The organism is Pseudarthrobacter sp. NamB4, from assembly GCF_005796185.1.
Lineage (GTDB): Bacteria > Actinomycetota > Actinomycetes > Actinomycetales > Micrococcaceae > Arthrobacter.
The window spans coordinates 1-48,392 of record NZ_VAHM01000022.1 but is presented as its reverse complement, the minus strand read 5'-3'; the positions used below and the strand labels follow the sequence as shown (position 1 = coordinate 48,392).

Genomic DNA, 48,392 nt, shown 5'->3' with positions numbered 1-48,392 from the left:
GAGTGGACGGGACTAAGTTCAGTTCTCTGCAGCGACCTGGTCGATGGACACCACAGCAAGGAATCCCCTGCCCACGATCTGCGGCGAAGCGCTGTCGGAGCCCACCACGGCGTCATAGCGGTCCAGGGGCACGGGTTCGGTTGCCTCGTCAGCAGCCGTGGCCTGGCCCTGCAGCAGCACGCCGAGCTGCCCGTCAAAGAGGGGGTGGGCGCGTTTCTTCGAGATCTCCACGATGGATGTATAGCCCTTGAAGGCGCCGCTCCGGGTGATGACGTTCAGGTTCCGCACGTCACCGGTGGGCAATTTTGCGGAGGTGGCGGCGCCGCCGGGGAACCGGAATGGCCGGTACTTCTCCATGGCCTGCTCGGCTCCGTCCACGTTGAGCAGCAGGAGTTCGCCCTCCACCACGGTGAGGACCCGTTCCATGCCGGGAAACGGCGAGAAGTCCCCGGCCTTGGTGACGTCTGCGATGCTGACCCGCCAGTCCCAGCCGCCGTCGTTGTCTGCGGTGTTGGCAGACGCCGAATTGGAATAGCTGGCAATCTGCCGTGTCACTCCGCCCCCGTTGCGCCAGGGTTCGGGCTTGAGGTTGGCAAAGCGGATGATCTCCATGATCCCAGCCTAGTTGCCCTGCCCCGTTACCCCGTCTCGGCAGCTTCCATTCCCGCCTGCTACTCTCCTGCGGGGGGACAACACGAAAACAGCCTGAAGGAGCCGGGAATGTTCGTCAAAGTGTGTGGTCTCAGCACGCCGGATTCTGTACGTGCAGCAGTGGATGCCGGGGCGGACGCGGTGGGTTTCGTCCTTACTGCCAGTGCCCGGGTGGTCTCGCCGTCACAGGCCGCTGCCCTGCGGGCCGAGGTCCCGGCCAGGGTTTCCCCTATTGGAGTGTTCCGGGATGAGCCGGTTGCTGACGCCGTGGCCATCGCCCGCGCCGCCGGACTGGAGTGGATCCAGCTTCACGGTCAGCGCTCCCGCGAGGATGTTGCCACCGTGCACGACGCCGGCATGAAGCTGATCAGGGCCGTCACCATTGACGCGGCACCAGACGAGCTGGAGGACTGGGGCGAGGATCTGCTCCTGATCGACGCAGCCGTCCCCGGATCGGGCGAGTCGTGGGACTACGCCTCCGTGGCGGCACTCCCTGTCCTCCAGGGGCGGCACTGGCTGCTGGCAGGCGGACTGGACCCGGACAACGTAGGGCAGGCCTCCGCCGCGGCACATGCCTGGGGCGTGGACGTTTCCTCCGGGGTGGAGGCATCCCGGGGGGTCAAGGACCTGGCTAAGATCAGCGCCTTCGTTCGCGCCGCGAAAGGCTAGATCCCCGGCACGGGGGTTGCAACAGCATCAGCGGTGCAGGGGCCAGTCATGGAAGTCCCCCGGATTTTTTCGCCACGCCCCGGGGGCACAATGGATGGATGAAGACACTGCTCAACATCATCTGGCTGGTTTTCGGCGGGCTCTGGCTCGCGCTGGGCTACTTCGTGGCCGGGGTCATCTGCTGCCTGCTGGTCATCACCATCCCCTGGGGCATCGCGTCGTTCCGAATCGCTGCCTACACGCTCTGGCCGTTTGGCCGGACAGTGGTGGACAAGCCCGGGGGCACCGGCGTATTCCCCCTGCTCGGCAACGTGATCTGGCTGCTGGTGGCAGGCATCTGGATCGCCATCGGCCATGTGGTCACAGCCTTCGCCATGGCGGTCACCATCATTGGCATCCCGCTGGCCATCGCCAACCTGAAGCTCATTCCGGTGTCCCTGATGCCGCTGGGCAAGCAGATCGTGCCCACCAGCCAGCCGTTCGTCACCGCCTACCGGTAGGCGGAGCGCCCAGACCAGCTGATCGCATAAACCGGGTCAACCGGCCAATTCGTCCGGCCGCAGGGCCCGCAGCACGCAGAATTCATTGCCGTCCGGGTCTGCCATCACCACCCAGGTCACATCCGGGCCTTGGCCCACGTCCACCCGTTTGGCGCCAAGGCTTTCCAGCCGTGCCACCTCCGAATCCCTGTCCCCGGGCCGGAGATCAAGGTGCAGCCGGTTTTTGGCCTCTTTGGGCTCGGGTACTTTGAGGAACAGCAGGTCCGGCGCCACACCGTCTTCCGGGCTGCCCGCCGGCGGCTCCAAGACGATTTCGTCCTCCTCCTCGTGGGTCCGACGCCAGCCCAGGGCTTTCTCCCAGAAGTCGGCAGGGATCCGGGGGTCGATGGAGTCGATGCAGAGGGCTTGGATGCGCAAGGTCATCCGAGAAGTGTTGCACCGGCACCCGCGGACGTAAAGGCCCGGCTCAGGTGCTTGGAAGGGCTAGTTCGGCCCGCAGGTTCCGCCGCGCAGGCTCCAGCCACAGCGTCCGCGCGCGGCCGCCGTGGAACAGTGGGTCCAGCTCCAGCAGGCGGCGTACGACGGCGGCACGCCCCGCTGCGAAGTCAGCGTCGCCCACGTGCGCATAATCCCGGCGGACGGCCGCCAGGTAGCGTGCGTATTCGTCCGGTTCGCCGCCGAGAACGGAAAGGTCAGCGTCACAAAGGAGGGCGCCGGCGTCGTCCCCCGGCTCCGGGCGGTGGTCACGCGTCAGCAGCACAAGCCTGCTGACCTCGGCAACCTTCACTGACGGCAGCCCGGCGGCCTGGAGGCGGTCTTCGGCGAGCAGGGCGGACTCTTCCTCGTCTTGCCCGGGGACGCCGCGGTAGACGGAGTCGTGGAACCAGGCAGCCAGCAGCACGGTGCGTGGCGGGTCGGCCGGCTCGGTAAGCAGGTCCAGCGATTCGAGTATGGACAGCAGGTGCGTGCAGCCGTGGTAGTGGCGGTGCGGCTCGCTCCAGCGGTCCAGCAGGTCCAGGAAAAGCGCGTCATGGCCGGGCATGATGGCGTCCCACCGGTTCCGCAGGGGCAGTTTGAGCGCATTGTTCCGCTGGCGGGCAGGGATGCGCAGGCCGCTGGCAAGCAGCTTGCGGACCAGGATGCGGGCTTCCACCGGGACGGCCCCCGCTGCCACCAGGTCGTCGAAGCGGCGTTCCGGGACGTCGTAATGGTCGCCGTCGAAGGCCCGTTCGGGAACGCCGGCTGCCGCCGCAAACTCATGCAGCTCCGCAAGCGAGTCGTCCGAGACCAGATGGGAAAAGTGCGTTCCGTGGGCAGGCCAAAGGGGCGGGTCTATGAAGATGGCCATGGAGGAAGTCTAATCCGGCCTGGTGCAGCCCGAATGGTTCCCGCCAGCCAGTCATAATCCGAATACGAGGTCTCTCGCGCGCTTTTGTTCCGCATTTGCGCCTTATGCTGTGGAAATGACCATTATTCGCGTTTCGGAAGCAGCCCGTTTCCTGGGTGTCAGCGATGACACCGTGCGCCGCTGGACGGACAACGGTTCCCTGACCCCCGTGCGGGACGACGCCGGCCGGCTCGCGGTAAACGGCCTTGAACTGGCCCAACACGCACAGAAACTCGCACAGCTGCCGGAAGATCCGCACCGTACCGGCAGTTCCGCCCGCAACCGGTTCGTCGGCCTGGTCACGGGCATCACCGCCGACAAGGTGATGGCCCAGGTGGAGCTGCAGTGCGGACCCTTCCGTGTGGTGTCCCTGATGAGCAGCGAAGCTGTCCGCGATCTGGGGCTGGAGCTCGGCTCGGTGGCCACAGCCGTGGTCAAAGCAACCACGGTGATCATCGAAACGCCCCACGGGAAGGGGGGAGCTTGATGAAGACAACCAGAATTTCAGCGGCACTGGCCGCGGTCCTCGTGGCCGGACTCCTTGCCGGGTGCACTGGCAACGGCACAGCCGTCAACGCTGCAAACAGCGGGGATCAGGAAAAGCTCACGATTTTCGCCGCAGCCTCCCTCAGAGGGAGTTTCACGGAGCTCGCGGAACGGTTCGAACAGGACAACCCCGGGACCAGCGTCACTCTCAGCTTTGCCGGCTCGTCGGACCTGGCCACCCAGATCAGCCAGGGTGCTCCTGCTGACGTTTTTGCCTCGGCGGACACCCGGAACATGGGAAAGCTGCAGGATGCGGGCCTGGTGCAGGGCGAGCCCCGGGCCTTCGCCACCAACACCCTCGCCATCGCTGTCCCCGCGGGAAACCCGGCAGGCATCAGTTCCTTCGAGGACCTGGCCGCCAGCGGAATAAGACTGGTCACGTGTGCCAGGCAGGTGCCTTGCGGGGCAGCGGCCGCAGCCGTGGCAGAACAAAACGGAATAAAGATCAGCCCCGTCAGCGAGGAAAACTCGGTCACCGACGTTCTGGGCAAAGTCGTCTCGGGAGAGGCCGACGCCGGGCTGGTCTACGTCACGGACATTGGCTCGGCCGGCGGCAAGGTGGAAAGCATCGCCTTCCCGGAGGCGGCGGGTGCAGTGAACACCTACCCCATCGCGGCCTTGGCTGGCGGCAGGAACCAGGCCGCGGCTGCCAGCTTCGTGGACCTGGTGACGAGCCCCGAGGGCCGGGAAGTCCTGGCAGCGGCCGGCTTCGGGCCCGGCGAATGATGGGCATGAAATGGCGGACGTGACCATGATGGGCAGCAAGCGGCTGGCCGCGCGCCACGCCTACACCGGTGTTCCCCGCTGGATCTACACCCTGGCTGTGCTGGCCGCCCTGATGGTGGTCCTGCCACTGGTCGCCATCGTGGGACGGGTGGACTGGGCCAACTTCCTTCCGCTGGTGACCTCCGAGTCCGCGGTGTCGGCTCTGGGCCTGAGCCTGCGGACGTCCGCGGCCAGCACGGTCCTGTGCGTGGTGCTGGGCGTGCCGCTGGCGGTGGTCCTGGCCCGCGGCAGGTTTCCGTTCCTGGGGCTGCTGCGCTCGCTGGTGCTGCTGCCGCTCGTCCTGCCGCCCGTGGTGGGCGGCATCGCCCTCCTGTACACCTTCGGCAGGCAGGGCCTCCTCGGCGGCACCATGGAAGTCTTGGGACTGCAGATAGCCTTTTCCACCACGGCAGTAGTCCTGGCGCAGACGTTCGTGGCGCTGCCGTTCCTGGTGGTGAGCCTGGAGGGTGCACTCCGGACGGGCGGGCAACGCTATGAAGTGGTGGCGGCAACGCTCGGCGCCTCCCCCGGAACCGTCTTCCGGCGTGTCACACTGCCCCTGGTCCTGCCCGGACTGGCCTCCGGGGCGGTGCTGTCCTTCGCGCGAAGCCTGGGTGAGTTCGGCGCCACACTCACGTTCGCCGGCAGCCTGCAGGGGGTGACCCGGACCCTGCCGCTGGAAATCTACCTGCAGCGAGAGACTGACCCGGACGCCGCCGTCGCGCTTTCCCTGGTGCTGGTGGCCGTGGCAGTTGCCGTGGTGGCACTCGCCTATCACCGCCCGGCCGGTGCGGCACCGCCCGGGGCATCTTCCGGGAAGCGGCCGACGGCGGCGGCTACGGCGGGAGGGCAGGTCACGTGACGTTCTCATTCCAGGCAGCGGTGGGGGAGCGGGGCTTCGACGTCTCCCTTTCCCTCGGTCCTGCCGAAACCGTGGCGGTGATGGGTCCCAACGGCGCGGGCAAGTCGACGCTGCTCTCGGTCATCGCCGGTTTGATCCGGCCGGACAGCGGACGGGCCGAATTGGACGGCCGCACGCTGTTTCAGCTGGGCGTCGTTCCCTCGGACGGGAGCGACGTGGCCGCCGTGCGTGGGCGCGGGGGACAGCACCACTGGACGGCACCCCACCTCCGCGGGACCGCGCTGCTAGCGCAGGAGCCGCTGCTTTTCCCGCACCTCCCTGCCGTTGACAATGTGGCGTTCGGACCCCGCAGCGCGGGAACGCCCAAGGGTCGGGCCAAAGCTGAAGCGCTGCACTGGCTGGCCGAAGTGGAGGCAGCGGATCTTGCGGCACACCGGCCCGCAGAACTCTCGGGCGGCCAGGCCCAGCGGGTGGCCGTGGCCCGGGCGCTCGCTGCTGATCCAGGGCTGCTGCTGCTGGACGAACCCATGGCAGCCCTGGACATCCACTCAGCCCCGCTGCTCCGGCGCCTGCTCAAGCGCGTCCTGGCGGACCGCCCGGCCATCATCGTTACTCATGATGTCCTCGACGCGCTGATGCTCGCGGGCAGGGTGGTCATCCTGGAAAACGGCCGGGTCTCCGAGGAAGGCCCTACCCGGCAGGTCCTGGAAAGGCCGCGCAGCGCTTTCGCGGCGGGCTTGGCCGGGCTCAACTTCGTCCCCGGAACCCTTGCCGGGGATGGGGTCCTCAGCAGGCAGGGACTGCACGTCGCCGGCCATGCGGAGGATCCCATCCCGGCCGGCGGGGCAGCGGCAGCCGTCTTCCCGCCGTCGGCCGTCTCCGTGTTCCTCACGGACGCGCACGGAAGCCCCCGCAACTCTTTTCAGGTGACCATCAGGGACCTTGAGCCGCACGGCGACCAGGTCCGTGTCAGGGGCGAGGGCATGGCGGCCGACATCACGCCTTCCGCCCTGGCTGACCTTGGCCTGGTCCCTGGCATGACTGTGCACTTTGTGGTGAAAGCCGCCGCGGTATCCCTCTACGAGACCTGAGTTATTGTCCAGATATACGAACTTTGCCACTGCGGAAACCCGAATATCTGGACCTCTAAGGGGTTACATGCCCGGCAGGTCCAGGGATTCGTACACCTGGATGCTCGCCCCGGGCATCATCAGGTGCGGATGGCCATCCAGCAGGGCCTGCGCGCCGGCGAAGTCGTCGGCGTGGATGATGCTGTAGCCGGCCACGCCCGTACTGGCCTCCGTAGTCCCGGTTGAGGTGATTTCCTGGGGCCCAGGGGGCCGAAGGGGAACGGGCAGCCTGCACTTGTCGGCTCTTGCCGCGCCTGTCTTCAGCGGCCCAAATAGGGCCGGTCGCCTCTTCGGGGGAATGCCAAAGCCCGTTTCGCTGTAGGAAAACAATGACAAATTCGTCGCACATCAAACTTGAGCGTAGTACACTCAAGTTAGAAAAACTGTCCCCGAAAGGAGCTCTCTTTGGACGTCAAATTCACCACCAAGAGCCAGGAGGCTCTTTCGGCTGCGGCCATGAACGCCTCCACGGCCGGGAATCCGCAGGTGGAGCCCGCGCACCTGCTTAAGGCGCTGATGGACCAGCGTGAGGGAGTGGCCGTTGCGCTGCTCCGCGCCACCGGGGCCGACGTTGATTCCGTCAGCGTCCAGGCAAGCAGTGCCATCAAGGCGCTGCCCGCCACCTCCGGCGGCTCCAGCCAGCAGGCACAGCTCTCACGACCGGCCCTGCAGGCCATCCAGAACGCCAAGGAAGAGGCGGACCGGCTGGGCGACACCTTCGTCTCCACCGAAGTTCTCCTGCTTGGCCTCTCGGCCAGTAACGATGCTGCCGCGCGCCTGCTGCGCGACGCCGGCGCCTCCCACGAAGCGCTCCTCGCTGCCCTGCCGGGCGTCCGCGGCGACCGCAAGGTGGACAGTCCGGATCCGGAAAACACCTTCCAGGCCCTCGAGAAGTACGGCGCTGACCTTACTGCCATGGCGCGCGCAGGCAAGCTGGACCCCGTGATCGGCCGCGACGCCGAAATCCGGCGCGTGGTCCAGGTCCTGTCCCGGCGCACCAAGAACAACCCGGTGCTCATCGGCGAGCCGGGCGTTGGTAAGACCGCCGTGGTCGAAGGGCTTGCGCAGCGCATGGTGGCCGGCGACGTGCCGGAAAGCCTGCGCGGCAAGACGCTGATTTCCCTGGACCTAGGGTCCATGGTTGCCGGCGCGAAGTACCGCGGCGAGTTTGAGGAGCGCCTGAAGGCGGTTCTTGAGGAGATCAAGGGCTCCGAGGGCCAGATTGTCACCTTCATCGACGAGATCCATACGGTGGTAGGGGCAGGTGCCACCGGTGACTCCTCCATGGACGCCGGCAACATGCTCAAGCCCATGCTGGCACGCGGTGAACTGCGGCTGATTGGCGCCACCACGCTGGATGAGTACCGCGAAAACATTGAGAAGGATGCGGCCCTGGAACGGCGCTTCCAGCAGGTGTACGTTGGTGAACCCAGCGTGGAGGACACCATCGGCATCCTCCGCGGCCTCAAGGAACGCTACGAAGCACACCACAAAGTGTCCATCGCTGATTCCGCCCTGGTGGCCGCAGCCACGCTGTCCAACCGGTACATTTCGGGGCGCCAGCTGCCGGACAAGGCCATCGACCTGGTGGACGAGGCAGCGTCGCGCCTCCGGATGGAAATCGACTCCGCGCCTGAGGAGATCGACCAGCTGCGGCGCCAGGTGGACCGGCTCACCATGGAGGAGCTCGCCCTCGAAGGCGAAACCGATGCTGCCTCCGTGGAACGCCTTGCGGCGCTCCGCGCGGACAAGGCGGACAAGGAAGAGGAGCTCGCAGCGCTGAACGCCCGCTGGGAGGCGGAGAAGGCCGGACTTAACCGGGTGGGTGACCTCAAGGCGAAGCTGGACGAACTGCGCAGTGCCGCTGACAAGGCCTACCGCGAAGGTGACCTGGAGACGACGTCGCGCATCCAGTACGGCGAAATCCCCGCCTTGGAGCGCGAGCTGAACGCCGCCGCGGAAGCCGAGGCCGCCGTCGCCGACAAGTCATCACAAATGGTGGCCGAGGAAGTGACGGCAGAGGACATCGCCGAGGTGATCTCCGCCTGGACGGGCATCCCCGCGGGGCGCATGTTGCAGGGCGAAAGCCAGAAGCTGCTCCACATGGAGGAGGAGCTCGGCAAGCGGCTCATCGGCCAGACGAAGGCCGTTACTGCCGTCTCGGACGCCGTCCGGCGCGCACGGGCCGGGATCAGCGACCCCAACCGTCCCACCGGTTCGTTCCTGTTCCTGGGCCCCACCGGCGTCGGTAAGACCGAGCTCGCCAAGGCACTGGCGGAATTCCTGTTCGACGACGAACGCGCCATGGTGCGCATCGACATGTCCGAGTACGGCGAGAAGCACAGCGTCGCCCGGCTGGTCGGAGCGCCCCCGGGATACGTGGGCTACGAGGAGGGCGGCCAGCTTACTGAAGCGGTCCGCCGTCGTCCTTACTCGGTGGTGCTGCTGGACGAGGTGGAGAAGGCCCACCCCGAGGTGTTCGACATCCTCCTGCAGGTGCTCGACGACGGCCGCCTCACCGATGGCCAGGGCCGCACCGTGGACTTCCGCAACGTGATCCTGGTGCTGACCTCCAACTTGGGCAGCCAGTTCCTGGTGGACCAGTCGCTGGATGCCGAGGCCAAGCGGAACGCGGTCATGGCCACTGTCAACGCGTCCTTCAAGCCCGAGTTCCTGAACCGGCTGGACGAGGTTGTGCTGTTCGATGCACTCAGCGTGGAGGAGCTGGCGCATATTGTCGACCTGCACGTGGCGGAACTGGGACGGCGGCTGCACGAGCGGCGCCTCACCCTGGAAGTCACCGACGGCGCCAAGGCCTGGCTTGCTCTCTCCGGTTTCGACCCCGCCTACGGGGCACGGCCGCTGCGCCGCCTGGTGCAGCGCGAGATCGGTGACCGGCTGGCCAAGGCCATCCTCGCGGGCGAGATCAGCGACGGCGATACGGTACTCGTGGATACCGCAACAGACTTGGGCGAGCTCTCCGGGGGCAACGTGGACGCCCTGACGGGGGTCCCCAGCAGCGGGCTCTCGGTCCGGCGGAAGGACTAACTGCAGGGTGTTGCCCTGGCGGCCTCGCCGCTAGGGCAACACGCTGGCGTTGATCACGTTGCCGCCGGGTGCGGTCACGTAGCAGTCCACCCTGCGGTCCCCGGATTCCCAGCTGGTGCTGCTGGGGAAGCTGCGCTGGTAGTTCAGCTGAAACTGGTTGGCGGCCGGACCCAGCCTCGCGGCTTGGCACGCTTCCAGCGCCTTGGCCTTCAGCGCATCGGCGCCGGGGTAGGCCTCAGCCTCCGGGTAGCGGTACACCGCCACAAGCTGGGCGGAGTGCCCGGTGTCGCAGGGCACCACGGTGGAAGCGAGTGCTTCCGGGTCGAAATCCTTGAAGCAGTCACCCAGCGCATAGTCCGCGGGCTGAACTCCTTCGCGGGGAAGGGGGAGCGGCGTGGCGGGTGTGGTGACTGTGGTTTCCAGCACCCCGGAAGCTTCGCTGCCGGGATCTTCCGTACCCGGGTTGGAGTTCAGCCAGAGGGCAAGCCACACCAGTGCGCCGATCACGGCCAGCAGAACGGCGACAAAGACTCCTATCCACAGCGCGCGCCGGTTGAGGCGGCTGGGGCGTGAAGGGGTGTCGTCCTGCGGTTGCATCTGCGGATGCAGGACAGGCTGCGCTTTCGGCGCAGGGACGCGCGGGAGCCCGGTGGTCGGTGGCGCGGCGGGCCTCGGCGGGACGTCCTGGTCATTCACGGGGGTGCATCCTCCTGCGTTCTCTCCGCGGCGGGCAACCGGTTTTGGGGCCGGTTTATCAGCAGTTGTTTAAGCGACTCTACCGAAGAAAAATGCTGGAAACTCGCGGTTTCGAGCCCTGGGTGGTAACGCAAGCCACCTTCGGGGAGCGTTTGTGGCAAGCGGGCACTGTCGAAAGCATGTAATCTAGGTGTACGACAAATTGACCAAACATTCCGGGGCCTCACCTATGCCAAGGTGACCACCTCCGGTCCAAGTACAAAAGGGGGTCACGCCATGGGGCGCGGCCGTCAAAAGGCAAAAGCTACCAAGCAGGCTCGGGACATCAAGTACTACTCCCCGAACACTGACTACTCGGCGCTTCAGCGTGAGCTGACGGGCCCGAGCAGCCGTCCCGCGAGCCATTACGCGAATGAGCCGGTTGAGCCGGACTATTCGGCTTATGTGGACAAGTACGCGGATGATTTGGAAGAAGACGACGACGAGGTAGACACCCGTCGCATCGGCTAGTCGTCGCATTGAGCTGTTGCCGTAACCGGACAACCGTGTGACGCCGCAGCACCAGGGGATCCAGGACGTGGGTGCCTGTGGTTTGGAGTCGTTCCCTGAGGACGCATTCAAGGACCAGTGCAGCGCTTCTTTTTCAGTATCCAGATCCAGGTGGATCAGGACTGATTTCAGTTATAGGGGCCCGCTGCCCGCACCCGAAATGGGGCAGGCAGCGGGCTTTCGTAGCTGATGCCCTCAGCCAGGATCAGGCCCCACTCCGGCGAGGGCTGCTGCGGTCCCAGCCCCAGGAATCCGAGGGCCGCCAGGGCAAGTGCGATCCCCGGCAGCCGAAGCATGGCATGCCGGAGGAGCGGCCGCACCACCGTAGGCAGGATGTAGGCAGCATGATCCGCGCCCGCCCCACTCCCAACCCGGCGGCAACAGCCAGAGCTGCACCGTGGGCGGATGGGCCGGTGACAGCTGCAATAACCAGGCCGGCCAGGATGGGGGGTGCCGCGTTCGCCACCTCAAGTGGGCCGGTGGCGGCCAGCGGGAAGAGCCCGACGGCGATTCCCACGGCCAGGCACACCAGCACCACTACCAGCGCGGTCCCGAGTGTTCCCACTGCGCCGTGCCCCACCCGGGCAAGGAGATCGCGACCGATGGCGTCGGCACCGAAGGGAAGCGACCATGTGGGCGCCGCCAGCCTGGCATGGGCAGAGGCAAACGGGTCGCGCAGCAGCCCGGCCAAGGTGACGAGCGCCAGCGACAGCGCCGGCAACAGCAGGCACGGTCAATTGCCGGCCGCGGCCGGACCGCGGCGGCTCCGCCAGCGGAAGCGAGCCGAAGCGGACCGCAGGCCCGATCAGAAGGTGCCGCGCCGCCGTCGTCAGCGTTCCCACCAGCAGGGCGAGCCCCATCAGTGCCAGCATGCCCGCCTGCAGGGCGGGAATGTCTTGGGCGCTGGCGGCGCCCAGCAGCGTCCGGCCCAGGCCCGGGATGGCGTAGACCTTCTCCACCGCGACAGCCCCGCCCGTGAGTCCGATGAGTACGAGCCCGATTTGCGGCAGAACGGCCGGCAGCGCCCGCCGGAGCACTGCCACGGTCAACCGCAGGGGTCCCGCCCCGGCCATGCGCCAGGTGGCCACCCACTTTTCCGCGAAGCCCGCGCGGACCGCGTCGGACAGCAGGAGACCCATGAGCCCGCCGGCAGGATTCCCCAGCGCAAGCGCCGGCAGCACAGCGTACTCCGTGCCCTTCCAGCCGAAGGGTGGAAACCACTGCAGCCAGACACCGCGCACCACCAGCAGCGCGGCGGCCAGCAGGAATTCCGGCAGGGAGGTAAGGGCGGCGGACAGGGCTCCCGACGCCGGCCTAGCACGCTGCTGCAATCGTGCACCAGGGCGGGGTCGACCTGTGCCACCTGGCCCACCGGGATCGCCTCCACTACGTCCGCGTCACCGGTCCGGATGGCGGCGGCCCTGGCGGTCCCGTCCGGCACGAACTGCACATCCAAGCCGTCGGCTTCCGCCTCCTCACCCCAATACCCGTCAAACCGGTCCAGCCTGGCCGAGGAGGTGCCGTCCACCGAGACCAACCGGAAGGAGCCTGTGCCGGCATTGACCGGACTCACCACGCCGCCTTCCTTGTATGCCGAGGCCGCGAGGATGGCCAGCTGCGGGCTGGACAGGCGCTGGGGAAGGAGGGGGTCCGGCGTGGCCGTCCTGATGACGGCGGCGGCGGGACCGTCCGCCCGCGCTGTGAGTTCCACGCCGTCCAGGATCCTCGGCTTGGGGCTGGCGTTTGCAGCGGCGGCCACTTCCGCCGAAGTCATGGCCGCCCGTCATGGAACTGCACCCCCTCGCGCAGACTGAAACGCGTCATCCTGCTGCCACGCCATTGCCAGCGCCGGTTTCGCCTCCCCGAGCTCATCCAGCTCCACCAGCGTCTGCGCAGTTTTCCAGCGTGACAGTTTGAAGGCGTCGTCGCTGAGCGGTGAGAGCCCGGACCGCGGTGGCTGGAGCATTGCCAGTTTGATGCGGCCGGCACCGTCGCCGCCTTCTGCCGTTTGTCCGGCTCCCGGTGAGAAGCATCCTGTCAGCGTGGCGGCCAGCAGCAGCGCTGACATTCCCGTGACTGCCGGACGGAGTGGGAATTTTGACATGGGGGAGCACCTGTTCCTTCTGTAGGGTTTCATGCACTTCCTGCCAGGCCGGAGAGAGGCCCCGGCCTTAGATTTTGGGGGGCAGCAGCCTGGAAAGTCCGACGGCGGGAATCACCATGAGTGCCGCCATCACTGCCCAGGGCCAGACGGCGTCCTGCCCCGGGTGGGTGGCGCCGGAGTAGAGCGGTCCCAGGGCAAGGTTCCCCAGCAACACAGCGCAGCCGCCTATGCTCGCCAGGAGTCCGTAGTAGATGCCGGTAGGCCGTCCGTTGGCAAAGTCAAGGACGAGCGGCATGGCTACCGGCCCGATGCACATATGCCCGAGGCAGAGCCCGGACACAAGCAGGATCGGCGGCAGGAGCTGCAAAGCGCCGGTGGCAGGGAACTGGGCGAGTACGGCCATGGTGGCGAAGGCCAGGGCTTTGAGGGTGAAGCCGAGAGTCAGAGCCCGGCCAGGGCCTAGCCGGTGGGTGAGCCGGGAGATGGGCAGCTGCAGCGTGATGGTCAGGACCGAGGCAACAGCAAACAACCCGGCCAGCGCGGCTGGCCCGGCCCCGCTCCTGGTCAGCTCGATGGGAAGGCCGAAATAAAGCTGGTTGTAGGCCAGCAGGTTGACACTGTAGAGCGCAGCGAAAGCCACGAAGCGCCTCTTCCGCAGCATCGCGCCGATGCCTTCGGTCCGCGGCGGCGAAGGAGGCGTTTTGTCCTGAATCGGGCCTGCGGCCCGGGCCGGCACGTTGCACCAAAGTACAACGGCCATCACCGCAAAGACGGCCGCCCCTGTCAGTGCTGCCCAGCTGAAAGACACGTCAAGCAGCAGGGCACCCACCAGGGGTCCGGTCACGGCCCCGATCTCACCGCAGATGGCGAGGAGCGCAAAAAGTCCAGGCGTCCGCCCACCGGTGCTCCGCCGTCGTTCTTCCGCTTTCCCCACCAGGGACTCCAGGGCAGGCGAGAACAGTGCGCCGCCCATTCCGGTCAGGACCGCGCCGAGGAGGAAGAGGGAAAAGCTGCCCGCCATGGCCAGGGTGAGGTACCCGGAAATACGCACCAGGCAGCCCGCCAGCATGGCCCGGCGCGGCCCCCACCGGTCCGTGATCATCCCGCCCACCAGAAAAAGGCCCTGCTGGCTGAAGACCCGGGCGCCCAGGACCACACCCACCGCTGTTGCCGCCATGCCGAAATCCCGGCTCATGACCAGTGCCAGGAAGGGCACCACCGCGTAAAAACCGATGTTGAAGACGAGTTGGCTCGCCAGCAACAGCCCGGGTGCCGGGCGGTGCTTGGGCAGGGCCGGGAGGACGGTGCCGTATGCTGCGGTCATGCTGTGGCCGCCGTAAGGTCACTCTTGGGACGCAGGGTGGACTGCATGGCTGCCGAAGCCTGCTCCAGGGCCGCGCCCGCGGAGCTTCTCGGCTTCTCCAGGACTTGGCGTGTGGGCGCGTGCTCAACGATCCGGCCTTGCGAGAGGACCTCCGTGCTGCCGCACATCCTGGCGGCGGTGACGAGGCCGTGGGTCACCAGGAGCAGTCCCAGCCCCTCCTCATGGACCAGGTTCTCCAGCAGCGCGAGAACAGTGTCCCGCAGGGGAAGGTCCAGACCGCTGACGGGTTCGTCCGCGCGCAGGTAGGCCGGTGGGACCATCAGCGCGCGGGCGATGGCCATCCGCTGCTTCTGCCCGCCGGACAGCTCTCCCGGGCGGCGTTCCAGCATCGCGGCCGGCACTTGCACGCGTTCCAGCGCCTCGGTAACCAGACGCTGGTTTCCCTCCACCCGAAGCTGCCGCAGGGGCTCCCTCAGCAGCTGGGAGACGGTCATCCGCGGATCAAGGCTGCCGGCCGGGTTCTGCGGAATGTACTGCACCGCCCGCCGGTACTGGCGCAACGTCCGGACCGGGCCCGGCTTCACTTCCTCCCCGCCCAAACTCACCGTGCCGGTGGACGGCTTGGCCAGTGCCAGCAGAATCCGCACCAGCGTGGACTTGCCGGAGCCGGAACTTGCCACCAGCGCCGTGCTGGTGCCGGGGGACAGGCTCAGATTGATGTTTTGGAGGGTGGGCTGCCGGCCGGTGCGGAAGCCGCTCCTTGGGTAGGCAAAGGAGATGCCGTTCGAAGCGCGGAGCAGTGCAACACGCTCGCCGGCTGCCAATGAGAACGTCAGAGACTCAACCAAGTTCCGGCTGTCGCTGGATAGCGAGAGGTTCTTCACGGACAGGGTGGGTGCAGGCATGGGACATCGTTGCGTGGCAGGACTATCAGGGGTCGAACCAATGCTGTCAATAATTATTCTCATCTAATGGCCGAACGCTCTCTCACTTGATGCGGCATCTCCACAAACGCTCTATCACTCCTGAGAGAGCGTTGCCGGAAAAGCCGCATGATCTGAGAGAGCGTTGCCGGAAAAGCCGCATGATCTGAGAGAGGGTTGGCAGAAAAGCCGCGGGAGGTGGTGGGGCGTCGGGGGGGCAAACGCCTGGCCGCCCCTATGAAGCTTCGTAGGGGCGGCCAGGATTGGCGCCATCAGGGGCGCAAGAAGAAACAGTTAGGCGTAGGCGTTGACCAGGCGGACCGCGCCGCCGTCGACGCCCTTGGCGCCCTGAACGTAGTCGGGGCCGGACTTGAGAATGGACTCGGAGTCCTCGGTGACCGTGCCCATGATCCAGGACGGGAGGCCGCGCTCGTTCAGGCGGGCGACGGCGGCATCCGCAGCTTCGGGGGACACGATGGCAACCATGCCCACGCCGAGGTTAAGCGTGCGTTCCAGGTCTGCCAGCGGCACGTTGCCCAGTTCGGACACGAGCTTGAAGATGGCCGGCAGTTCCCAGGTGGCACGGTCAACGGTGGCCACCAGTCCCTGGGGGAGGACGCGGGCCAGATTCGCGGCCAGGCCGCCGCCGGTGACGTGGCTGAAGCCGTGGACAGCGGCACTGCCCGTGACGGGGAAGGCGCGGGCAAGGTCCAGGCAGTCCGCTGCGTAGACGCGAGTGGGCTCCAGGAGTTCCTCGCCCAGGGTGCGGCCCAGTTCGGAGACCTGGCGGTCCAGTGCCCAACCGGCGTGGTTGATCACGCGGCGCACCAAGGAGTAGCCGTTGGAGTGCAGGCCCGAGGAAGCCATGCCGATCACCACGTCCCCGGCGCTGACGCGCTCCGGGCCCAGCAGGTTGTCGGCCTCGATGACTCCGGTGGCTGCCCCCGCAACGTCGTACTCGTGCTCGCCCAGCAGGCCGGGGTGCTCAGCGGTTTCGCCGCCCACCAGCGCCGTCCCTGCAACGGAGCAGGCTGCGGCGATGCCGCGGACGATGTCCGCGATGCGCTCGGGCACCACCTTGCCGCAGGCAATGTAGTCGGTCATGTAGAGGGGCTCGGCACCCACCACCACGATGTCATCCACCACCATGCCCACCAGGTCGAACCCGATGGTGTCATGGATGTCCATGGCCTGCGCGATCGCAACCTTGGTGCCCACACCGTCCGTGGAGGTGGCCAGCAGCGGCTTCTTGTAGGTCAGCAGTTTTGAGACGTCGTAGAGGCCAGCAAAGCCGCCCACCCCGCCGATCACCGATGAGTTGTGGGTGGCCTTGACGGCACCCTTCATAAGCTCGACGGCGAGGTCCCCGGCTTCAACGTCCACGCCGGCGGAGGCGTAGGTGATGCCGCCTGCGTTCGGATCGGATGTGTTGCCTGAGGCGGGGGCGGCGGAAGTCATACGGACTCTTTCTTGTCAGCGCCGGTGGCGGCGTGTACGTCTGGCACGATGTCGGCTTCGGTCAGCAGGTTTTCAAACTCGGAGTCCGGCCCCGGATCACAGCCGGTGGCCCCGGACTTCTCTGCCGGGTCCTCCGTGGAATCGACGGCCAGTGCTGCGGTTTCGCCCGGAAGCGCGGAGGGCGAAGGCTTCAGGCCGCCCAGGTCCTTGCGCTCCAGCAGGTTCTTGCCGAGTTTGTCTGCGTCGGGGAGCGTGATGGGGTACTTGCCCGTGAAGCATGCGGTGCAGAGGCGTTCGCGCGGCTGCCGGGTGGCGCCAATCATCCCGTCTTCGGAGATGTAGGCCAGCGAGTCGGCGCCGATGGCCTGGGAGATTTCCTCGATGGTGGCGCCGTTGGCGATCAACTCGGCGCGGGAGGCAAAGTCGATGCCGTAGAAGCAGGGCCACTGCACGGGCGGGGAGGAAATCTTGACGTGGACGGCGGCTGCACCGGCCTCGCGGAGCATCCGTACAATGGCGCGCTGGGTGTTGCCGCGGACGATGGAGTCGTCCACCACCACCACGCGCTTGCCGCGGATCACGGATTCAAGGGCATTGAGCTTGAGCCGGATGCCCAGCTGGCGCAGGGTCTGCGACGGCTGGATGAAGGTGCGGCCCACGTAGGAGTTTTTGACGAAGCCGTGCGCGAACGGAATGCCGGACTCTTCGGCGTAGCCCACGGCGGCAGGGGTGCCGGACTCAGGAACGGGTATGACGATGTCCGCCACCTGCGTGTTTTCGCGGGCCAGCTGGCGGCCCATCTCCACGCGTGACTCGTACACGGACCGGCCGGCGATGGCGGCGTCCGGACGCGCAAGGTAGACGTACTCAAAAACGCAGCCGGCCGGCGTCGGCTCCGCGAAGCGCTGGGAGCGAACACCCTGCTCGTCGATGGCGATGAATTCGCCCGGCTCGATTTCGCGGATGAAGCTGGCGCCCACGGTGGCGAGGCCCGACTGCTCGGAGGCGACCACCCAGCCGCGCTCCAGCCGGCCCAGGACCAACGGGCGGATGCCGTAGGTGTCCCGCGCGGCGTAGAGGGTGCCCTCGTCCATGAAGACGAAGCAGAAGCCGCCCTTGACCTTGGGCAGCAGCTCCATGGCGGTTTCTTCGAGGCTCTTGCCGGGCTCGCCTTCCAGCAGGGCGGTGACAAGGGCGGTGTCCGAGGTGTTGCCCTGCTTCATTTCGCCGGTGAGCTGGCCGCCGTTGCGCTCCTGGATCATGGCGTTGAGCTCGGCCGTATTGGTCAGGTTGCCGTTGTGCGCCAGCGCCACCGTGCCGGTGCTGGTGGCGCCGAGGGTGGGTTGGGCGTTGGCCCAGTGGCTGGCACCGGTGGTGGAGTAGCGGCAGTGGCCCACAGCCAGGTGCCCGGTCAGGGTGTTCAGCGTGGTCTCGTCGAAGACCTGGGAAACGAGGCCCATGTCTTTGTAGACGTTGATCCGCTTGCCGTCGCTGGTGGCAATACCAGCCGACTCCTGACCGCGGTGCTGCAGTGCATACAGCCCGTAATAGGTAAGTTTTGCTACTTCTTCACCTGGTGCCCAGACGCCGAAGACGCCACAGGCGTCCTGCGGGCCCTTTTCGCCGGGGAGAAGATCATGGGAAAGTTTTCCATCGCCGCGTGCCACTGGTCGATTATCTCACGTTATGCGGTATGACTTTTCCGGCCGCCTGTTTGTGACCGGGCAGCGGTTCAGCCTGGCTAGGGCTGGCTGTCCGTGTCTGGCTCGGAGTCCGGTACGGGTTCGACGACGGCCCGCTCCTGCCGCTTGATGCTGCGGCGGTCCAGGACCAGCGCCACTACGGCGCCGAGGATTGCGCCGGCGGCGGCGAAGGCCACCATGAAGAACCCGAAAACGGCCCCGGCGTCGAAGCTGGGGTTCGGGGGAACCGAGAAGGCCGCCACCGCTGCGGCCCCCACGCCCAACAGTGCGCCCAGTATGAGGAACGGCACATATTTGGGTGCGCGGCGGACAGTGATTTCGCGCCGCTCGGCCGGAAGTTCTTCGGAAGACATGCCATCTAGCCTACATTTCCGCCGTTGCCCTATCAGTTACGGCTGCACAAAACTACGGGATCGCCTTGACTGACAGGGCAACGGGTGAGGGTCAGCTGCCGCGGTAGGTGGAGTAGGCGAACGGGCTCAGCAGGAGCGGGACATGGTAGTGTTCCGGGCCGGTCACCTCGAACACCAGGTCCACTTCGGGGAAGAAGGTGGACGTCTGCAGGCCCGCGTAGTAGCTCCCGGTGGCGAAGTTGAGCTTGTAGTGCCCGGGCTCCAGCTGCTCCGGCCCAAGGTCCTTCGCCCGGCCGTCCGCGTCGGTAGTGGAGGCGGCAAGCTTCTGCCAGGTGCCGCCGTCGTTCTGGTAAAGCACGACGGCGACCCCCGCCGCCGGGCGTCCGGCACCGGTGTCGAGGATATGGGTGGTCACATGCGAGACGCTCATTCGGTAATCAGTCCTTCAAGCCGGAGTACGGCGATTTCGCGCAGCTGCTGGGCCACGATGCTGTCTTCTTCGGCAGGGGAGTTGGCAAGCCGTTCCTTCAGTGCCGCCAGGATTTCCGGTGCTGTGCGTCCGGCGGCGCGGATCAAAAAGACCCGGCCGAATTTCTCCTCGTAGTCCCTGTTGCCCTGGGCCAGCGCGCTAGCAAGTGCGGCATCCGCCGGGTCCACCCCGGCCTGCTCGGAACGTGACATGGACGCCTCGGCGGTGGCCGCCGTCGGACGCTCCCCGATGCGCGGATGGTGGGCCATGGCGGACTCAACCTCGGCAGGGGTGAAGGGGCTGGCGGCGCCGGACGCGAAGTCCAGGAGCGCATCCTTGCTGGGGAACGGGCGTGCCGCGGCAACCGCGTCCACCCAGCGTGTGACGTCGATGCAGGGCCTCAGGGTGTCAGCGGCCTTGGCGGGGTCCGCGGTGTTGAATTCGGCAAGCTTCATGCTGTCGGGATCCTTGGTGGTGGAAATGTGCTGGCATCCATGGTGACGGCTATGCGGACGCCGGACTGCCCGGCACCCCGCGAGCACTTCGATTCTTACAGGGCTTCCGCATCATGGAACTGTTATTTCAGCATACGTAATATTGAAAAGCAGGCTTGCCGTGGTGTCAAGACATTACAACAGCGGTGCGCACCCAGCCGGTATTATCCCCGGAGAGTAGTGGAGCTCGTATCCTCGCCACCTCCTTGAACTACCGCGGCGATATCCGACCGCTGCAGGAGCCTGTCACTGCCGCGTCCAGCCAGCGGCTGTCCATGTCGTTGTGGATGGACCCGATGGCGTCCTCGGCGGCAGGGCCGCGGAAGTGGCGGGCCACCAGGACCTCAGTCATTGCTGAACGCCTCTTCGGCTGTGCCATACGCCGTGAGGACCTTGTCCATGCTGGTCAGCTGCAGCACCATCTTCACCTGCGGCTGCACGGCGGCGATGCGGAGGTCTCCGCCTGCCTGGCGGGCCGCCTTGAGGCAGCCGATGAGCGCGCCGAGGCCGGACGAATCCATGAACGCCGTATTTTTCAGGTTCACCACTATCCGGTTGGAGCCGAGCCGCCGGCGATGACGTCGGTGACGAACTCGCGGAGCTTGGGCGCGGAAACCATGTTCAGCCGCCCGTCCGCCTTGACCTCCGCGTACTAATCTCGGACCTCGTAACTGAATTCCATCAGGACTCCTTTTCTTGATCTGCGGGTTCTGGGGCCTGCTGGTAGCCCTTATAGAGCACTGCCCGAACCAGGATGCTCATGATCACCAGGTCGAAGATGACCCAGGCGACGTTCACCAGTGCGCCCAGCGGTTCTGCCAGGCCGGTGGCCAAGCGGATAATTCCGACGACGGCAGCCACCGCCAGCAGCACGGACACCACGATCTGTGGCCGGATCAGGCTCCAGCTGGGTCCGCCGCTCCGGCGGGCCTTTGGGAGTGACCGCGAACCCGAGGGGACGGCCGAACCAGACGTTGCGCGCCGCCGTCGAACATGCCTTGATCCAGGTGGGGAACAGCGCCAGGCTGTACTGCTGGCCACGCCAGGTGGGGATGCCGCGGCCGGCGACCGCAAACAGGATCTGGTTGACCACCATGAAAGGGATGAAGCGGACGAAGAAGTCCCAGCTCCGGCTGGTGACCGGCAGGATGCCCAGCAGCAGGTAAATTCGGTTGACTCAACAGTGCACCGCGCCCACCAGCATGGCACCAACCTTCCTCGCACCACAGTGGGAGCGCGCGAATTACATGAATCTGTTTGCTGAACCGGACGACCACGGCATTGGGCGGTCCCGCGGTGGCTTGAGCACAAAGATTCACGCTTTGGTTGACGGCAGAGGCAGGCCGCTGGTGCTTCTGGTTGCCCGCGGCCAAGGCGGAGATGGACCCATGTTCACCCACCTGACGGACCAGTTGAAGATCAACCGGGCCGGCAGGCCACGCACCCGCCCGGACCGAGTCCGCGGCGACAAGGCGTACTCATCCAAAGCCATCCGAGCCCACCTTCTCGACCGGGGCATCGTCGCTGTTACCCGCAACCATCCGACCAGACCGGTCATCGAAAACGAGGTGGATCCAGGGGCGGCAGACCTCCGGCTTTCGACAGAGAGGACTGGCAACCCGCTACGACAAACTCGCGCCCACCTATCGTGGCGGAGCAGTCCTCCGGGCAATCAGCATCTGGCTGACAGCTTTAGGAGACACGCCCTAGCCCCAGCCGGGCGTGGAAGCGCACCATTCCCGCCTGAAATGATCACGATAGAACAACTTTTCAAACAGTTTCCTGCCCTATGGCCTACCCCTTGGACAGACCGGTCTGTCTGCTGATGTAGTGTCTTCTCGTGATGAACGACATCCAAGGCCCTGTAGCTGGAACAGTTGCTGTTTCTGCCCGTTCCGGGTGCGCTCCTGTTGGCGCGCGGCAACGCATCATTGATGCCGCGTGCGAGTTGTTCGCTGAGCGCGGCATCCGCGATGTGGGCATAGCTGAGCTGATTTCCCGGGCGGGAGTGGCCAAAGCAACGTTCTACGGCCACTTCGCCTCCAAGGACGATCTGGTCCTCGAATTCCTGGCGCGTTGCCACCAGGACCAGACCCTGGAAGGAATCATCGCCGAAACCAGCCGGCGCGCTGATAACCCGACCGGGCGGTTGCTGGCCATTTTCGATGTTCTGGACGGATGGTTCCGCCAAGAGGGTTTTCAGGCCTGCGCTTTCGTAAGCACCATGCTTGAAATGGGAGTCAACCATCCAGCAGGCGAGGCCTCCGTGGATTACCTGGCCAAGGTCAGGGTTTTCATCAAGGCGCTGGCTAAAGAGGCCTGCCTTGACCGGCCGGACGAATTTGCCCGGTCCTGCCACATCCTCACCAAAGGCTCCATCATCTCGGCGGTCGAAGGCGACCAGGAAGCTGCCGTGCTGGCCAAACACATGGCCGCGTCCCTGATCTCCGCACATGGCGGCGCTGCCCGCGCCCCCACACCTCTGGCCCCCGCCCGGGCGGAAGGACATATTTTTTAAGGCCGCACCAAGGCCGTTGCAGGTGAACCTAGAAAATTCAAGCGACAGAAAGCAGGGAACGATCACAAATGGAAACATCGGATTACGCGCGTTTCGTTCAGGACTGCATTGCCGCTGACACGTTGTGCGATCACAGGATCAAAGAGGACGAGCTGTATGGGCTGTACCTCAGCTGGTGCTTCCTCCACCGGCAACAACCCGCTTCGTGCACATCGTTCTGGGCTGCGATGTCAAAAATGGGGGTTCACGAGCGAACCGGCAGCACCAGCCGCTACCTCCGGCCGGGACTACGAATGACCGGCCCCGCCGCCGTGGACTACATCCTCACCAGCCGCCCCAGCCTGGTCTAATCATCTAACTCCCCTTACGGAAAGAAACTAGCTTACATTCGGCGGGAGTCGCTAAACCTGACAGTTTGCAATTCGGTAAGGCTCCTTCAGGTACCCTTCGACCTTGCTGCCGGTACGCCCATCGTTGGTGCTGTCAGCGCATTAGTACACGTTGTCCGCTTCGGCCGAGCTGATGGGGAAGTTTCCTTCAGCAAAATTTGCACGACCCTCAGAGCCATCATTACGCCCGGAAGGACATCAGAGGGACGACGAAAGACCTGTACTCACGGCAACGCTGGCAGCATGTAATGCTTTACTGCTTTCAGCGGGGTGCACGCCCCCTCCTGGCGAGGACCACCATGCGATAGCAGTTGGGTCAAACAAAGACTTCGCCGGTTTTGAACCGCGCAGCAGATTCATTGTCGCTGGGCCGAAACGAGCAGGGCCGGATACTGGGAAGGATCTTCAACAAGACCGACGAAAACGTCGATCTTGTCATAGGAGACCGCGACTATGAACTGCGCACGAGCATTCCAGCACAGGGGAAGGTGAATCTCAGGACACCCCGACTGTCCTCAGCAGCACAGAAACCAGACCAGGCGCCCGGACGGACCTGACAGTCAAAAACCCGCGGCAACACGACAAGTTCTGATGTGGCCGTACTCACCGGACACTGGAGCAATACGCCCCCTACGTTCCCAAATAGGTTCCTCGGTTGCCCCCACGCCAATCCCCTGCCGCCTTCGCCCAGCACCCCTGCCCTCTAACGAGATGGTCCAGACCCGGACAGGGACTGCCCGGCTTTTGTTGACTCGGGTCTTGGGCGGCCGCTGTGAGCGCGGTCCGGTTGATTGTTTCATATTCGACGGGCGTGAGTTTGCCGAGCCGTCTTTGCCGTCGCCGGCGGTGGTAGGTCCGGTCGATCCAGGTCGTGATGGCCAGTGGGAGGTCCTGTCTGGTGAGCCACCGCTGACGGTCCAGGACGTTCTTCTGCAGCAGCGAGAAGAAGGACTCCATTGCGGCGTTGTCCGCGCACGCGCCGACCCTGCCCATCGATCCGGTGAGCCCCTGGTGCCGGAGCGATTCGATGAAGCGGCGAGACCGGAACCGGGAGCCTCGATCCGCGGTTCGGCCCGATGGTTGATCTTGTGGAAATCCTAAGACCCGCTTGCCCTGAGCTTGAGGTACACCGTGGACACTCGAAGAAAGCAGCAGCTTCAGGCATAGCGGTCGACGGCGATCCAAGCCGAACTGGACGGCTTGCGGGAAGGCGGGGAAGCCATGGGAAATTTTGCGATCAAGGAACAGGCGGCGGCCAAGGCTGCCGCCGGTGCGGCCCAGGCCAAGGGCCAGGCATTGCTGCGCGTCTACTTCCACAGGCGCAAAGTGCGCGCTGCGGCGAAGGCGTTGGCGGCGGCTCTGGCGGAATCGAGGGAAGTGTGGAGCTGGCCCGGGGACCGGCTTCCCGTTGGGGCGGAAATGTCCCAGCAGGTGGAAAGGCTCACCCGGAGGCTCAAACTGGAGACAGAAGCCCACAACAGGCTGGAGGCCCTGTTCAGGGCTGCGGACGGAGGACGTTCCGTACTGGCACATTAAGTGCCACACTTAGGAGCATTCGAGCGGCTGGGGGATACAGTCAGGAGATTGCAGTGCTTGGTACACAGGGTGGGCCTACCTTATCGCGGGACTTATGACCGTTGACGCGCTGCTTCTGGCCCTGTGGGCCATCGACGAGGACTGGCCCGGCCGCTGGTGGAGGAAACCCTGATCGTCCATTGGAACGGAAAAAGACTGTGAACGATCCGGGAGGACCGCTCACAGTTTTTTCGACGTCAGTGGTGTGCTGACGGAAGGCTAGAGGCCGAGCACGCGGTTCAGCAGGTTTGCCAGGCCACTCGTGCCGTTGCCATCCAGCAGCCCTGCCACGGTGCACAGGAGGTTGCCTGCGCCGGGAACAGCAGTGGTGATGGACGTCCCTGTTACGCCGCGGATTTCCGGCTTTCCAGAAGAATTCGCCCGCGCGCTCGATGGGATCGAGGACGGTGCTGTTCGTTCAGGCGCGCAGGTCCAGGCGCATCAGCACCCGCGGAAAGCCGTTGAGCACAGAATCGGTATCTGCAGCCTTGGTGAAGCCTGCGTCTTCAAAGAGCTTTCGGGTGCCCACATAGGCCATGGTGAGGTCGACTTTCCGCCCGCCGTTGTCTACCGGGTAGCCCTCGATGGCCGGCGCTCCATAACTGCGGGCCATATCGACGGCGCCCGCCAGCAAATCGTGTGAAATCCCCCGGCCACGGTGTCCGGGGCGCACCCGGATACACCACACTGACCACACGTCCCGGCTGTCCACGTGCGGGATCTTCCGGTTCCCGGCGAAACTTGTGCCGGCGCGCGGGTGGACCGCTGCCCACCCCACTGGCTCACCGCCGTCGTACGCCAACACCCCCGGCGGGGGATCCTGTGCCACCAATTTCCTCACAAGCTCCGCCCGCTCCGTTCCCCGCAGCGCCTGGTTCTGTTTTGACGGGATGCGGTAGCTCAGGCACCAGCACACGGTGGCGTCCGGCCGCTTGGGGCCAAGGATTATCCTGACGTCCTCGAACAGGGCTGCCGGGCGGACCTCTATCGCCATGAGGCCATCCTGTCAGGGGCGGCGGGAACCGGCAATGACCTTACTCGCCCGGAATCCGTCCGATGCTCCATGCTGCGACCTTGCCGAGGTCAACCCTGGTTGCCGGAACGCGTACACGGGTTCCTCCTGAAAGCAGCACCGGCTCCAAAAAATGGATGTAGCGGTTTTGGCTTACCGGCAGAGGGCCGGGTTCTACCGCCTGGGCATCCAACGTGTCGAAGACCTCGGCGATGGCCGGGCTGCCGATCCGGACCTGGTCATTCTGCCGCTGCGCCCATGCACGCGCGGACACCACCGAGCCGGAGATCGTGGTTCCGCCAACCACCACGGTGAGCTCTACCGTGGTGTCATCGCCGATCCTGGTCATCGGTGCCAACAGCCGCATGAGCCGCGGATCAACTTCGTACCAGAACTCTGCTGCGAAGCGTTCCCGGTTGGCGCCGTAGTTCTCTTCGTACTCCGCGGCCACCCTGGAAATTGCTTCTTCTGCGGTCTCGTCGGCCATGGCTTGTCCTCTCGCGGTTCCTGGGAGTTGGAGTGCTCCTACGAGCTTAGTTTCCACCCTGTCAGCCCGCGCTGGCCGTCACTACACTGGGACGCATGACCGAGCAGGAACCCGCCCGGCAGCGGGCGGCTTCGGCCTCCGACGGCGGGGAGCGCCTTCGCGAGGACGTTGCCGCCACCTCCGCACCAGGCGGGGACGGTGACGCTCCGCGCCTTACGGATCCTGGCGCCGTCGACACCTCCCTGCGCAGTCCTGCGCAGCGGTTCCGCACGTTCACCGGGATCCTGGTGAACACCGCCGTCGCCAACATCACCACCAGCTACCTGTGGTTTGCCCTGACCTTTTGGGTGTACCTGGAGACGCGCAACGTCATTGCCACCGGTGTGGTGGGCGGGGCGTACATGCTGCTGATCGCCCTTTCCAGCATCAGCTTCGGCACTTTCGTGGACCGCTACCGGAAGCTCACCGTGATGCGCTTCGCTGCCGGCTTCACCCTGGTGATGTTCGTCCTGTCCGGAGCCATGTTCCTGCTGACACCCACCCCACGGCTGCTGGACCTGACGCAGCCCTGGTTCTGGATCTTCACCATGATCATCCTGATCGGTGCGGTGGTGGAGAACATGCGCAACGTCGCGCTCTCCACCACGGTGACCATCCTCATCGAGCCTGACCGGCGTGCCAACGCCAACGGCCTCGTGGGCATGGTGCAGGGGCTGGCGTTCATCGTCACGTCAGTGCTTTCCGGGCTTTCGGTTGGGCTCCTGGGCATGGGCTGGACCGTGGCCGTGGCAGTGGTGCTGACGGCTTTGGCTTTCGCGCACCTGCTGACGCTGCGCATGCCGGAGGAGATCCGGGTTGCGGCCACGGATGCGCACGGCGGTTTCGACCTGCGCGGCTCTTTCGCCGCGGTCCTGGCGGTCACGGGATTGTTCGCACTGATCCTGTTCTCTACGTTCAATAACTTCATTGGCGGCGTCTATATGGCCTTGATGGACCCTTACGGCCTGGAGATGTTCCCCGTGGAGCTGTGGGGAGCCGTCTTCGCGCTGGGCTCCACCGGGTTCATCATCGGCGGTGCGCTGATCGGCAAGTTCGGACTTGGCGCCAACCCGCTGCGCAGCCTGCTTCTCGCGGTGGTGGCAATGGGGTTCCTCGGTGCCGTGTTCACCATCCGGGAGTGGGCCTGGCTCTATGTTGCGGGCATTTGGCTTTACCTGGTCCTGGTGCCGTTCGTTGAAGCGGCTGAGCAGACGGTCATCCAGCAGGTTGTGCCCCTGCCGCGGCAGGGCCGGGTGTTCGGGTTCGCCATGGCGTTCGAGTCCGCTGCTGCGCCCATCACCGCATTCCTCATTGCGCCGATTGCCCAGTTCTGGATCATTCCCTATGCACGGTCCGCCGAGGGGGCCGCCCAGCTGGCACCGCTGCTTGGTGAAGGCACATCCCGGGGCATAGCCCTGGTGTTCCTGATCGCAGGGATCATCATGGTGGCGGCTGCGCTGCTGGCTTTCCTGACCCCGGTCTACCGCAGGGTTTCGGCGTCCTACCTGCAGGCGGCGAAAGCGGCGGTCAACGACTCTTAACGCCGGACGCTCCCGCAGTGCAGGAGCGTCCGGGGTAAAGCCGCGTTAAGTGCGGGAGCGTTAGAGTCCCAGGGCTTCCTTCAGCTCTGCGACGTGGCCGTCTGCCTGGACCTGGTACTGCGCCAGGGTGACTTTGCCTTCGGGGTCCACCACAACGGTGGAGCGGACGATGCCTTCGACGATCTCGCCCTTGACCAGCTTCTCGCCCCATGCGCCGTAGACGAGGGCCACCGCGTGGTCGGGGTCGGAGAGCAGCGGGAACGTCAGGGAGAAGTCGCCGGTGAAGCCGGCCAGGGCCTCGGGGGCGTCGGGGGAGATGCCGATGACCTCGTAGCCCTTGCCCTGCAGGGAGGACAGGCTGTCGCGGAAGTCGCAGGCCTCGGTGGTGCAGCCGGGGGTGGCGGCCTTCGGGTAGAAGTACACGATGACATTCTTGCCACGGTAGTCGGCCAAGGAGGTTTCCCGGCCCTGGGCGTCCTTGAGGGTGAACTCAGGGGCCTCGGTTCCGGGCTGCAGCCTGTTGGTCAGAGTGGGGCTCATGGTGTTCCTTTGGAAGGGTCGGTCATTAATGGCCAAGCATCTAGTGAAGCGGTTCCGCGCTCACGGGTACAACTTCGGCGTCATATGCAGTATTCCGCCGGCCCGCGCACACTGGCGTGCGGGCCGGGAATGAACTGGTATCCGCCGCCGCGCACTGTGGCCACGGCGTGCCTGGCGTTGCCCAGCTTGCGCCGGATCCGGCCGACGTACACGTCGATGGACCGGGCGGTGGCGCCGGGGAAGTGCAGGGACTCCAGGAACTCCTGCAGTTCCTCCCGGCCAACCGTGCGGGACAGGTGCGTCACCAGGTAGCGCAGCACCTTGTATTCGACGCCGGTCAGCTGCACGTGGCTGCCGTCCAGCAGGACGGTTTCGGCGGCAAGGTCCACGGCAACCCGGCTGACGGGCCCGGCCGACGGCGGCAGGCGCGTGCCGCCGTCGTCCTGGCTATCGCCGGGGTGCTCCGCCTCGGGAGGAGTGCGAGAGGAGTGGTCTGCGGCTCCTTCCGCTGCGGCGGAGACCCCGGACATGGGGGCTCCGGCGGCAGGCCAATGGACTTCCGCCTCCGGAGCAGTTTCGAGGGCCCGGGCAAGGACCAGTTGGGCGGCGCGGTGCAGGAGTTCCGGGCTGGTTCCTTCCGCCGGAACCACCCACACGGCCAGCCCGCGGGCGGCAGCTTTGGGTGGGGCCCTCCGCGGACGGTAAGGCGCCCTCGGATGGTGGGCTTCCACTGCCATGGCTCGTCCCTAAACGCCGCCGCGGCGGATCAGCTTGCCCGTGGGGGTCTGGCCGTCCACCACGGCGCCGCGCAGGAAGGTCTTGCGGACCACTCCTGACAGGGTCTTGCCGTCGTACGGGGTGATGGGGTTCTTGTGCTTGAGCTTGGACACGTCCACCACGAAGGCCTCATCAGGGGCGAAGATGGCGAAATCGGCGTCATAGCCCAAGGCCAGCTGGCCCTTGTTGGTGAGGCGGGCCAGGGCTGCGGGCTTCTCGCCCATCCATGAGACAACCTGCTCCAACGGAATGCCGCGGTGCCGTGCCTCGCTCCAGATCAGGGACAGTCCCAGCTGCAGGGAAGAGACGCCGCCCCAGGCAACGGCGAAATCACCGTTCTCCAGGTCCTTCAGGTCCAGGGTGGAGGGGGAGTGGTCCGAGACGATGCAGTCGATGGTGCCGTCCAGCAGGCCCTGCCACAGCAGCTCCCGGTTGGAGGCCTCACGGATGGGCGGGCAGCACTTGTACGCGGTGGCGCCGTCCGGGATTTCCTCGGCCATCAGGGTCAGGTAGTGCGGGCACGTCTCCACGGTGAGCTTGACGCCGTCCCGCTTTGCACTGGCAATCATGGGCAGCGCGTCCGACGACGACAGGTGCAGGATGTGCGCACGCGCACCGGTCCAGCGGACGCGCTCGATGACCTCGGCGATCGCCTTGTTCTCGGCGCCGCGCGGGCGGGACGCCAGGAAGGTCTGGTAGTGGTCACCGCCGGGGTGCGGTGCACGGTCGATGGCGTGGGAGTCCTCGGCGTGGACGATCATGAGGGAGTCGAAGGACTTCAGCTCGGCCATGTCCTCCTCCATCTCGTCCGCGTCCAGGTGCGGGAACTCGTCCACGCCCGAGTGCAGGAGGAAGCATTTGAAGCCGAACACGCCTTCGTCATGCAGGGCCCGCAGGTCACCCTTGTTGCCGGGGATCGCACCGCCCCAGAATCCGACGTCGATGAACGCCTGGTCCTCGGCCACCTCGCGCTTGAGCTTCAGGTTTTCCACCGTGGTGGTGGGCGGGACGGAGTTCAGCGGCATGTCGATGATGGTGGTCACGCCGCCGGCCGCTGCTGCACGGGTGGCGGAGGCGAAGCCCTCCCACTCGGTGCGGCCGGGCTCGTTAACGTGGACGTGGGTGTCCACCAGGCCTGGGATCAGGGTTTCATCATCGTTCAGCTCGATGACCTCGGCGCCGGCCAGGCCGTTGCCCAGCGGCTCGATGGCAACGATCTTCCCGCCGCGGACGCCCACTTCACGCGGCGCGATGCCGGCGGTGGTCAGGATGCGCTGGCCACGGATGACCAGGTCAAAACGTTCTTCAGACATGGAGGTCCTCCTTGGTACGTGGGGTGCGGGCGAGCCGGTCGGCAGCCAGCCTCCCGCTGATCTGGGTGCCCAGCTGCTCCAGAAGCGGCGCTGCCTCTGCTATGCACCTGTTTACATCGCTTTCGAGTTCGGTCAAAGCGTAAACGTCCTCGAAGCCGGCGGCTGTTGCCTGGCCCTGGATGAGGGTGGTCCGCCCGCACACGGCGACTACAGGAACACCCTGCGCGGCGGCTGCCCGGGCCACGCCCATGGGCGTCTTGCCCAGGAGGCTCTGCTCGTCCAGGGATCCTTCCCCGGTAATCACCAGGTCGGCGCCGGCCAGGCGTTCGGCCAGACCTGTGAATTCGAGGACGACGTCGATGCCAGGGCGGCGGGTTGCGGCCAGGGCGGCGATGGCGGCGTAGCCCACCCCGCCGGCCGCCCCCGCCCCGGGAGCTTCCGCCGCCTTGACGGCGCGGAATCCGATTTCCCTGGCCAGGACTTCGACAAACCTGGCCAGGGCGGCGTCGAGCACGTCGACGTCCTGTTGTGTGGCGCCCTTCTGCGGGCCGAAAACCGCCGCGGCGCCCTGGGCGCCCAGCAGGGGATTGTCGACATCGGATGCCAGCACAAAGCGTGTGTCCACCAGGCGGGGTTCGAAATCGGTGAAGTCGATGCTGTGCAGGTTTGCCAGCGCGGCCCCGCCCGGCGGGAGTTCGTTGTTCCTGCTGTCCAGGAACCTGGCGCCGAGCCCCTGCAGGAGCCCCGCACCGCCGTCGGTATTTGCACTGCCGCCAACACCCAGGACAATCCGGCGGCAGCCGGCGTCCAAGGCAGCCCGGATCAGCTGTCCGGTGCCCAGGCTGGTTGCCGTGGTGGCGGCAGCGGAATCCGGACGGCCACCTTTCTGAACTGCCGGCAGCAGGGCGAGCCCGGAGGCGGTGGCCATTTCGATGACGGCCTCGTGGCCGCGGACTGCGAAATCGGCTTCCACCGGCAGACCGTTAGGGCCGCTTACCGTTGCGGTGCGGCGGGTGAAGCCGGAGCCGACGGCGGCGTCGAGGGTGCCCTCGCCGCCGTCGGCCACTGGAATCCGGACCACGTCAAGGTTGCCGCCGGCGCCGCGCTGCAGGCCCTTCTCCAAGTGGCTGCAGACCTCGGGGGCGGACAGCGATCCCTTGAACTTGTCCGGAGCTATGACGATCCGCATGGCGGTGCCTGTCTTTCCTGTTTAGGCCTGGAGCGCCAGGATGGCGGTGGGGGCGTCGGCTGCGGACTCGGCCAGTTCCTCGAACTCGTTCACGGCGTTGATTTCCACACCCATGGAGATGTTGGTGACCTTTTCCAGGATCACTTCCACCACCACCGGAACCTGGAACTCGCCCATCAGTGCCTTGGCCTTGTCGAACGCTGCGGCGAGGTCGTTGGGGTCCTCCACGCGCACGGCCTTGCAGCCCAGGCCCTCGGCCACCTTCAGGTGATCCACGCCGTAGCCGCGGGTGTCCTCCGACAGGTGTGCGCTGTTGATGTTCTCGAACGCCAGGGACACGTTCTGCTCCATCTTGAACCCGCGCTGGGACTGGCGGATCAGGCCCAGGTAGGAGTTGTTCACCACCACATGGATGTACGGGAGGTTGAACTGTGCGCCCACGGCCAGTTCCTCGATCATGAACTGGAAGTCGTAGTCGCCGGAGAGCGCCACCACAGTCTCGTCCGGCTTGCCGCGGACGACGCCGAGGGCTGCCGGGGCGGTCCAGCCCAAGGGGCCTGCCTGGCCGGCGTTGATCCACTTGCGCGGGCCGAACACGTGCAGCATCTGGGCGCCGGCGATCTGGGACAGGCCGATGGTGGACACGTAGATGGTGTCGCGGCCGAAGGACTTGTTCATCTCCTCGTACACGCGCTGGGGCTTGATCGGGATGTTCTCGAAGTGCGTCTTGCGGTGCAGCGACGCCTTCCGTTCCTGGCACTCGGCAACCCAGGCGCTGTAGTCCGGCAGGGACCCGGCGGCCCTGCCCTCTTTGGCGAGTTCAACCAGCCCGGCCAGCGCCGCGCCGGCGTCGGACGCGATGCCCAGGTCCGGCGAGAACACGCGACCGATCTGCGTGGGCTCGATGTCGATGTGCACGAACTTCCGGCCGGCGGTGTAGGTCTCCAGGCCGCCGGTGTGGCGGTTGGCCCAGCGGTTGCCGATGCCGATCACGAAGTCGCTCTGCAGGTAGTTCTCGTTGCCGTAGCGGTGGGAGGTCTGCAGGCCCACCATGCCGGCCATGAGCTGGTGGTCGTCCGGGATGGTGCCCCAGCCCATGAGGGTGGGGATGACGGGGATGTTCAGGGTCTCGGCCAGTTCCACCAGCTGAGCGGAGGCGCCGGCGTTGATGATGCCGCCGCCGGCCACGATCAGCGGGTGCTGGGCCGCGGTGAGCATGTCCAGGGCCCTTTCCAGCTGCTTGCGGGAGGCCTTTGGCTTTTCGATCGGCAGGGGCTCGTAGGTGTCGATGTCGAATTCGATCTCGGCCAGCTGCACGTCGATGGGCAGGTCCAGCAGCACCGGGCCGGGGCGGCCGGAGCGCATCAGCTGGAAGGCCTTCTGGAAGGCGCCGGGAACCTGGCCGGGCTCCAGGATGGTCATGGCCATTTTGGTGACGGGCTTGGCGATGGACTCGATGTCCACGGCCTGGAAGTCTTCCTTGTGCAGCTTGGCAACCGGAGCCTGTCCGGTGATGCAGAGCATGGGGATGGAGTCTGCCCAGGCGGCGTAGAGGCCGGTGATCATGTCCGTGCCGGCGGGGCCGGAGGTGCCGATGCAGATGCCGATGTTGCCGTCCTTGGCACGGCTGAAGCCGTCGGCCATGTGGCTGGCGCCTTCGACGTGGCGGGCCAGGGTGTGACGGATGCCGCCGTGGGCGCGCATTGCCGAGTAGAAGGGGTTGATGGCGGCGCCTGGCAGGCCGAACGCCTCGATGGCGCCTTCCTTTTCCAGGATGGCAACCGCTGCATCAACGGTACGCATCTTGCTCATGGGGTGCTCCTTGGGAAACTTGGGAACCCTTTGCGGGCTGTTTTTGGGTGTAGTGGGGGAGCCGCCGTCGTGATGTACGACGGCGGTTGTCCCGTTGTGCTTGTTGTCGCGCCTTGGCGCCGGGGTTACTCCCGGCCGCTGAGCTGGAGGACCTGCTTGAAGAGTCCGGAGTGGTCCAGTGCGCCCTCACCCTGGTTGACGGTAGCGGCGACGAGCTGTGCGACGACGGCGCCAAGGGGGATGGCGACGTTGGCTTCGCGGGCGGCGGAGGTGACGATGCCCAGGTCCTTGTGGTGGAGGGCCAGGCGGAAGCCGGGGTCGAAGTTGCGGTCCAGCATCTTCTGGCCCTTCTGGTCAAGGACCTTGGAACCGGCCAGGCCGCCGCCGAGGACCTTGAGGGCGGCGTCGGTGTCCACGCCGTAGGCCTCGAGGAAGGCGATGGCCTCGCCGAGGACTTCGATGTTGACGGCGACGATGAGCTGGTTGGCTGCCTTGACGGTCTGGCCCGAGCCGGAGGGGCCGACGTGGACGATGGTCTTGCCGACGGCGCTCAGGACATCCGAGGCTGCCTCGAAGTCTTCCTTGTCGCCGCCCACCATGATGGAGAGGACGGCGTCGATGGCGCCCTGTTCACCCCCGGAAACGGGGGCGTCGAGGGGACGGATGCCGGCTTTGCGGGCTTCGTCCGAGAGGCGCTTGGCGACGTCCGGGCGGATGCTGGAGGCGTCGATCCACAGGGTGCCCTGCTTGGCGTTGGCGAAGACGCCGTCCTTGCCGCTCACGACGCCCTCGACATCGGGGGAGTCGGGCACCATGGTGATGACGACGTCGGCATCCTTCACGGCGTCTGCAATGCTCGCGGCGCCCTTGCCGCCTTCGGAGACGAGCTTGTCGGTCTTGTCCTGGCTGCGGTTGAAGCCGGTGACGGTGTGGCCGGCCTTGACCAGGTTGATGGCCATGGGCAGGCCCATGATTCCGAGTCCGATAACTGCAACGTTGCTCATGATGGTTCTCTTTCTGAAGTCTGTGGTGGTGCGGGGTGCGGGTCAGCGGGAGGCGTGTTCGCGGATGGCCCAGCTGAAGGCCGTTTCCTGCGGTTCCTTGTACTCGAGCCCGACGTAGCCCTGGTAGCCGAGTTCGCGGCTGCGGGCGATCCATTCCCCGAGCGGGAGGGTGCCGGTGCCGGGGGCGCCACGGCCGGGGTTGTCCGCAATCTGGATGTGGCCGAAGTCCTTGGCGTGGTTTTCGATGACGGATTCGACGTCGTCGCCGTTGACGGACAGATGGTAGAAGTCCGCGAGGAGCTTGATGTTTTCGACGCCGGCCTCTGCCTTGACGCGGGCGATGACCTTGAGTGCGTCGTCGGCGGTGAGGAGCGGGTACCTGGGGGCGCCGCTGACGGGTTCGAGGAGGACGGTGCCGCCGATCCGGGCGACTCCTTGGGCTGCTGAGGCGAGGTTCCTGGCTGCCAGTTCGTCCTGCTCCTCAGGGGTGGATTCGTCCTGCCGGTTGCCGTAGAGAGCGTTGAAAGCCTTGCAGCCGAGACGCTCGCCGATGCCGGTGACAACTTCGATGTTGTCCTTAAACTCGGACTCGCGTCCCGTCCACGACACAAGGCCGCGGTCGCCGCCGGGCATGTTGCCGGCGTTGAAGTTCAGGCCGGTGAGCTGAACGCCGGCGTCCTTGATGGCGTTCTCGAACCTGGTGATCTCGGAGTCGGCCGGGACGGAGGTTTCAAAGGGCCACCAGAACTCCACGGCATCGAAACCTGCTGCCTTGGCGGCGGCCGGGCGCTCCAGCAGGGGAAGCTCCGTGAGGAGGATGGAGCAGTTCACTGTGTACGTCATCGTAGGTCCTTCCGAGGAGGGCTTTGATCTATCTTCCCCTGCTTACCGGCTTTTTTGCCGTTTCCGCTTTGCGGAATTTAGATTCTGCGTTATGAAAAGTGTAGGGAAGGTTGGGGGAGGAGTCAAGGGAACGGTGAGGGAGGCGCTAAGACACGTTCAACCCGGACCGCCGGTGCTCCTGCTCTCCAGCTAACGGCAAAGGCACCCGGCGTGAATTCACCAGGTGCCTGCGCGCACACTCACGGAAGTGTGAAGGAAGAACTTTTTAGCTGCCGTAACCGACGGATGATGTGGCCAGCGACAAATGCAAGGTGTCCAGGCTGTCGAAGGACAGCCGGAGGGCCGACACGCTGTAGGGGCTGCCGGTGGCGGGAAGGGGGTAGCCCGGCTGGTCCGGTTGAACGTTCACCATGATGGACAGCAGGTTGTTCAGACGGTCCAGACCCGCGGCCAGGGCAGGCGCAACGGGCATGAGCGACGACCCGAGAGAGGATTCCAGTTTAGCCGCAACTCCCAGAATGAGTTCATGGTTGAGGGCCCTGCCGGTGATGTCGGGAAGGGCAGCGGCAAGCCCCGATGCCAGGGCATCCAGTGTTGCAGTGGGTGGGTTCACCGCACCGAGCAGATCAATAGATGACGAGACCGGCACTGGCCCCGTACCCGAAATTCCGGCGTGCAGATCCATGAGCCGGCCAGCGGGCACAGGGCCGAGGCCGAGGTTTATGTCGGCGGCGGGGACGTATAAGGCCAGGGCGTCTAAAGCATGAACCTGTACTGTGGCTTCGACAGTTACTGACATTGAACGGACGGCGGCAGTTATCGCGGCCACGATTTGGTTCTTCCACTCGCCAAGTACCTGTGTAAGGGCCGTTGAGAGCTCGGCCGTGGTGGTTTGGTCCAGGAGGATGTGGGTATTGGGGGCCCGGCCGTTAAGACCGTTGATCCCACCCGTGGTTTTCGCGAGATCAACGTGGACATGGCCGGTACCGAAATCGACGGTCAGCAGCCCTTTGCTGTCGGTCATGGTGGCCCTGAGGAGTTCCCGGACCGGTGTCGGGTCCAGCTGTGACATGGTCACCTTCGTGCTGACGCTGCCCAACCTAAGGTCGCCCAAGAGTGACGTGGCCACGGCAGTGAGGTCCTTGGCGATGGCTGACTCCACTGTCGCGGTTGCAGCTGTAACACTTGTCTGCACCCCATCCACAAGCGAACCGGCTTCGGATGCGGCTGTTCCTAAAGCCGGAAGCCTGCTTTTCAAATCGAGTGCGGCTATGCCGTACGAGCGGTGGATCTGGGGCTGGGCCAGCGGGCCTTGCCAGCCGTTGCCGAGGCCCCCGCACTGGGTGAGTCCAGCAAGGCTTGATGCCGCCCCGATTTCCAGGGTCATGCCGGCCAGGGACTCCGGGGCCAGGGCCCCGAGATCAAGCGCGGCCATAACGGGAGGGTCAGCGGGGTTCTGTGCCTGTCCAATGCCCAAGGCACCGCCACTGTCCGTGATGAGGCCTGCGGCTGCTGTTGAATTGCCATTATTGAGGGTTTGGCTCCACTGGCTGTAAACGTCAACGGCACCCACGGGCAGGCCCAGCGGGAGCGTAAGACGGAGCAGGTCGGCGCGTAGCAGGTCCAGGTCGAGGGGTGCTTTGAAGGTGTTGTCATCAATCTGTATGGCCCCAGGGCTCGCGCTACTGGTGCCGGCCCCGTCGTTCGTGACGCTGACACCGTTGACCGAGGCGATGTTTGCCAAGTCGGTGCCCAGCAAGCTGCCGCTAACCTCGCGGGCTGAAGCCGAACTGGCAATTCCGCTGTTGGATTCGCACCGGCCGTCGGTGCCAGCGCTGGTGTGGACGTACTCGTTGTCCACCCAGGCGGCATCCGTCAGGGCAGTGCCGCAAACGGCAACCGCAACAGCGAGGATGCCTGCAACTATGGCACCGGACTGCAGGCGGTCTGGCAATTTCACAGGATGTTCCTCCGTCGGCCCCTCAATGTCACATACAGCCCGGCTCCGAGCAGGGCGGCAGCTGCCGTGAGAAAACCCGAGACCCGGCCTCCCGTTTCCGCCAGGCCATCCTGCCGTGCGGGATAGTCGTCGCCCAAGGCTGTGAAACCAATTGCGAAAGTGAAGGGGTCACCCGGAAATGCCTCCTTAGGCAGTGACAGGGTGAAGAGTATGTGGGGAGCGGCGGAAGCGGTGATGTCACCGAGCGGTACTTTGGCTGTCGCACCCGACCCAAGGGGGAAATCGGACAGCACGATCTTGGCGCCTGAGGCGCATGCCATTGAGGCATTGGTCCCGCTTTGCCCTGCCCACTGCTTTTCGCAACGGCGTGCGGTCAACAGGTAGTTCGTGGCGGGCTGGACAAGACCTCCAAAGGGAATGAATTCCACGCTTCCATCCGCCAGCGGCTGCTCCGCAAGGTGCAACCCAATCTGCCAGCTGAAGCTGTCTCCGGGCTTGAGCCAGGGGATTTCCAGTGGCAGTACTGAGGAAGTCAGGCTCAGCAGCCCCGGTTGTCCGGTCTCGGAAATTTCCCGCATGTGCTCCCGGTCGTTACGTAAAGCACCATGCCCGGTGGCAGCCGAAGACAGGAGCAGGGCAGCCGCCATGCCGGCGGCCAGACAGCTCCTCAACGGGTGGGAAACACAGGACGGCTTAGGCCGAGTCATACGGTGCCTGCTCCTTCGGAATTTGCTGGACGGGTACTCCTTCTTTCGAGCTGTCCCTCCCAGGAGTTTCAGGACGAGCTCCTTTCCGGGGCCAGAACGTCACCGTCACCAGCGCAGCCATGGCAACCGTGGTGAATCCCATTAGCCAGGGGCTCTGAAGCCGCATGACCCATGAGCCGAGTTCGGGAACCGCGAAGATGAGCTTCTTGGCGCTTTCCACGTGGTAGCGCACCGGATCTTCGGTGGTGTTCGCGTCGCCTTTAAGGGTGAGGAGGACTTTTTGTGCGTTTGCCGGATCTGCTTCGGAAGCCACCACACGGTGGGTCACAGGAAGTGCTGACTCCTCGCGCTGGACGGTGGCAATGTCGCCGGGCTGCAGGGATGTTGCCGGGACCTCCCGTACTACGGCAACAGCACCAGGTTCGATGCCCGGCGACATCGAACCGGTCCGGAAGACTATCAGGCTGACGCCAAGCCATGCTCCCGCGGCAACAGCAAGGAGGGACAGGCACCCGGCCACGGCCAGCGCGGTGAGGGCGGTTTCCTTGCCGGCGTTCAGGAGCCGGTGCAGGGCTACTGTTCCGCTAGACCTTCGCACTGCCGGTGAACCCCCAGACGGGGACCGTTTTCTTCCCTTGCAGGCTGGTGGCAGCGCCGTCAGGAAGCGTAAGGGCGAAGCAGAGGTCTACGGCCTTGCCAGCTGTGGCAGCATCGGTTCCAGCTGCAAGAACAAAGAGTTCCGATTTATTGCTCAGTGGATAAGTAGCTGACGCAGGGGTATCCGGGTCGAGTGGCACGATAATGGCTTTGCCTGCAGAAACGTTCCCTTTTTCACAGGAGTCTTTGTCCACACCTTGATAGACGTTGTACCGGAGCGCTTGGTACAGCGCAGTGCTGTTGTTGTCGGTACCTGAAAGCGGGATGATGCCGGTTTCGCTGCCTCCTGCCTGGACCCCGTCGGTGAGACGAACGTCCAACGTTTCCGATCCTGCGGCCGCCCGCAGCTGCATGGGCGAGTAGACCGTCCGGCCCGGCAGCAATTTGTCGGGTCTCACGGTGAACGTCAGCGCGCCGCCGTTGGCGGAAGGCTGATCGTTCCAGTGCTCGGCACCGCCAGCTCCGGTCCACGTGTTTTGCTGCATGTTCACCACAGCGGTTCCTGGCGTGTTGGGGCCAATGCCGTTGCCCGAGCCGCCGAACACCCATTCGTTGTCTGTCCAGGATGCCAGGGTGGCGGCCGCCCCCAGGCCCAAAACGAGGCCTCCGGCCAGTATGGCGCGGCCCTTGGTCCACCGGTTTGGCGTTGTCTTTGCGTTCATGAAGTCCCCCCGGAATTCGCACTCGTAATGTTTTTGGTACGTCAACAATCCACGAACGGCATCAAGAAACCGCGCAATATATTGAAAGAAAGCCTCAAGAATCGGTAAAGCGGGGGAATTTACCGGAAGGAAATTCAGCAAAGCAGGCATGCCGAAGGCAGTTAGTTAACTAGTTAACTGCCCTCGGCATGCCCAGCCAGAAATCCCTAGTGGGTCAGGTCCTTGCCCTTCGTTTCCGGGATGGTGAAGACGAACACGGCGCTGACTACCAGCAGCACCACCGCGTACACGTTGAACACCTGCGGCGCGCCAAGCGAGGAGCCCAGCCACTGCTGCAGGTACGGGGCCGTTCCGCCGAACAACGCCACGCAGATGGAGTACGGAACGCCTACACCAACGGTGCGGATCGACGTCGGGAACAGCTCGGCGTAAACGGCCGGCACAATGGCGGCGCTCGCGGCAATGAAGATCAGCATCACGGACATGGACACCGCCAGCTGCCAGGCCGAGTCCTTCAGCAGCCATGTCATCGGGAAGTGGAACAGCGCCGAGCCGATGGCACCAGCCCAGAGCACTTTCTTGCGCCCGATCCGGTCCGACAGCTTGCCCCACACCGGCAGTGCGGCGATGAACACAATGTTGGCGACGACGCCGGCCCACAGCGCCTCGCCGCGGTCGATTTTCAGAGCTGTGGTCGCGTAGCTGGGAGCAACGACACCCCAGATGTAGTAGATAACCGTGAGGCCTACGGTCAGGCCGATCACCTGCAGCGCCTGCTTGCGGTGCCGGACAATCTGCGGCCAGATCGGCGCCCGCTTCTCGGACACGGACTCGCCTTCGAACGCCTCGGTCTCATGCAGCCGCGACCGCATGATTAGCGCATACAGGCCCATCGCGGCACCCAGCAGGAACGGAATGCGCCAGCCCCAGGCATTCATCGCCTCGGCGGTCAGAGTCATGTTCAGGACGGCACCGAGCAGCGTCCCGAACAGGATACCCACCGTGCCGGACGTGTAGATCAATGTGGCCCAGAAGCCGCGGTGTTCCCTGGGCGCCATCTCGGACAGATACGTCTGCGACGACGGCAGTTCGCCGCCGTGCGCCAGGCCCTGGATGAGCCGGGCCACCAGCAGCATGAGCGACGCCCAGGCACCCACGCTTGCGAACGTGGGAGCGACGCCGATCAGCAGGCTGCCCAGCGAGGCCAGGCCGACGGCGAGTGTCATGGACGTCTTCCGGCCTACCCGGTCGCCGATCCAGCCGAAGAGGAAGCCGCCGAAAGGACGCGCCACGAAGCCGACGGCGAAGATCGCCAGGGTGGACAGGACCGCCGACGCGGGGTCTGCCTTGCTGAACAGCTGGCTGGCGATGAAGGGTGTGAAGGTGGCGTAGATGGCCCAGTCGTACCATTCGACGGCGTTGCCGATGCCTGTTCCGACGATGGTCTTCGTGGTGGACACGCGTCCAGTCTGCTGCCTGGTTACTGCAATGGGCATGATGACTTCCTGTTGGTCGGTGTGTGCATGATGCGTGGCAGCGGCGCTGCTGCCGGTGGTTATGGCGGTGCGGAGGTTTAGGTCGGTGTTGAAGGTTTATGGGGCTGCTGAAAGAGCTGCAAGGCGCGAGATGGCCAGCTGGGCGTAAAGCGCTGCTCCGTCACCCAGCACGCCGTCGTCGAACGTTGCGTAGGGGGAGTGGTTGAACGGCGAGGTGGCCGGATCGCTGCCCGGGGCGACGGCGCTGAGCCCCACGAAGGTGCCGGGCACCTCGGCCAGCACCCGGGAGAAGTCTTCGGAACCGCTCAAGGGGGTGGCCCAGCGGGAGAGGCGGCGCTCGCCGAAGAGTTCGGAGATGACGTTTTCTGCCGTGTGCGTTTCGTCACCGTCGGTGATGGTGAGGGGGTATTCCTCCAAGTAGTCCACCTGGACCTCCACCCCGTGCCCTGCCGCGATGCCTTTGAGCAGGCGCGGCACAGCGTCCATCATCTTCAGGCGCGACGCCTCCGAGAAAGTGCGGATGGTGGCCTCGATGCGCGCGGTTTCGGGGATGATATTCCGTTTGGTGCCGGCATGCAGCACGCCCACGGAGAGGACCACGGGATCGAACATATTGAACTGCCGGGTGACCATCACCTGCAGCGCGGTGACCATCTCGGCAGTGACCGTCACCGGATCTTTGGCGGCATGCGGGGCGGAACCGTGGCCCCCTGCGCCGAGCACCGTGACCTCCAGGCCGTCGGAGGCACTGAGCATGACGCCGGACTTGGTGCAGAAGGTGCCGTGCGGTTCCAGCGAGGAGAAGACGTGCATCCCGTACGCCGCCTGGACGCGGGCTCCCGCTGCATCCAGGACCCCTTCGCGGAGCATGTGGCTGGCTCCGTCAAAGCCTTCCTCGCCCGGCTGGAACATGAGGACGACGTCGCCCTGCAGCTGGTGCCGCTTCTCGGCAAGGAGCGTGGCGGCTCCGGCGAGCATTGACGTGTGGAGGTCGTGGCCGCAGGCGTGCATGGCGCCGTCGGTCCTTGAGGTGTAGTCCACGCCCGTTTTCTCCTGGACCGGCAGCCCGTCCATGTCGGCGCGGAGCAGTACTGCCGGCCGCTGCCTGCTGCCGGCCTTTTGTGGTGAGGATCGCTGGCCACGCAGCACCGCGGTGACCGACGTCGTCTCTTTGCCCAGGGTGATCTCGAAGGGCAGGCCGTCAAGGGCCCGCAGGACGCGTTCCTGGGTGCGGGGAAGTTCCAGCCCGATTTCCGGCTGCCGGTGCAGATCGTGGCGCAGGCGGATCAGGTCGTCCTGCAGGTCCCTGGCATCGGCGGTAATCGTCACTTGCAACTCCTTGGCAATCAGCTTGGGCTTCGTGGACTATTCTGAAGTGGTGCAGTTCACATAGGCGAAAAGCGCTGGTAATCCGCTTTTTCTGCATTCGCAGCGCAGGATTCATGCATGCTGAAAGGTGATGCCCCCATGGAGCTCAGCGAGGAGGACCTGGCCCTGGTCCAGGTTCTGCAGGCTTATCCCCGGCTCGGTTGGTCTGATGCGGCAAAGGTGCTGGGCGTCCACGCCACCACGCTCGCTGCGCGCTGGGAGCGGCTCAGGTCCAGTGGCGCGGCGTGGGTGACAGCGCATCTGGCGGGGGATCCCCGGCAGATGCTGCTTGCCTTTGTTGCTGTGGACAGCGAGATGCACCTGCGGGAAAGTGTCACGGCGCAGCTGGCGGCCATTCCGGAGATCGTCACCGTGGAGGAGGCGGCCAGCAACCGGGACCTGATGCTGACAGTGATCACCAGGTCACTGGAGGAGTTCAGTTCAAAGGTGGGCAGTCGGCTAAAGGGCATTGAAGGGCTCACCAAGTACCAGTCGGCGTTGTGCACCAGGCTGCACACCAGTGCGGATGAATGGCGGTTGAATATCCTGGGCAAATCGCAGTTGGCCGCGCTCCGGACGCTTGGACAGCAGGGCCGGCCGGACACCAAGCAGGCGGCAGCGGGTGGTGCCCGGCTTCCTGAAAACCATCTGGATCTGCTGCCGTTCCTGGCCAGGGACGGCCGGGCAACTGCGGCGGACATCGCCCGGGAACTGGGACGGCATCCGGCCACCGTGCAGCGGCAGCTCAACCGCGTCCTGGCGAGCAGGCTTCTGCTGTTCCGGTGCGAGATTGCCCAGTCCTACTCCTCTTACCCGGTCACCTGCCAGTGGTTCGCGAATGTTCCCGCCGGCCGGCACGAGGAAGCGGCAGCCGCGCTTAGAACGATCAGCAACGTCCGGCTTAGCGCCTCCACCACCGGCCCCACCAACTTTGTGATCATCATGTGGCTGCAGTCCCTGGCGGACGTGATGACGGCCGAACTGGCGCTACAGCAAAAAGTCCCCGGGATAGACCTGGTGGAAAGCGTGGTGATGCTCCGGACGGTCAAGCGGGTGGGCTGGATGCTGAATGACGATACGACGGCGAGTGGCGCCGTCGTGCATGCACGCAAACCAGGTGCCGCAGAATGAGACGTGCAGGCATCAGTGTGGACCCGCAAGCAGGCCCAATGAAACAACCGGGCATCCGCCTCTGTCCGGAGGCTGGGGTAGGGGCCGAAATACCCTGACTTACGGGCTTTTTCCAAGAGTCGGCCCGTGTTCAATGCTTGCGTTCCTGCCGTCCTCTATTCCTCCGTCCGCCCCGGCCTGCCCATCGACGAAGCAACCTGGGTAAGTGGCGCGTTGGCCGGCTCCGGGGCCGCGGCGCTCTGCAAGGCGAGCGAGGCAGCTACGGAATGGTCGCGTTTCTCCGGCGGGGTGTAGGCCCGGAGAACCAGAAGGGATTTCCAGGCAAGTTTTACAGTGCCGCCAGCCTCCAGGATCCCGGTGCCTGCATGCTCACCTGCTGTATCGATCAGCTGCTCCCAGGCAGGCGCGTACTCCGCTCCGGGAAGCGTGAAGTCCACCGGCTCGTCTCCTGAATTGCAGTAGAGCAGGAAGTTGTGATCCCGGATCACGCGGCCGCGGTGGTCCTTGCCGACGGCTTCACCGTTATAGAACACCCCGAGGGCCCGGGCGAGAGGGTTTCCCCAGTCTTCCGGCACCATTTCGGACGCGTCCCTATTGAGCCAGACGATGTCCGGCAGCGGCTGCCCGAGGGCACGGCGGACAGGCCTGCCTTCGAAAAACCTGTTGCGGCGGAAGGTGGGATGTTCCCTGCGCAGTGTACAAACGGCGGCAAGGAACTCGTTGAGGGGCTGATCCGCGGCATCCCAGTTGATCCAGGACAACGGTGAGTCGTGGCAGTAGGCGTTGTTGTTTCCGTATTGGGTCCGTCCAAGCTCATCGCCGTGCGCCACCATGGGCACCCCCTGCGAGAGCAGCAGGGTGGCCAGGAAGTTGCGCTGCTGCCGTGCCCGCAGCGCCAGGATTTCCGGATCATCGGTAGGACCCTCAACACAGCAGTTCCAGGAGCGGTTGTGGGACTCGCCGTCGTTGTTGTTCTCTCCATTGGCTTCGTTGTGTTTGGAGTTGTAGGACACGAGGTCGCGCAGGGTGAAGCCATCGTGCGCGGTGACAAAGTTGATGGATGCCACCGGCCGCCGCCCCGAGCTCTCGTAAAGGTCCGATGATCCAGCGAGCCGGGATGCAAACTCACCAAGGGTGGCAGGAGCGCCGCGCCAAAAGTCGCGGACGGCGTCGCGGTATTTCCCGTTCCACTCGGTCCACAACGGCGGGAAGTTGCCCACCTGGTAGCCGCCGGGTCCAACATCCCAAGGTTCGGCAATGAGCTTCACCTGTGAGACCACCGGGTCCTGCTGGACAAGGTCGAAGAAGCTGGACAGCCGGTCCACCTCGTAAAACTCCCTTGCCAGGGCCGACGCGAGGTCGAAGCGGAAGCCGTCCACATGCATTTCCAGCACCCAGTAGCGCAGCGAGTCCATCAGCAGCTGCAGGGCGTGCGGGTGGCGGACGTTGATGGTGTTGCCGGTGCCCGTGTAGTCCAGGTAGTGCTGCTTTTCATGCTCCACCAGTCGGTAGTACGCCTGGTTGTCGATTCCTTTGAAGGACAGGGTGGGGCCCATGTGGTTCCCTTCCGCCGTGTGGTTGTACACGACGTCGAGAATTACCTCGATCCCGGCCGCATGCAGGGACCGGACCATCGCCTTGAATTCCTGCACCTGCTGGCCGGGCCTGGTGCTGGAACTGTAGCTTTCGTGCGGGGCGAAAAAGCCGATGGTGTTGTAGCCCCAGTAGTTTTTGAGTCCGCGGTCTTCCAGCACGCTGTCATGAACAAACTGGTGCACAGGCAACAGTTCGATCGCCGTGACGCCCAGCTTTTGCAGGTGTTCGATCACGGCAGGGTGGGCGATCCCGGCGTAGGTGCCGCGTTCCTCCTCCGGCACCTCCGGATGCGTCATGGTCAGCCCCTTCACGTGGGCCTCATAGATCAGGGTGTCGTTGTAGGGGACCCTTGGCGGGCGGTCGTGCTGCCAGTCAAAGAAGGGGCTGATCACCACCGACCGCATCGTGCTCGGTGCGGAGTCATCGGTATTAAAGGAGGCCGGGTCACCGAAGTTGTAGGAAAACATCGGCTGACCCCAGGTGATGCTCCCGCTCATTGCTTTCGCATAGGGGTCCATCAGCAGCTTGTTGGGGTTGCAGCGGAGGCCCTGCGCAGGGTTGTACGGGCCATCCATCCGGTAGCCGTACAACTGCCCCGGCAAAACGTGCGGAAGGTAGCAGTGCCAGACAAACCCGTCCACGGCTTCCAGCCGGATCCGCTGCTCCACGCCGTCCTCATCAAAGAGGCACAGGTACACCGCGCTCGCGGCCTCACTGAAGACCGCGAAGTTCGTACCGCTGCCGTCATAAGTGGCACCCAGCGGATAAGGACTCCCCATCCAGACTTCCATGTCCGCCTCCATCCCAAGAGAACACCATCCAACCACAGCGGTGCGACACCCAGCCCGAAGGGGCGTGAGCAAAAGCAGAGCGTCAAAGGGGACTGTGGCCGCGGGGGAGCCTGCTTGGATAGTGCGCGCTGACCAAATTAATAGTTCCGCATTACGGATGTTTCTTTCCGGAAACATGAAATTCCTACTGTTGCCAATGACCTTGCGGCATCGCGTGTGCCGTCCGTCCCTCACGAACAGGCACCCGCATGAACATCACCGCCACAGCTTCCTCCCAACAGCCGGACACCGGGGCGCGCAGAACGCCGCTCTACAGGTCCCTTTTCTTCCAGATCCTGGTGGCGGTGCTTGCCGGCATTGTCATCGGCCACTTTTGGCCGGACATCGGCGCCGCACTCCGGCCTCTGGGGGACGGGTTCATCCAGCTGATCAAAATGATCATCGCCCCGTTGATCTTTCTGGTGATCGTCACCGGCATTGCGGCGGTCAGCGACGTCAAGGCTGTGGGCCGGGTGGGCGTCAAAGCGCTGCTCTACTTCACCGCCGCCACATCCTTCGCCCTGGTGTTCGGACTCCTGGTGGCGAACCTCGTTCAGCCCGGCGCAGGACTGAACATCGATCCGGCGTCGCTCTCGCAGGACGCCCTCACCGCGAAAACCTCCACCGCGCCGCCCAAGGATGCTGGTGCTTTCCTCCTGGGGATCATTCCCACCAGCGTAGTGGGCGCCTTCGCCAGCAACAGCCTCCTGCAGGTGCTGTGCTTCGCCGTGTTCTTTGGTGCGGCGATCGTTGTTGTGGGCCGTGAGCGTTGCCTGCCGGTGATTACCCTGATGGAAACGGTGCTGGAACTGTTCTTCAAGATCATGGCCTGGGTGATGCGGGTGGCCCCGGTGGGTGCCTTCGGCGCCATGGCGTTCATCATTGGCCAGTACGGCCTGGGCTCACTGAGCACCTATGCCCTGCTCATCGCTGCTTGCTACGGAGCCGGCGTCGTGTTCATCGGCCTGCTGTTTGTGGTGGCGTGGGTTTATCCGCGGGTGCCGCTTTGGCAGTTCATGAAGTACACCCGCGAGGAATTCATGCTGGCCCTTGGCACCGCCTCCACTGAATCCGTGCTGCCGCGCATCATGACCAAGCTGACCAATGCCGGCTGCTCTCGCGCCACCACCGGACTGGTGGTCCCGACGGGCTATTCATTCAATCTCGACGGTGCTGCCGTTTACCTGTCCATTTCGCTGCTTTTCCTGGCGCAGGCCTTCGGATACAACCTTGATCTTGGCCAGCAGCTCGCTGCGCTTGGTGTCCTGATGCTGACGTCCAAGGGCATGGCCGGCGTTCCCGGTTCGGCGTTCCTGGCCCTGTCGGCCACGGCCGGCGCCCTGGGGATCTTCCCTGTTGCTGGTGTCGCCCTCCTCCTGGGTGCCGACCGGCTCATGGACTCCATGCGGGTGGTGGTCAACCTGCTGGGGAACTGTGTTGCCACTTTTGTTGTCGCCAAATGGGAAGGCCAGTTCGATCGGAGCGCCATGCTGCGCGCCTTTGCGGGGGACAGTACGACGGCGGATGATGCCCTGGAGCCCGGCGCGCCTCCGGTCCCGGGCGGGGAAGGGGTGAGGGCCGACGTCGCTCCGTCACCTGAGGCGCAGGATGGGGAAGCGGCGGACCCGTCGCCGGCAACGGCACGGTAGCGTCCGGCGCTGTCGGCCACCGTGTTGCAGACTGTTCCCATGACCTTTGCGAATGTTGGAAGCCTTGTCACCAAACCGGGCCAGCGTGAGGCCGTCGTCTCCATCCTGGTCCGGCCAATGGCCGGGCTGAAGGAGGCCGGCTGCCTGCTGTACGAGGTGGGCGTTAACGACGCCGCGCCGGACACCGTCTTCGTCTGCGAGCTGTGGGAGTCCCCGGAGGCACACCGTGCATCCCTGGAGCTGGAGAGCGTGCAGGCGGCCATCGCCGAAGCCATGCCCCTGCTCTCGGGGGAGATGGGTGGAAACCAGTTCACGGTGAAGGGCTCGCCGCTCCGCTGACCAGGATCTGCACTGCAGGATTTCCCCTAACGACCCTGTTCCTTCCGTCGCTCAGCAACTAGGCTGCCCCCACGACTGGACACCGACGAACGGGGTAAGGGAGTCACATGAGACCGCTGCCTGCACTTGAGCTTGTTGCCCGCCTGGAAGATGCCGAGTGGCTGGATCCCGTGGCCAAGAAGGTCCGGAAAGCCGTGAGAAAAGTGGTCCGGCCCCGCTGGGCCCGGGACGTCCTGCATGGGGTTCCCATCGGTCATCCTGTCCACCCGCTCGCAGTCCAAGTTCCCATCGGAGCGTGGGTTTCAGCCGGCGTCCTTGACGCGATCCCTGGCAGCGAGAACGCAGCGAGGGTGTTGATCGGGGTGGGAACCGCCAGCGTGCTTCCGTCGGCACTGGCCGGATTCACCGATTGGACGCAGCTGCACAGCCAGCAGCAGCGCGTGGGCCTGGTCCATGCTGCAGCGAACGTCACGGCAACGGGCTTCTACATCGCCTCGCTGGTGCAGCGCGCAAGGGGCAGGCAAGGCAGCGGAAAGATGCTCGCATACCTGGGGCTCGCCACAGTGAGCGCCAGTGGTTTCCTGGGTGGGCACCTCAGCTACCGCCAGGCAGCCGGTGTGAACCACAGCGAGGACATTCCGCATCGGTTCCCCAGCGGGTGGCAATCGCTGGCGCCGCTGGAAGAGCTGCCGGAAGGACAGCTCCACAAGGGCGTTGTGGCCGGGATCCCGCTGCTTGTCTATCGGGAGGCAGAGGATGTCCGCGTGCTGTCCGACGTCTGCAGTCACCTCGCCGGACCGCTGCACGAAGGCAAGCTCAAGGGCGGCAGGCTCCAGGACGGGGGCATTGATGGTGCCGGTGACCCATGCGTCGTCTGCCCATGGCACGGCAGCAAGTTTTCGCTGCGCACGGGAGAGGTTCAGGGCGGTCCGGCAACAGCAAAGCAGCCGGTGTTCGAGACGCGGGTAAGTGGTGGCCTGGTGGAGGTGCGGCTACCCGGGGCGGACTGACTGCCCCTGCGCAAGCATCAGACGCAAAGCCGAACGCCGACTGTTCAGTCCCAGCCCCCGCTGCCCCAACTCCTTAACCAGGCGAACTGCCGCCTCCAACCCGGCTGGGCGCGTTACTGCCCTCGGCCCTGCCGGAAGGGAATTCCGTGCTCAATCAGCTCTGGACGCTGTAGAGGAACCGGTGTAGACCGTCCTCTCCGGCGGAGAGGAGCCCGGAGGTAGTCGACAGTTCCGCGCATGGCAGTAGTCATCGGTTGATGGGGCTCCAAAGATTGCCTTTGCCCACCAGGCATGACCTGCCCGGGCGGTATCCCCGG

Annotated in this window: 47 protein-coding genes and 5 pseudogenes; 16 read left to right on the top strand and 36 right to left on the bottom strand. The window is 65.2% G+C overall.

Annotated features, from left to right (window positions below; translation table 11 throughout):
- Window positions 1-18 precede the first annotated feature (18 nt).
- Window positions 19-612 carry a HutD family protein gene (locus tag FDW81_RS17020; protein WP_138135387.1) on the bottom strand — a complete coding sequence of 198 codons (594 nt, stop codon included), beginning with the start codon at window positions 610-612 and terminating at the stop codon, window positions 19-21.
- Window positions 613-720: 108 nt separating this feature from the next.
- Between FDW81_RS17020 and FDW81_RS17015 the strand changes: the two genes are divergently transcribed.
- Together FDW81_RS17015 and FDW81_RS17010 are read left to right on the top strand one after the other, a co-directional pair.
- Window positions 721-1,320, top strand: coding sequence for a phosphoribosylanthranilate isomerase (locus FDW81_RS17015; protein ID WP_138135386.1), 600 nt, complete (start codon window positions 721-723; stop codon window positions 1,318-1,320).
- 98 nt (window positions 1,321-1,418) lie between these two features.
- Window positions 1,419-1,820, top strand: a complete 402-nt coding sequence (locus FDW81_RS17010; RefSeq protein WP_138135385.1) for a YccF domain-containing protein — start codon at window positions 1,419-1,421, stop codon at window positions 1,818-1,820.
- A gap of 36 nt (window positions 1,821-1,856) precedes the next feature.
- On the opposite strand, the gene FDW81_RS17005 is transcribed toward FDW81_RS17010, so the two are convergent.
- The gene (locus tag FDW81_RS17005) at window positions 1,857-2,243 is read right to left on the bottom strand and encodes a VOC family protein (RefSeq protein ID WP_138135384.1); all 387 of its coding nucleotides are present in this window, start codon (window positions 2,241-2,243) and stop codon (window positions 1,857-1,859) included.
- Window positions 2,244-2,286: 43 nt separating this feature from the next.
- A complete protein-coding gene (locus tag FDW81_RS17000; protein ID WP_138135383.1) occupies window positions 2,287-3,168 on the bottom strand; it encodes a DUF4031 domain-containing protein in 882 nt (293 codons plus the stop codon).
- A 115-nt stretch (window positions 3,169-3,283) separates the two neighbouring features.
- On the opposite strand from FDW81_RS17000, the gene FDW81_RS16995 reads away from it, so the two are divergent.
- From FDW81_RS16995 to FDW81_RS16980, 4 genes are read left to right on the top strand one after another with little or no spacing between them, the layout of a single operon-like run.
- Window positions 3,284-3,694: a molybdopterin-binding protein gene (locus tag FDW81_RS16995; protein ID WP_138135382.1), complete on the top strand. Its 411-nt coding sequence runs from the start codon at window positions 3,284-3,286 to the stop codon at window positions 3,692-3,694.
- Window positions 3,694-4,479 (top strand): molybdate ABC transporter substrate-binding protein, encoded by a 786-nt coding sequence (gene modA, locus FDW81_RS16990; RefSeq protein ID WP_138135381.1) that lies wholly within the window; start codon window positions 3,694-3,696, stop codon window positions 4,477-4,479. Before FDW81_RS16995 ends, modA begins: the two co-directional genes overlap by 1 nt.
- Window positions 4,480-4,489: 10 nt before the next feature.
- A complete protein-coding gene (locus tag FDW81_RS16985) occupies window positions 4,490-5,380 on the top strand; it encodes an ABC transporter permease (RefSeq protein WP_240720388.1) in 891 nt (296 codons plus the stop codon).
- Window positions 5,377-6,471 (top strand): sulfate/molybdate ABC transporter ATP-binding protein, encoded by a 1,095-nt coding sequence (locus FDW81_RS16980; RefSeq protein ID WP_138135380.1) that lies wholly within the window; start codon window positions 5,377-5,379, stop codon window positions 6,469-6,471. Before FDW81_RS16985 ends, FDW81_RS16980 begins: the two co-directional genes overlap by 4 nt.
- A 63-nt stretch (window positions 6,472-6,534) precedes the next feature.
- Here the strand turns inward: FDW81_RS16980 and FDW81_RS18640 are convergent, their stop codons facing one another.
- Window positions 6,535-6,666, bottom strand: a complete 132-nt coding sequence (locus FDW81_RS18640; protein WP_255467125.1) for a hypothetical protein — start codon at window positions 6,664-6,666, stop codon at window positions 6,535-6,537.
- A 249-nt stretch (window positions 6,667-6,915) separates the two neighbouring features.
- Between FDW81_RS18640 and clpB the strand changes: the two genes are divergently transcribed.
- On the top strand, window positions 6,916-9,558 hold the full coding sequence (gene clpB / locus FDW81_RS16975; protein ID WP_138135379.1) for an ATP-dependent chaperone ClpB: 2,643 nt from the start codon (window positions 6,916-6,918) through the stop codon (window positions 9,556-9,558).
- Window positions 9,559-9,588: 30 nt separating this feature from the next.
- Here the strand turns inward: clpB and FDW81_RS16970 are convergent, their stop codons facing one another.
- Window positions 9,589-10,254, bottom strand: coding sequence for a septum formation family protein (locus FDW81_RS16970; protein WP_138135378.1), 666 nt, complete (start codon window positions 10,252-10,254; stop codon window positions 9,589-9,591).
- Window positions 10,255-10,530: 276 nt separating this feature from the next.
- Between FDW81_RS16970 and FDW81_RS16965 the strand changes: the two genes are divergently transcribed.
- Window positions 10,531-10,764, top strand: a complete 234-nt coding sequence (locus tag FDW81_RS16965) for a DUF3073 domain-containing protein (protein WP_138135377.1) — start codon at window positions 10,531-10,533, stop codon at window positions 10,762-10,764.
- A gap of 167 nt (window positions 10,765-10,931) precedes the next feature.
- On the opposite strand, the gene FDW81_RS18545 is transcribed toward FDW81_RS16965, so the two are convergent.
- The 14 genes and pseudogenes from FDW81_RS18545 to FDW81_RS16905 all read right to left on the bottom strand — a co-directional run.
- On the bottom strand, window positions 10,932-11,126 hold the full coding sequence (locus tag FDW81_RS18545; RefSeq protein ID WP_240720386.1) for a hypothetical protein: 195 nt from the start codon (window positions 11,124-11,126) through the stop codon (window positions 10,932-10,934).
- Between the two features lie 144 nt (window positions 11,127-11,270).
- Complete coding sequence (locus tag FDW81_RS18540) at window positions 11,271-12,134, bottom strand: ABC transporter permease subunit (RefSeq protein ID WP_240720384.1); 864 nt, start codon at window positions 12,132-12,134, stop codon at window positions 11,271-11,273.
- Between the two features lie 77 nt (window positions 12,135-12,211).
- Window positions 12,212-12,577 (bottom strand): annotated as a pseudogene (locus tag FDW81_RS18535) (ABC transporter substrate-binding protein); the annotation flags it as partial.
- A 9-nt stretch (window positions 12,578-12,586) separates the two neighbouring features.
- Window positions 12,587-12,907, bottom strand: coding sequence for a hypothetical protein (locus tag FDW81_RS18530; protein ID WP_240720382.1), 321 nt, complete (start codon window positions 12,905-12,907; stop codon window positions 12,587-12,589).
- 67 nt (window positions 12,908-12,974) lie between these two features.
- Window positions 12,975-14,231 carry an MFS transporter gene (locus FDW81_RS16950; protein ID WP_138135375.1) on the bottom strand — a complete coding sequence of 419 codons (1,257 nt, stop codon included), beginning with the start codon at window positions 14,229-14,231 and terminating at the stop codon, window positions 12,975-12,977.
- Complete coding sequence (locus tag FDW81_RS16945; RefSeq protein WP_138135374.1) at window positions 14,228-15,136, bottom strand: ABC transporter ATP-binding protein; 909 nt, start codon at window positions 15,134-15,136, stop codon at window positions 14,228-14,230. The genes FDW81_RS16950 and FDW81_RS16945 overlap by 4 nt, the downstream gene beginning before the upstream one ends.
- A 312-nt stretch (window positions 15,137-15,448) precedes the next feature.
- Window positions 15,449-16,612 (bottom strand): phosphoribosylformylglycinamidine cyclo-ligase, encoded by a 1,164-nt coding sequence (gene purM, locus FDW81_RS16940; RefSeq protein WP_138135373.1) that lies wholly within the window; start codon window positions 16,610-16,612, stop codon window positions 15,449-15,451.
- The gene (gene purF, locus FDW81_RS16935; protein WP_138135372.1) at window positions 16,609-18,279 is read right to left on the bottom strand and encodes an amidophosphoribosyltransferase; all 1,671 of its coding nucleotides are present in this window, start codon (window positions 18,277-18,279) and stop codon (window positions 16,609-16,611) included. The genes purM and purF overlap by 4 nt, the downstream gene beginning before the upstream one ends.
- Before the next feature lie 74 nt (window positions 18,280-18,353).
- Entirely contained in the window at window positions 18,354-18,668 is a 315-nt protein-coding gene (locus tag FDW81_RS16930) for a hypothetical protein (protein WP_138135371.1), read from the bottom strand.
- A 91-nt stretch (window positions 18,669-18,759) separates the two neighbouring features.
- On the bottom strand, window positions 18,760-19,098 hold the full coding sequence (gene uraH, locus FDW81_RS16925) for a hydroxyisourate hydrolase (protein ID WP_138135370.1): 339 nt from the start codon (window positions 19,096-19,098) through the stop codon (window positions 18,760-18,762).
- Complete coding sequence (gene uraD, locus FDW81_RS16920; protein ID WP_138135369.1) at window positions 19,095-19,592, bottom strand: 2-oxo-4-hydroxy-4-carboxy-5-ureidoimidazoline decarboxylase; 498 nt, start codon at window positions 19,590-19,592, stop codon at window positions 19,095-19,097. The genes uraH and uraD overlap by 4 nt, the downstream gene beginning before the upstream one ends.
- Before the next feature lie 250 nt (window positions 19,593-19,842).
- Complete coding sequence (locus FDW81_RS16915; protein WP_240720380.1) at window positions 19,843-19,983, bottom strand: hypothetical protein; 141 nt, start codon at window positions 19,981-19,983, stop codon at window positions 19,843-19,845.
- Window positions 19,976-20,256, bottom strand: a pseudogene (locus tag FDW81_RS16910) (STAS domain-containing protein). Before FDW81_RS16910 ends, FDW81_RS16915 begins: the two are co-directional and overlap by 8 nt.
- Before the next feature lie 56 nt (window positions 20,257-20,312).
- Window positions 20,313-20,799 (bottom strand): annotated as a pseudogene (locus FDW81_RS16905) (cellulose synthase); the annotation flags it as partial.
- Between FDW81_RS16905 and FDW81_RS16900 the strand changes: the two are divergent.
- Window positions 20,800-21,341: pseudogene (locus tag FDW81_RS16900) on the top strand (transposase); the annotation flags it as partial.
- Window positions 21,342-21,474: 133 nt separating this feature from the next.
- A complete protein-coding gene (locus FDW81_RS16895) occupies window positions 21,475-22,149 on the top strand; it encodes a TetR/AcrR family transcriptional regulator (RefSeq protein ID WP_138135392.1) in 675 nt (224 codons plus the stop codon).
- Window positions 22,150-23,303: 1,154 nt separating this feature from the next.
- On the opposite strand, the pseudogene FDW81_RS16885 reads toward FDW81_RS16895, so the two are convergent.
- Window positions 23,304-23,603: pseudogene (locus FDW81_RS16885) on the bottom strand (IS3 family transposase); the annotation flags it as partial.
- Window positions 23,604-23,759: 156 nt separating this feature from the next.
- Between FDW81_RS16885 and FDW81_RS16880 the strand changes: the two are divergent.
- Window positions 23,760-24,074, top strand: a complete 315-nt coding sequence (locus FDW81_RS16880; RefSeq protein WP_240720378.1) for a hypothetical protein — start codon at window positions 23,760-23,762, stop codon at window positions 24,072-24,074.
- Between the two features lie 457 nt (window positions 24,075-24,531).
- Here the strand turns inward: FDW81_RS16880 and FDW81_RS16870 are convergent, their stop codons facing one another.
- Complete coding sequence (locus FDW81_RS16870; protein WP_138135366.1) at window positions 24,532-25,107, bottom strand: GNAT family N-acetyltransferase; 576 nt, start codon at window positions 25,105-25,107, stop codon at window positions 24,532-24,534.
- Between the two features lie 40 nt (window positions 25,108-25,147).
- Window positions 25,148-25,612, bottom strand: coding sequence for a hypothetical protein (locus FDW81_RS16865; RefSeq protein ID WP_138135365.1), 465 nt, complete (start codon window positions 25,610-25,612; stop codon window positions 25,148-25,150).
- A gap of 95 nt (window positions 25,613-25,707) precedes the next feature.
- On the opposite strand from FDW81_RS16865, the gene FDW81_RS16860 reads away from it, so the two are divergent.
- Window positions 25,708-27,192 (top strand): MFS transporter, encoded by a 1,485-nt coding sequence (locus FDW81_RS16860; RefSeq protein ID WP_240720376.1) that lies wholly within the window; start codon window positions 25,708-25,710, stop codon window positions 27,190-27,192.
- 60 nt (window positions 27,193-27,252) lie between these two features.
- Here FDW81_RS16860 and bcp read toward each other — a convergent pair whose 3' ends face one another.
- From bcp to FDW81_RS16795, 13 genes are all read right to left on the bottom strand, one after another.
- A complete protein-coding gene (bcp, locus tag FDW81_RS16855; RefSeq protein WP_138135364.1) occupies window positions 27,253-27,732 on the bottom strand; it encodes a thioredoxin-dependent thiol peroxidase in 480 nt (159 codons plus the stop codon).
- A gap of 80 nt (window positions 27,733-27,812) precedes the next feature.
- Entirely contained in the window at window positions 27,813-28,469 is a 657-nt protein-coding gene (locus FDW81_RS16850) for a winged helix-turn-helix domain-containing protein (protein WP_138135363.1), read from the bottom strand.
- Between the two features lie 9 nt (window positions 28,470-28,478).
- On the bottom strand, window positions 28,479-29,822 hold the full coding sequence (gene allB, locus FDW81_RS16845) for an allantoinase AllB (RefSeq protein WP_138135362.1): 1,344 nt from the start codon (window positions 29,820-29,822) through the stop codon (window positions 28,479-28,481).
- Window positions 29,815-31,011, bottom strand: a complete 1,197-nt coding sequence (locus FDW81_RS16840) for a glycerate kinase (RefSeq protein ID WP_138135361.1) — start codon at window positions 31,009-31,011, stop codon at window positions 29,815-29,817. The genes allB and FDW81_RS16840 overlap by 8 nt, the downstream gene beginning before the upstream one ends.
- A gap of 21 nt (window positions 31,012-31,032) precedes the next feature.
- Entirely contained in the window at window positions 31,033-32,823 is a 1,791-nt protein-coding gene (gene gcl / locus FDW81_RS16835; RefSeq protein ID WP_138135360.1) for a glyoxylate carboligase, read from the bottom strand.
- A gap of 125 nt (window positions 32,824-32,948) precedes the next feature.
- Complete coding sequence (locus FDW81_RS16830; RefSeq protein ID WP_138135359.1) at window positions 32,949-33,827, bottom strand: 2-hydroxy-3-oxopropionate reductase; 879 nt, start codon at window positions 33,825-33,827, stop codon at window positions 32,949-32,951.
- A gap of 42 nt (window positions 33,828-33,869) precedes the next feature.
- Window positions 33,870-34,670, bottom strand: a complete 801-nt coding sequence (locus FDW81_RS16825) for a hydroxypyruvate isomerase family protein (RefSeq protein ID WP_138135358.1) — start codon at window positions 34,668-34,670, stop codon at window positions 33,870-33,872.
- 265 nt (window positions 34,671-34,935) lie between these two features.
- Complete coding sequence (locus FDW81_RS16820) at window positions 34,936-36,630, bottom strand: choice-of-anchor G family protein (RefSeq protein ID WP_171027261.1); 1,695 nt, start codon at window positions 36,628-36,630, stop codon at window positions 34,936-34,938.
- Window positions 36,627-37,337, bottom strand: coding sequence for a hypothetical protein (locus tag FDW81_RS16815; protein ID WP_138135356.1), 711 nt, complete (start codon window positions 37,335-37,337; stop codon window positions 36,627-36,629). The genes FDW81_RS16820 and FDW81_RS16815 overlap by 4 nt, the downstream gene beginning before the upstream one ends.
- Window positions 37,324-37,935, bottom strand: coding sequence for a signal peptidase I (locus FDW81_RS16810; RefSeq protein ID WP_138135355.1), 612 nt, complete (start codon window positions 37,933-37,935; stop codon window positions 37,324-37,326). Before FDW81_RS16810 ends, FDW81_RS16815 begins: the two co-directional genes overlap by 14 nt.
- Window positions 37,922-38,806 (bottom strand): SipW-dependent-type signal peptide-containing protein, encoded by an 885-nt coding sequence (locus FDW81_RS16805; protein ID WP_240720374.1) that lies wholly within the window; start codon window positions 38,804-38,806, stop codon window positions 37,922-37,924. The genes FDW81_RS16810 and FDW81_RS16805 overlap by 14 nt, the downstream gene beginning before the upstream one ends.
- 56 nt (window positions 38,807-38,862) lie before the next feature.
- Window positions 38,863-40,152 carry an MFS transporter gene (locus tag FDW81_RS16800; RefSeq protein WP_138135354.1) on the bottom strand — a complete coding sequence of 430 codons (1,290 nt, stop codon included), beginning with the start codon at window positions 40,150-40,152 and terminating at the stop codon, window positions 38,863-38,865.
- A 96-nt stretch (window positions 40,153-40,248) separates the two neighbouring features.
- Window positions 40,249-41,481, bottom strand: coding sequence for a M20 family metallopeptidase (locus FDW81_RS16795; RefSeq protein WP_138135353.1), 1,233 nt, complete (start codon window positions 41,479-41,481; stop codon window positions 40,249-40,251).
- Between the two features lie 138 nt (window positions 41,482-41,619).
- Between FDW81_RS16795 and FDW81_RS16790 the strand changes: the two genes are divergently transcribed.
- Window positions 41,620-42,651: an Lrp/AsnC family transcriptional regulator gene (locus tag FDW81_RS16790; RefSeq protein WP_138135388.1), complete on the top strand. Its 1,032-nt coding sequence runs from the start codon at window positions 41,620-41,622 to the stop codon at window positions 42,649-42,651.
- Window positions 42,652-42,806: 155 nt separating this feature from the next.
- Here FDW81_RS16790 and glgX read toward each other — a convergent pair whose 3' ends face one another.
- The gene (gene glgX / locus FDW81_RS16785) at window positions 42,807-45,038 is read right to left on the bottom strand and encodes a glycogen debranching protein GlgX (RefSeq protein WP_138135352.1); all 2,232 of its coding nucleotides are present in this window, start codon (window positions 45,036-45,038) and stop codon (window positions 42,807-42,809) included.
- 248 nt (window positions 45,039-45,286) lie between these two features.
- Here glgX and FDW81_RS16780 point away from each other — a divergent pair, with 248 nt between their 5' ends.
- The 3 genes from FDW81_RS16780 to FDW81_RS16770 all read left to right on the top strand — a co-directional run bounded on the left by FDW81_RS16780 (window position 45,287) and on the right by FDW81_RS16770 (window position 48,075).
- Window positions 45,287-46,726, top strand: a complete 1,440-nt coding sequence (locus FDW81_RS16780; RefSeq protein WP_138135351.1) for a cation:dicarboxylate symporter family transporter — start codon at window positions 45,287-45,289, stop codon at window positions 46,724-46,726.
- Window positions 46,727-46,765: 39 nt separating this feature from the next.
- The gene (locus FDW81_RS16775; protein ID WP_138135350.1) at window positions 46,766-47,065 is read left to right on the top strand and encodes a putative quinol monooxygenase; all 300 of its coding nucleotides are present in this window, start codon (window positions 46,766-46,768) and stop codon (window positions 47,063-47,065) included.
- A gap of 107 nt (window positions 47,066-47,172) precedes the next feature.
- Window positions 47,173-48,075 (top strand): Rieske 2Fe-2S domain-containing protein, encoded by a 903-nt coding sequence (locus tag FDW81_RS16770; protein ID WP_138135349.1) that lies wholly within the window; start codon window positions 47,173-47,175, stop codon window positions 48,073-48,075.
- Window positions 48,076-48,392 lie beyond the last annotated feature (317 nt).

What these genes read in the sequence shown, in the direction of transcription:
- gcl (WP_138135360.1), bottom strand. Translation starts at nt 32,823, where the DNA reads ATGAGCAAGATGCGTACCGTTGATGCAGCGGTTGCCATCCTGGAAAAG.
- FDW81_RS16945 (WP_138135374.1), bottom strand. Translation starts at nt 15,136, where the DNA reads ATGCCTGCACCCACCCTGTCCGTGAAGAACCTCTCGCTATCCAGCGAC.
- FDW81_RS16915 (WP_240720380.1), bottom strand. Translation starts at nt 19,983, where the DNA reads ATGACTGAGGTCCTGGTGGCCCGCCACTTCCGCGGCCCTGCCGCCGAG.
- FDW81_RS16870 (WP_138135366.1), bottom strand. Translation starts at nt 25,107, where the DNA reads ATGGCGATAGAGGTCCGCCCGGCAGCCCTGTTCGAGGACGTCAGGATA.
- FDW81_RS16860 (WP_240720376.1), top strand. Translation starts at nt 25,708, where the DNA reads ATGACCGAGCAGGAACCCGCCCGGCAGCGGGCGGCTTCGGCCTCCGAC.
- FDW81_RS16985 (WP_240720388.1), top strand. Translation starts at nt 4,490, where the DNA reads ATGGCGGACGTGACCATGATGGGCAGCAAGCGGCTGGCCGCGCGCCAC.
- FDW81_RS17000 (WP_138135383.1), bottom strand. Translation starts at nt 3,168, where the DNA reads ATGGCCATCTTCATAGACCCGCCCCTTTGGCCTGCCCACGGAACGCAC.
- allB (WP_138135362.1), bottom strand. Translation starts at nt 29,822, where the DNA reads ATGTCTGAAGAACGTTTTGACCTGGTCATCCGTGGCCAGCGCATCCTG.
- FDW81_RS16895 (WP_138135392.1), top strand. Translation starts at nt 21,475, where the DNA reads ATGAACGACATCCAAGGCCCTGTAGCTGGAACAGTTGCTGTTTCTGCC.
- FDW81_RS16830 (WP_138135359.1), bottom strand. Translation starts at nt 33,827, where the DNA reads ATGAGCAACGTTGCAGTTATCGGACTCGGAATCATGGGCCTGCCCATG.
- FDW81_RS16865 (WP_138135365.1), bottom strand. Translation starts at nt 25,612, where the DNA reads ATGGCCGACGAGACCGCAGAAGAAGCAATTTCCAGGGTGGCCGCGGAG.
- FDW81_RS16780 (WP_138135351.1), top strand. Translation starts at nt 45,287, where the DNA reads ATGAACATCACCGCCACAGCTTCCTCCCAACAGCCGGACACCGGGGCG.
- FDW81_RS16880 (WP_240720378.1), top strand. Translation starts at nt 23,760, where the DNA reads ATGGGAAATTTTGCGATCAAGGAACAGGCGGCGGCCAAGGCTGCCGCC.
- FDW81_RS17005 (WP_138135384.1), bottom strand. Translation starts at nt 2,243, where the DNA reads ATGACCTTGCGCATCCAAGCCCTCTGCATCGACTCCATCGACCCCCGG.
- purM (WP_138135373.1), bottom strand. Translation starts at nt 16,612, where the DNA reads ATGACTTCCGCCGCCCCCGCCTCAGGCAACACATCCGATCCGAACGCA.
- FDW81_RS17015 (WP_138135386.1), top strand. Translation starts at nt 721, where the DNA reads ATGTTCGTCAAAGTGTGTGGTCTCAGCACGCCGGATTCTGTACGTGCA.
- FDW81_RS16770 (WP_138135349.1), top strand. Translation starts at nt 47,173, where the DNA reads ATGAGACCGCTGCCTGCACTTGAGCTTGTTGCCCGCCTGGAAGATGCC.
- FDW81_RS18530 (WP_240720382.1), bottom strand. Translation starts at nt 12,907, where the DNA reads ATGTCAAAATTCCCACTCCGTCCGGCAGTCACGGGAATGTCAGCGCTG.
- FDW81_RS16950 (WP_138135375.1), bottom strand. Translation starts at nt 14,231, where the DNA reads ATGACCGCAGCATACGGCACCGTCCTCCCGGCCCTGCCCAAGCACCGC.
- FDW81_RS16775 (WP_138135350.1), top strand. Translation starts at nt 46,766, where the DNA reads ATGACCTTTGCGAATGTTGGAAGCCTTGTCACCAAACCGGGCCAGCGT.
- FDW81_RS16800 (WP_138135354.1), bottom strand. Translation starts at nt 40,152, where the DNA reads ATGCCCATTGCAGTAACCAGGCAGCAGACTGGACGCGTGTCCACCACG.
- FDW81_RS16965 (WP_138135377.1), top strand. Translation starts at nt 10,531, where the DNA reads ATGGGGCGCGGCCGTCAAAAGGCAAAAGCTACCAAGCAGGCTCGGGAC.
- FDW81_RS16930 (WP_138135371.1), bottom strand. Translation starts at nt 18,668, where the DNA reads ATGTCTTCCGAAGAACTTCCGGCCGAGCGGCGCGAAATCACTGTCCGC.
- uraH (WP_138135370.1), bottom strand. Translation starts at nt 19,098, where the DNA reads ATGAGCGTCTCGCATGTGACCACCCATATCCTCGACACCGGTGCCGGA.
- FDW81_RS16805 (WP_240720374.1), bottom strand. Translation starts at nt 38,806, where the DNA reads ATGCCTGCTTTGCTGAATTTCCTTCCGGTAAATTCCCCCGCTTTACCG.
- FDW81_RS16850 (WP_138135363.1), bottom strand. Translation starts at nt 28,469, where the DNA reads ATGGCAGTGGAAGCCCACCATCCGAGGGCGCCTTACCGTCCGCGGAGG.
- FDW81_RS16815 (WP_138135356.1), bottom strand. Translation starts at nt 37,337, where the DNA reads ATGACTCGGCCTAAGCCGTCCTGTGTTTCCCACCCGTTGAGGAGCTGT.
- FDW81_RS16790 (WP_138135388.1), top strand. Translation starts at nt 41,620, where the DNA reads ATGGAGCTCAGCGAGGAGGACCTGGCCCTGGTCCAGGTTCTGCAGGCT.
- FDW81_RS17020 (WP_138135387.1), bottom strand. Translation starts at nt 612, where the DNA reads ATGGAGATCATCCGCTTTGCCAACCTCAAGCCCGAACCCTGGCGCAAC.
- FDW81_RS16825 (WP_138135358.1), bottom strand. Translation starts at nt 34,670, where the DNA reads ATGACGTACACAGTGAACTGCTCCATCCTCCTCACGGAGCTTCCCCTG.
- FDW81_RS16995 (WP_138135382.1), top strand. Translation starts at nt 3,284, where the DNA reads ATGACCATTATTCGCGTTTCGGAAGCAGCCCGTTTCCTGGGTGTCAGC.
- modA (WP_138135381.1), top strand. Translation starts at nt 3,694, where the DNA reads ATGAAGACAACCAGAATTTCAGCGGCACTGGCCGCGGTCCTCGTGGCC.
- FDW81_RS16840 (WP_138135361.1), bottom strand. Translation starts at nt 31,011, where the DNA reads ATGCGGATCGTCATAGCTCCGGACAAGTTCAAGGGATCGCTGTCCGCC.
- FDW81_RS17010 (WP_138135385.1), top strand. Translation starts at nt 1,419, where the DNA reads ATGAAGACACTGCTCAACATCATCTGGCTGGTTTTCGGCGGGCTCTGG.
- glgX (WP_138135352.1), bottom strand. Translation starts at nt 45,038, where the DNA reads ATGGAAGTCTGGATGGGGAGTCCTTATCCGCTGGGTGCCACTTATGAC.
- bcp (WP_138135364.1), bottom strand. Translation starts at nt 27,732, where the DNA reads ATGAGCCCCACTCTGACCAACAGGCTGCAGCCCGGAACCGAGGCCCCT.
- uraD (WP_138135369.1), bottom strand. Translation starts at nt 19,592, where the DNA reads ATGAAGCTTGCCGAATTCAACACCGCGGACCCCGCCAAGGCCGCTGAC.